At 40.4% G+C, this 57,671-nt stretch carries 47 protein-coding genes (2 of these 47 cut by a window edge); 14 read left to right on the top strand and 33 right to left on the bottom strand.

Going from position 1 to position 57,671, the window contains the following annotated elements; genetic code table 11:
* Window positions 1-276, top strand: the 3' portion of a protein-coding gene (locus L0Z67_RS20500) for a hypothetical protein (protein WP_062567774.1). It extends 435 nt beyond the left edge of the window; 276 of the gene's 711 nt are visible here — the last part of the coding sequence; its start codon lies beyond the left edge, outside the window; its stop codon occupies window positions 274-276.
* A 65-nt stretch (window positions 277-341) separates the two neighbouring features.
* Here the strand turns inward: L0Z67_RS20500 and L0Z67_RS20495 are convergent, their stop codons facing one another.
* Together L0Z67_RS20495 and L0Z67_RS20490 are read right to left on the bottom strand one after the other, a co-directional pair.
* Complete coding sequence (locus tag L0Z67_RS20495) at window positions 342-1,268, bottom strand: histone deacetylase (protein ID WP_237115490.1); 927 nt, start codon at window positions 1,266-1,268, stop codon at window positions 342-344.
* 167 nt (window positions 1,269-1,435) lie between these two features.
* The gene (locus L0Z67_RS20490) at window positions 1,436-2,308 is read right to left on the bottom strand and encodes a nuclease-related domain-containing protein (protein WP_392353472.1); all 873 of its coding nucleotides are present in this window, start codon (window positions 2,306-2,308) and stop codon (window positions 1,436-1,438) included.
* A 477-nt stretch (window positions 2,309-2,785) separates the two neighbouring features.
* Here L0Z67_RS20490 and L0Z67_RS20485 point away from each other — a divergent pair, with 477 nt between their 5' ends.
* Window positions 2,786-5,938, top strand: a complete 3,153-nt coding sequence (locus tag L0Z67_RS20485; RefSeq protein WP_392353470.1) for a DUF3427 domain-containing protein — start codon at window positions 2,786-2,788, stop codon at window positions 5,936-5,938.
* A 30-nt stretch (window positions 5,939-5,968) separates the two neighbouring features.
* Window positions 5,969-6,718, top strand: coding sequence for a hypothetical protein (locus L0Z67_RS20480; protein WP_392353468.1), 750 nt, complete (start codon window positions 5,969-5,971; stop codon window positions 6,716-6,718).
* A gap of 569 nt (window positions 6,719-7,287) precedes the next feature.
* Here the strand turns inward: L0Z67_RS20480 and L0Z67_RS20475 are convergent.
* Together L0Z67_RS20475 and L0Z67_RS20470 are read right to left on the bottom strand one after the other, a co-directional pair.
* Window positions 7,288-8,319, bottom strand: coding sequence for an HNH endonuclease (locus L0Z67_RS20475; RefSeq protein WP_237115492.1), 1,032 nt, complete (start codon window positions 8,317-8,319; stop codon window positions 7,288-7,290).
* Window positions 8,320-8,624: 305 nt separating this feature from the next.
* Window positions 8,625-9,218, bottom strand: a complete 594-nt coding sequence (locus L0Z67_RS20470) for a bifunctional 2-polyprenyl-6-hydroxyphenol methylase/3-demethylubiquinol 3-O-methyltransferase UbiG (protein WP_237115493.1) — start codon at window positions 9,216-9,218, stop codon at window positions 8,625-8,627.
* A 337-nt stretch (window positions 9,219-9,555) separates the two neighbouring features.
* Between L0Z67_RS20470 and L0Z67_RS20465 the strand changes: the two genes are divergently transcribed.
* Window positions 9,556-10,704, top strand: a complete 1,149-nt coding sequence (locus L0Z67_RS20465) for a porin (protein WP_130151967.1) — start codon at window positions 9,556-9,558, stop codon at window positions 10,702-10,704.
* A 12-nt stretch (window positions 10,705-10,716) separates the two neighbouring features.
* Complete coding sequence (locus L0Z67_RS20460) at window positions 10,717-11,124, top strand: phosphate ABC transporter substrate-binding protein (RefSeq protein ID WP_237115494.1); 408 nt, start codon at window positions 10,717-10,719, stop codon at window positions 11,122-11,124.
* Window positions 11,125-11,210: 86 nt separating this feature from the next.
* Here L0Z67_RS20460 and L0Z67_RS20455 read toward each other — a convergent pair whose 3' ends face one another.
* The 4 genes from L0Z67_RS20455 to L0Z67_RS20440 all read right to left on the bottom strand — a co-directional run bounded on the left by L0Z67_RS20455 (window position 11,211) and on the right by L0Z67_RS20440 (window position 14,880).
* On the bottom strand, window positions 11,211-12,836 hold the full coding sequence (locus L0Z67_RS20455) for a methyl-accepting chemotaxis protein (RefSeq protein ID WP_062567780.1): 1,626 nt from the start codon (window positions 12,834-12,836) through the stop codon (window positions 11,211-11,213).
* 291 nt (window positions 12,837-13,127) lie between these two features.
* Window positions 13,128-13,625, bottom strand: coding sequence for a DUF417 family protein (locus L0Z67_RS20450; protein ID WP_062567781.1), 498 nt, complete (start codon window positions 13,623-13,625; stop codon window positions 13,128-13,130).
* Window positions 13,626-13,694: 69 nt separating this feature from the next.
* A complete protein-coding gene (locus L0Z67_RS20445; RefSeq protein ID WP_237115495.1) occupies window positions 13,695-14,231 on the bottom strand; it encodes a carboxymuconolactone decarboxylase family protein in 537 nt (178 codons plus the stop codon).
* An 88-nt stretch (window positions 14,232-14,319) separates the two neighbouring features.
* Window positions 14,320-14,880, bottom strand: a complete 561-nt coding sequence (locus L0Z67_RS20440) for a TetR/AcrR family transcriptional regulator (RefSeq protein WP_237115496.1) — start codon at window positions 14,878-14,880, stop codon at window positions 14,320-14,322.
* Window positions 14,881-15,167: 287 nt separating this feature from the next.
* Between L0Z67_RS20440 and L0Z67_RS20435 the strand changes: the two genes are divergently transcribed.
* Window positions 15,168-15,935, top strand: coding sequence for an EAL domain-containing protein (locus L0Z67_RS20435; protein WP_392353461.1), 768 nt, complete (start codon window positions 15,168-15,170; stop codon window positions 15,933-15,935).
* A gap of 207 nt (window positions 15,936-16,142) precedes the next feature.
* Complete coding sequence (locus tag L0Z67_RS20430; RefSeq protein ID WP_083515247.1) at window positions 16,143-17,738, top strand: ABC-F family ATPase; 1,596 nt, start codon at window positions 16,143-16,145, stop codon at window positions 17,736-17,738.
* Between the two features lie 67 nt (window positions 17,739-17,805).
* On the opposite strand, the gene katG is transcribed toward L0Z67_RS20430, so the two are convergent.
* Window positions 17,806-19,983 carry a catalase/peroxidase HPI gene (katG, locus tag L0Z67_RS20425; protein ID WP_237127533.1) on the bottom strand — a complete coding sequence of 726 codons (2,178 nt, stop codon included), beginning with the start codon at window positions 19,981-19,983 and terminating at the stop codon, window positions 17,806-17,808.
* A gap of 582 nt (window positions 19,984-20,565) precedes the next feature.
* Window positions 20,566-21,939: a GAF domain-containing sensor histidine kinase gene (locus L0Z67_RS20420; RefSeq protein WP_237115498.1), complete on the bottom strand. Its 1,374-nt coding sequence runs from the start codon at window positions 21,937-21,939 to the stop codon at window positions 20,566-20,568.
* A gap of 271 nt (window positions 21,940-22,210) precedes the next feature.
* Here L0Z67_RS20420 and L0Z67_RS20415 point away from each other — a divergent pair, with 271 nt between their 5' ends.
* Complete coding sequence (locus tag L0Z67_RS20415) at window positions 22,211-23,101, top strand: TPR end-of-group domain-containing protein (protein WP_062567788.1); 891 nt, start codon at window positions 22,211-22,213, stop codon at window positions 23,099-23,101.
* Between the two features lie 214 nt (window positions 23,102-23,315).
* Here the strand turns inward: L0Z67_RS20415 and L0Z67_RS20410 are convergent, their stop codons facing one another.
* The 5 genes from L0Z67_RS20410 to L0Z67_RS20390 all read right to left on the bottom strand — a co-directional run bounded on the left by L0Z67_RS20410 (window position 23,316) and on the right by L0Z67_RS20390 (window position 29,558).
* Window positions 23,316-24,026, bottom strand: coding sequence for a nuclear transport factor 2 family protein (locus tag L0Z67_RS20410; protein ID WP_062567789.1), 711 nt, complete (start codon window positions 24,024-24,026; stop codon window positions 23,316-23,318).
* A 70-nt stretch (window positions 24,027-24,096) separates the two neighbouring features.
* A complete protein-coding gene (locus L0Z67_RS20405; protein WP_392353457.1) occupies window positions 24,097-24,837 on the bottom strand; it encodes a ferredoxin--NADP reductase in 741 nt (246 codons plus the stop codon).
* 166 nt (window positions 24,838-25,003) lie between these two features.
* The gene (locus L0Z67_RS20400; RefSeq protein WP_392353455.1) at window positions 25,004-27,358 is read right to left on the bottom strand and encodes an Ig-like domain-containing protein; all 2,355 of its coding nucleotides are present in this window, start codon (window positions 27,356-27,358) and stop codon (window positions 25,004-25,006) included.
* A gap of 269 nt (window positions 27,359-27,627) precedes the next feature.
* A complete protein-coding gene (deoD, locus tag L0Z67_RS20395; RefSeq protein WP_392353453.1) occupies window positions 27,628-28,329 on the bottom strand; it encodes a purine-nucleoside phosphorylase in 702 nt (233 codons plus the stop codon).
* Entirely contained in the window at window positions 28,329-29,558 is a 1,230-nt protein-coding gene (locus tag L0Z67_RS20390; RefSeq protein ID WP_392353451.1) for a phosphopentomutase, read from the bottom strand. The genes deoD and L0Z67_RS20390 overlap by 1 nt, the downstream gene beginning before the upstream one ends.
* Before the next feature lie 191 nt (window positions 29,559-29,749).
* On the opposite strand from L0Z67_RS20390, the gene udk reads away from it, so the two are divergent.
* From udk to L0Z67_RS20375, 3 genes are all read left to right on the top strand, one after another.
* Window positions 29,750-30,379, top strand: a complete 630-nt coding sequence (udk, locus tag L0Z67_RS20385; protein ID WP_062568159.1) for a uridine kinase — start codon at window positions 29,750-29,752, stop codon at window positions 30,377-30,379.
* Between the two features lie 18 nt (window positions 30,380-30,397).
* Window positions 30,398-31,621: a NupC/NupG family nucleoside CNT transporter gene (locus L0Z67_RS20380; RefSeq protein ID WP_062567792.1), complete on the top strand. Its 1,224-nt coding sequence runs from the start codon at window positions 30,398-30,400 to the stop codon at window positions 31,619-31,621.
* A gap of 157 nt (window positions 31,622-31,778) precedes the next feature.
* Window positions 31,779-32,510 (top strand): ABC transporter substrate-binding protein, encoded by a 732-nt coding sequence (locus L0Z67_RS20375; protein ID WP_237115502.1) that lies wholly within the window; start codon window positions 31,779-31,781, stop codon window positions 32,508-32,510.
* Here the strand turns inward: L0Z67_RS20375 and L0Z67_RS20370 are convergent.
* The 14 genes from L0Z67_RS20370 to L0Z67_RS20305 form a co-directional block, all read right to left on the bottom strand.
* Window positions 32,507-33,193, bottom strand: coding sequence for an ABC transporter substrate-binding protein (locus tag L0Z67_RS20370; RefSeq protein ID WP_167346331.1), 687 nt, complete (start codon window positions 33,191-33,193; stop codon window positions 32,507-32,509). The two genes, L0Z67_RS20375 and L0Z67_RS20370, sit on opposite strands and share 4 nt — an antisense overlap.
* Window positions 33,194-33,381: 188 nt before the next feature.
* Entirely contained in the window at window positions 33,382-33,591 is a 210-nt protein-coding gene (locus L0Z67_RS20365) for a cold-shock protein (protein ID WP_036972536.1), read from the bottom strand.
* A 203-nt stretch (window positions 33,592-33,794) separates the two neighbouring features.
* Window positions 33,795-34,499 carry a hypothetical protein gene (locus L0Z67_RS20360; RefSeq protein ID WP_062567794.1) on the bottom strand — a complete coding sequence of 235 codons (705 nt, stop codon included), beginning with the start codon at window positions 34,497-34,499 and terminating at the stop codon, window positions 33,795-33,797.
* Window positions 34,487-35,233, bottom strand: a complete 747-nt coding sequence (locus L0Z67_RS20355) for a hypothetical protein (RefSeq protein WP_062567795.1) — start codon at window positions 35,231-35,233, stop codon at window positions 34,487-34,489. Before L0Z67_RS20355 ends, L0Z67_RS20360 begins: the two co-directional genes overlap by 13 nt.
* Window positions 35,220-35,540: a cupredoxin domain-containing protein gene (locus L0Z67_RS20350; RefSeq protein WP_062568161.1), complete on the bottom strand. Its 321-nt coding sequence runs from the start codon at window positions 35,538-35,540 to the stop codon at window positions 35,220-35,222. Before L0Z67_RS20350 ends, L0Z67_RS20355 begins: the two co-directional genes overlap by 14 nt.
* A 19-nt stretch (window positions 35,541-35,559) precedes the next feature.
* Entirely contained in the window at window positions 35,560-36,870 is a 1,311-nt protein-coding gene (locus L0Z67_RS20345) for an ATP-binding protein (protein WP_237115504.1), read from the bottom strand.
* Window positions 36,870-37,529: a response regulator transcription factor gene (locus L0Z67_RS20340; protein ID WP_062567797.1), complete on the bottom strand. Its 660-nt coding sequence runs from the start codon at window positions 37,527-37,529 to the stop codon at window positions 36,870-36,872. The genes L0Z67_RS20345 and L0Z67_RS20340 overlap by 1 nt, the downstream gene beginning before the upstream one ends.
* A gap of 3 nt (window positions 37,530-37,532) precedes the next feature.
* Window positions 37,533-38,180 carry a tetratricopeptide repeat protein gene (locus L0Z67_RS20335; protein ID WP_392353444.1) on the bottom strand — a complete coding sequence of 216 codons (648 nt, stop codon included), beginning with the start codon at window positions 38,178-38,180 and terminating at the stop codon, window positions 37,533-37,535.
* Between the two features lie 20 nt (window positions 38,181-38,200).
* The gene (locus L0Z67_RS20330; protein WP_062567799.1) at window positions 38,201-38,977 is read right to left on the bottom strand and encodes an SDR family oxidoreductase; all 777 of its coding nucleotides are present in this window, start codon (window positions 38,975-38,977) and stop codon (window positions 38,201-38,203) included.
* The gene (locus tag L0Z67_RS20325) at window positions 38,974-41,133 is read right to left on the bottom strand and encodes an AMP-binding protein (RefSeq protein ID WP_237115505.1); all 2,160 of its coding nucleotides are present in this window, start codon (window positions 41,131-41,133) and stop codon (window positions 38,974-38,976) included. The genes L0Z67_RS20330 and L0Z67_RS20325 overlap by 4 nt, the downstream gene beginning before the upstream one ends.
* Window positions 41,130-41,771 carry a thermostable hemolysin gene (locus L0Z67_RS20320; RefSeq protein WP_392353441.1) on the bottom strand — a complete coding sequence of 214 codons (642 nt, stop codon included), beginning with the start codon at window positions 41,769-41,771 and terminating at the stop codon, window positions 41,130-41,132. The genes L0Z67_RS20325 and L0Z67_RS20320 overlap by 4 nt, the downstream gene beginning before the upstream one ends.
* 185 nt (window positions 41,772-41,956) lie before the next feature.
* The gene (locus L0Z67_RS20315) at window positions 41,957-44,116 is read right to left on the bottom strand and encodes a S46 family peptidase (RefSeq protein ID WP_392353439.1); all 2,160 of its coding nucleotides are present in this window, start codon (window positions 44,114-44,116) and stop codon (window positions 41,957-41,959) included.
* 114 nt (window positions 44,117-44,230) lie between these two features.
* Window positions 44,231-45,115 (bottom strand): GTP cyclohydrolase FolE2, encoded by an 885-nt coding sequence (gene folE2, locus L0Z67_RS20310; protein ID WP_392353437.1) that lies wholly within the window; start codon window positions 45,113-45,115, stop codon window positions 44,231-44,233.
* Window positions 45,116-45,127: 12 nt separating this feature from the next.
* Window positions 45,128-46,459 carry a dihydroorotase gene (locus tag L0Z67_RS20305; protein WP_392353435.1) on the bottom strand — a complete coding sequence of 444 codons (1,332 nt, stop codon included), beginning with the start codon at window positions 46,457-46,459 and terminating at the stop codon, window positions 45,128-45,130.
* Between the two features lie 130 nt (window positions 46,460-46,589).
* Between L0Z67_RS20305 and L0Z67_RS20300 the strand changes: the two genes are divergently transcribed.
* Complete coding sequence (locus L0Z67_RS20300) at window positions 46,590-47,525, top strand: endonuclease/exonuclease/phosphatase family protein (protein WP_392353433.1); 936 nt, start codon at window positions 46,590-46,592, stop codon at window positions 47,523-47,525.
* Between the two features lie 15 nt (window positions 47,526-47,540).
* A complete protein-coding gene (locus tag L0Z67_RS20295; protein WP_237115511.1) occupies window positions 47,541-49,706 on the top strand; it encodes a M3 family metallopeptidase in 2,166 nt (721 codons plus the stop codon).
* Window positions 49,707-49,821: 115 nt separating this feature from the next.
* Here the strand turns inward: L0Z67_RS20295 and L0Z67_RS20290 are convergent, their stop codons facing one another.
* A complete protein-coding gene (locus tag L0Z67_RS20290) occupies window positions 49,822-53,835 on the bottom strand; it encodes a rhombosortase-dependent M36 family metallopeptidase (protein WP_392353430.1) in 4,014 nt (1,337 codons plus the stop codon).
* 124 nt (window positions 53,836-53,959) lie between these two features.
* On the opposite strand from L0Z67_RS20290, the gene L0Z67_RS20285 reads away from it, so the two are divergent.
* Window positions 53,960-54,454 (top strand): hypothetical protein, encoded by a 495-nt coding sequence (locus L0Z67_RS20285; protein WP_237115513.1) that lies wholly within the window; start codon window positions 53,960-53,962, stop codon window positions 54,452-54,454.
* Here the strand turns inward: L0Z67_RS20285 and L0Z67_RS20280 are convergent, their stop codons facing one another.
* The 3 genes from L0Z67_RS20280 to L0Z67_RS20270 form a co-directional block, all read right to left on the bottom strand.
* Window positions 54,455-55,156 (bottom strand): M15 family metallopeptidase, encoded by a 702-nt coding sequence (locus tag L0Z67_RS20280; protein ID WP_237127526.1) that lies wholly within the window; start codon window positions 55,154-55,156, stop codon window positions 54,455-54,457.
* 50 nt (window positions 55,157-55,206) lie between these two features.
* Complete coding sequence (locus L0Z67_RS20275) at window positions 55,207-56,820, bottom strand: sensor domain-containing diguanylate cyclase (protein WP_237115515.1); 1,614 nt, start codon at window positions 56,818-56,820, stop codon at window positions 55,207-55,209.
* A gap of 132 nt (window positions 56,821-56,952) precedes the next feature.
* Window positions 56,953-57,671 carry the end of an FAD-binding and (Fe-S)-binding domain-containing protein gene (locus tag L0Z67_RS20270; RefSeq protein ID WP_237115516.1) on the bottom strand. 2,143 nt of this gene lie beyond the right edge of the window, so 719 of the gene's 2,862 nt are visible here — the last part of the coding sequence; its start codon lies off the right edge, out of view — the gene reads right to left on this strand; the stop codon is at window positions 56,953-56,955.

The raw sequence follows: 57,671 nt of genomic DNA, 5'->3' as shown, positions 1-57,671 counted from the left end.
GCAACAATACTTGGCCTTGTCACAACAACAGCGGGTTTTGTTATTCCTGGCGGCGGCGTTGCTTCTTCAATCGTAAGTTGGGTAGGAAGTGGCGCAACTTATTCAAGCTACTCAATGTCAAGAATTCGTCCCGATGCACCAGACCGCGCTTTTCACCAACTAACAAACTACATTACCTGCTTAGCAGCATGGAATAAAAAAGCGTGTGAGTTAATTGATATTGCCGACTCAAACGGCCAATGGACTTTCCGCGATATTGAAACGGGCTTTGCATAAAACAAAGCTCGTTTTAATGCACAGACACCACAGCATTGTGCTTGGTGTTTGTGATTTTAAAAAAATTAACGCTTCCATAAGGCCGTACACGCTCTAATTGCAGCAGCAATAGCTGACGCACTTTGTTTTGAGTAACCCCCACCACCAGTAACGACGGTTGGTATATTTAGGCTTTTTAAACGAGATAAAATACTCTTTTCACGCTCAACAACATCTTCTATTGTCAGTTTAAAGCCACCCAGTTTATCAACGGCCAGTACATCTGTTCCTGCAATTACAAAAGCCAAAGCATATTCATCAATCACTAATTCGAGCGCTTGATTAAGTTTCGTCAAATACTCTTCGCCTTCGACACCGCTTTTTAATGGCACAGGAAAATTCACTCTATTGCGGGTGAAGCTCGATGTTGGGTAAATATCTTCATTGTAAACATCTAACAAATGTACGTTTTCATTATCTTTAAATGAATACGCATTACCGTTGCCATGATGAGCATCAACGTCAATAATCAACACTTTATCTGTTTCGCTTAAATGGCCATTTTTTCGTAATTGCTGGTAAGTAATGCCAATATCATTATAAATACAAAACCCTTCCATATTTAAATTACTAGCATGATGAAAGCCACCAGATAAATTCCACATAGTCTCGCCAGACTCTAGCGCTTTTTCGGCACCTAATAGAGTACCCGAAACAGCTAAACGCATAGGCGTTAAGATTTTTTTATCTAGAAAATCAAAGCTAACAAAAGGGATTTTAGGAACTTCAAGGGCACGGAAAATAAGCATTCGACTCAAGACCAATTTTCTCATTAGCTCATTGAGGTACTCGTTAATTATATCGGTAGAAATTGGTTCATTCGGTTGGATTACTTCAACATCCACACTATCAAGTTCAGATGCTACTTTGGCAAACTTTTCACCATCAAATGGATGCAAATACTTCAGTAATCCTAGCTGATAATTAAAGCGTGGTTCATAAATAACTTGCATATTTATGCATTTTCCGTTTCTGCAAGCTCTTTAGCGTAACGCAATACCTCATGAGGTGTCTAAACATATACTTTCAACATACAAAAAGCTTTACCCCTATAAGGACCAACCTATACATTTAAAAGATAATAATCAATTACGTGGTTCAAAATAACCATGCAAGTAATTTAGGCTTTGGAACTATTTAGGCACCTTTGAACAACTTGATAGCAAATAGCCTTTTGCATTGCTTCATCTAGCTGGTTTTGGCGCATCGATAAGATGGCTTTGCTCAATTGTTTGTGAGAAACGATAGGGAATGGTGGTCGTTGTTTTAGTTCTACAAACCAACCAGGAAAGCACAGAATAGGTGTTATTTGCGTACTATAACCTGTGGCCTTACTCAACCATTTATAGACCCATTGAGCTTGCCGCTCTGTTTGATCAATAGGTTTACTCTCATTCCACGAAGGAAAGGCAAGAAAGTTATTTTCAAACCTTACTTTATAATTAATGTCATCTTTTATGCGCTTATGCCGACCTTTTGTCTCAATTGCAAAAACACCATTTGAACCAATAACCAGATGATCAATATTAAAGCCATCTGCCTGAATATCATGAAATACTTGGTAACCATGTGATTGCAGCTCAATCAACTCTGATGCAACGGCTAACTCAGCATCCCGCCCAAGTTTTAATTTTATAAGTTTGTCTGACTCAAGCCATAACTTTCTGGCAGTATAAATTAACCCTAAAAATATAATACTAATAAAAAAGTAGTTTAATTCACCACTTGCAAACATCTCAGCAATACCCTTTAGCGCAAAAGGCAAGGTGATAATTAATACTGCTAAAAATATGTAACCTACAACGTCAAATATTTTGTCATTAACTTGGTCATTCAATGTCTGTGCAGCTAAACGCAAAAGCTTTTTGCGCTCAACAGGTAATTTAGCATTTTTTTGATGTACCCATAACTTAAAGAATAAAACACCAAGTATTGAGTAGGCCCCAAGGACAATAAATAAAAGACTTAACCCTTGATTTAATAAGTTTTCCATTAGCATTCCCTGTTTTAACAACAGCTTATTTATACATTAATTTTTAAATTCTGTCGCGTTGACACTAACAACCAAAAAGAAGTAACCACCGACTTTTCTTTGGAATCGCTCGGCGCCCCGAGGTTCACACTGTTTCCTCAATTTGAATTAATTAAATGAACGTAACCAGCGTAGATGGGCACAGCTTTCACATCCCTGTACGCACTCCAGTTCAAATATCCATATCCTCTCGTTCAAAACTACGTTTTTCATCCATGGCCAAACTACGCTTTTTACAGCATTGCCTAAAAGGATTTAGGTACTTGGAATTTGTCGGGAACAAAATTCCGCTACGTTGTTAATTACTCATAATTAATTCAATTTCGGGTATGAACATGGGGTGTAACCGTAACTAAAGCCTGCAAATTACCAATCAAGTTATTGTTTGTTTTCATTATTTATTTTAGTAAACTGACTGTTCGAAAACAGGGAGTCGTTATGGAACAGGTTGGTATTTACGAGCAGCTGATTACGCAAGTAATCGAGCAACACCTAGATCGTGAACAGTTTTATGTCGGAGAACGCCAACTTGAATCAGCAGAAGCTGCCACTTGGCTGTCTCGATTTTTAGGTAAGTTAATTGCTCACGCGATTGATGCTATACCTAGTTCAAATAATCGCTTACAAGAGCAAATCAATCTAGCAAATAACTTAGTTTTTTGGCTTAAAGATCATATTCGAGATGATGAACTAATAAGTGAAAACCTAATAGATAGCCAAGGCAAAATCCTCACTGCACTATTCAATACTGAAAACCCAATTGCAGCAAACCTCAAAGACTACGCCAAAGATATATTTCCATTAACAGGGCTTACCCAAAGCGAATTATTTAGTGGCGCGAATGCAGGTATATCGCTCGAGACAGAATTAAAGCGTGAGATAAAATCGGCCGACACTATTTACTGGTTAGTTTCATTTATAAAGTGGACAGGGCTAAGAATATTTAAAAATGAACTTGAAGCCTTTACCAAAAGTGGTAAAAAACTAAAAGTTATCACCACCTCTTACATGGGGGCAACAGATGCTAAAGCGGTTGAGTTTTTGGCAAGCCTACCAAACACTGAAGTAAAACTAAGCTATAACAATCAGCAAGAACGTTTACACGCAAAATCTTACTTATTTATGCGTAACACTGGTTTTCATACTGGCTACATTGGTTCGTCTAACTTATCGCATTCAGCACTCACCAGCGGCCTTGAATGGAATTTAAAAATTACAGCGCAAGAAATTCCGCATATTATTGCTAAAACCAAAAGCACCTTTGAAACCTACTGGCAATCACCAGACTTTGAACTGTTTAGTGGTAAAGTGGAATGTAAAGAAAAGCTAATAAACTCACTGAATGAACAGCGTGGTAAAGGACAAGCAAGTAACCAGTTCTATTTTGATATAACCCCTAAAACTCATCAATTAGCTATTTTAGAAAAACTAAGTGTTGAACGAAGCGTTCACAATCGCTTTAAAAACTTAGTAGTGGCAGCAACTGGCACAGGTAAAACAATCATATCTGCATTTGATTTTAAAACCGTGTACGACAAAAAACCAGATGCCAACTTTTTATTTGTTGCTCACCGAGAAGAAATCCTCACTCAAGCACAAAGCGCATATCGTGGAGTGCTAAAAAATAATGATTTTGGCGAGCTTTGGGTTGGCAACTATAAACCTCAAAGATACAACCAATTATTTGCCTCAATTCAAACCCTTAACAACCAAATCGACAACATAAAATTGAGTGCTGATTTTTATGATTATATTGTTATTGATGAAGTGCATCACGTAAGTGCTAACAGTTATCGTGGCATTATTAATTACTTCAAGCCAAACATTTTATTAGGGTTAACGGCCACACCTGAAAGGCAAGATGGGGCGAATATATTAGAGGATTTCTGTGGTGTTATTGCCGCAGAGATCCGCTTACCAGAAGCCATAAATCAGCGCCATTTATGCCCGTTCCAATACTTTGGCCTTGATGACGATACCGATTTAAGCACGGTAACGTGGCGAGGCGGTCGTTACGACATTAGCGAATTAAATAACCTCTACACTGGCGAGAATAACCGCGCGAATAAAATCATATCGAGTCTTAACGACATTGTTACAAATGTTAACGCTATTAAGGCATTAGCATTCTGTGTAAGCCAAGATCATGCTGAGTTTATGGCCAGTAAGTTTAACCTTGCAGGTATAAGTGCAGACGTACTTACCAGTAAAAATACTAGTGAACGAAAACACAAACAGCAGGCGCTTAGACGAGGTGAAATACACATACTCTGCGTCGTTGATATTTTTAACGAAGGGGTCGATATTCCAGAAGTAGATACCCTGCTCTTTTTGCGTCCAACCGAGAGCCTAACGCTATTTTTACAGCAATTAGGTCGTGGACTACGTTTACCCGACAACAGTCAAAAGCAATGTTGTACCGTACTCGACTTTGTTGGTAACGCTCGCCCCGAATACGACTTTGCCAATAAGTTTCGCGCACTCATTGGAAAAAGTAACCAACCAATAAAAAGCGAAATAGAAAATAATTTTCCGCACTTGCCGCTGGGCTGTCGTATAGAGCTACAAGAACGCACGCAAAAAACTATTCTACGTAATATACAACAAGCTACAAACAGCAAACGCCGTTTGCAGCAGCTTATAAACAGTTATTCTCATCATACAAGTGACGAGCTAACACTAAGTAACTTTTTACGTATAAACCCACAAGTCACATTAGAAGATATTTATAAACCAAAAGATACAAAGCATGGCGGTTGGCATTGGTTAAAAGACGATGATATTCCAGCAGATCAAGTAGATATATATAGTGCCTATTACAGAGCTATAAATACGCAACTACTTAGCTGTGATTCGCTCAGTTATTTGTGCTTCTTAAGGGATTTGTGCAATAACGACTTTAGCTTTGTACCTACACAACAAAATCAACAATACGCACTAATGGCTCATTACAATTTTTGGGATTCAACAGGTGAGAGTTTAGGGTTTAAATCCCTTAAGCAAAGCTTAAAAGCACTAATAAACCCGTTATTACAACAAGAGTTATCAGAAGTGATTGCGCTTTTAATAAATCGTATTGACCAACAAGAAAGTGATTTAGTGTGCTTACCAAACCATGCAATAAAATTGCACAGCCGTTACACTCGCCAACAAATATTAGCGGCATTCGGCGCGCATACGTTTGATAAAAAATCGACCGCTCGCGAAGGGGTATTAGAGTTCAAAGAACAAAATTTAGAGCTACTATTCGTCACGCTCAATAAGTGCGAAAAAACCTACTCACCAACAACGCTGTATCACGACTATGCAATCAGCCCAACTTTGTTTCATTGGCAAACGCAAAACAGCGCCCGACCAGAACACGGCCGCGGCCTAAGCTACATTCAGCACCAACAAACAGGCAAAATCATCTTGCTGTTTGTGCGTGAACAAAGCAAAGATGAAAACGGCCGAACCATGGGATTTGTGAACTATGGCGAGGTTACATATCAAAGCCACTGCGGCAGCCAGCCAATGAACATAACATGGGAATTAGTAAGCCCCATGCCAAACGAAATGTGGCATGAGGCTGGGAAATTGGCGGTTGGGTGATTAGTTATAAGTTTTATATAGGAATAATAAATGGAAGCTTTTTTACAAGACACAAAAATCATCTCAGCTCTAATTACAGCTACTGTAGCTCTCATAATAGCATTAACAGGCGCTGTTGCTTTCTTTTATAGATCTCGCAGAGATAGTAAAAGAAATGCAAAAAAAGTCTTATTCCACTTGCTTGAGGTTCGCCACGCAATTAAGCTAAAAACTTTACCCATCGATGAAGTCGCTAAAGAGTATTATGAATATGCAACCAAAAAGCTTAATTCATTTACCCCTACAGAAGAAAATATCCCATCAGAGAACCCTGTACTTAAACTCATTGAGTGCAAATTCAAAGAGCAACTAGCCTCTATAGAGGAAAACCTTTCTGAGAGCGTAATACCAGCTCTTAATGAAAAATTAGCTGACTTGGCAGAAGACAACCCTATTTTAGCTTTTAAAATTAGAGGTCGAGACAATTTTCTCAAACTATTTGAAACTTCAAAAGCTCAAATAGCCACCCTCCACATACCCAATATAGGCCCACAACCTGATATTAAAAAAGATTTACTAAAGCGTGTAAAAAGAATAATGCTAATACGCGCAGCAAAAGAAAGTAACGAGCATATTGACGATGCAATCGAAAAAATAGCTAAGTATTGTGGACGAAGTCAGTTAAGAAAATGGCGCAGATTAAAACAGGAAACGGCTTTCACTCACGGATTTGATTTTACCCAATTAGATGATTTATTTGAAAGCTGTCTTGCTGCTATTGATTTAGAAGAAGTGTATTAGATGTATGATCTTCCCTTCAATACAGATATACAATTTATGAGACAGCTCTCATCTTCATCCATAAACACCAACCTACCAGCACACTCCTATTCTCCGTGATCACACCTAGAACTAAGTTAATGATGAGTAATTTACATCATGACGGAGTTTTGTTCCCGACAAATTCCAAGTACCTAAATCCCTTTAGGCAATGCTGTAAAAAGCGTAGTTTGGCCATGGGTGAAAAACGTAGTTTTGAACGAGAGGATATGGATATTTGAACTGGAGTGCGTACAGGGATGTGAAAGCTGTGCCCATCTACGCTGATTACGTTCACATCATTAACGTAAGTTGAAGATCTAGTGCGACCTTCGGGTGCGCCGAGAGAATCCAGAGAGGTCGGCGGCAGCCTCTCTTTAGTTGCCAACGCCAGTGCGATAAAAGTTTTTAATCTCTTTGCAACTCCTAAAAACACACAAAAATACGTGCCTTAAAACCTGTTATCAAAAAACAAAGCACGATATAAAATCGAGCCTACGCGATATACCTTGGTTTATCTTCTACCACTTAACCAAGCTCATTTTTTGCTATTAATAAACAGCACTTTCTGCAAACTCAAATCTATCTTTTGCAAGCCAGAGTTTTGCGCCATTACTGCTAGCCACTTGATACGCCCAGTCGCTCACTGAGCGTGACTTTTCAGCATCACAATTAAAATAATCGCTCAACTCACGAGTTATATGCTGGTTATTTATAACGAGGTTTTGTTCTTGCCAGCGCTCGCGATGCTCTTGCGCAGCTAAAAAGTCGCGTTTGCTGTTATTGCATTTACTATGAGCTGCCACAAAGTTATGGCCTAAATCGTTGGCGTAACGCGTAAACGGAATAAAGTGGTCAATCTCAGTTTTGCTGTTTAATGTCTTTTGACAATAAAAGCACTGCCCTTTTTGTAGTTCTATTAATACAGGTTTTTCTTTATTGAGTGCATTGCGATCAAAGCCAAATAAAAAGTCATGAAGTTGGCTTTGCGGGCCAATTAGCGCTTGGTTGTATTTAATACTTTGAATTTTTTGTAGCCATGCATTTTTGGCTAAGTAAACAACTAAGTCGTAAAATCGTCTAAAGCAACTGGCAATACCTGCATTTAAGGTAATGTATTGCTGGCCTTTAACATGAGGGTATAAAAAACACTCTTCCTTACCATTTAGCTTTTGTAATAACCATAACGGTCCTTCTTTAATGGTTTTTAACGTTGTTTTACGTATGTTTTCCCAATCACTGCACTTTTTTAATTGGCTAACTGAGTTAATGTTTCTTAATTTTGCATCGTGCAGTGTGGTGATGATTTTGGCTTGTTTTTTGGAATTGGTGTTTTGTAAAAGCAACAGGTCTCTATTATTACCAATAGCAGCAAAAGGAGATGCTTGGTGCCAATACAAGGTAATAAACTTTTCGACTAATTCGTCAAAGGTTATTTGTAATTGGGCATTCGGATCTATTTGCTGTTTTTCAATGCTGATATCAGCAAGCGCATGTAACAAAGCAAACTTATAAGTGGCACTAAAATCCCCTTCCACCAGCATGCGCTGGATATAAGCGATAAAGTCGAGCTGTTGCTGCATAGCCATATCCAAACTATGCCTTTAAAAAATTAATGAGGGCTGCTTTTAAGCGCATAACTAAATCCTGTTACTGCGGCTTAAAACTAAAAAACCGCTCCATGGTTTGAATTAATACTTATTAACTAGATATTAAGCTAGCGTTAAGTTTTAAATAATCTAGCATAAGTAGTGATGAAAAATATAGACTTTTTCAGTAGTCGGGGTAATAGATCTAATTTTTAAGGAGGAATTTGATAGCTAAAATGCGGTACTTTAGGGGTGTACCACATTATTTTTAATAATTGACTATAAGACTAAAAGATTACTTAAATAGTCCTTCTGTGCAAAATAGCATTCAGCCAGATCTCTGACGCTCGCTCGGGCCGTTGGTCGGCGCTTTGCCACGATTTTAAACTAAACAGGTTGGTGTTTTTAATAATGCTCTCAAGCATTTTCTCGTTTAGGTCGGTAAATTCGCGGCCGTTGTGCTCGCGCTCACCGTCGCCGTATTTAAACGATACGTACACAATTCCTTGTGGTTTAAGTGCACGGGCAAGGTTGTTAAATGCCTCGGTTAAGTCTTTTTTTGCGACATGAATTAAGCTTGCGCAGCACCAAATACCATCGTATTTATCAACATCATCAAGCGCTTGAAAACTGCTTACAGCCACTTTTTGATTTAGGTATTCTGAGGCGAGTTTGGCAATTTCAGGGCTTATATCAAACGCATCAACATTAAAACCACGCTCTTTAAAAATGAAGGCGTCGCGTCCTGAGCCACACCCGGCATCTAACAACGTGCCATTTTTGGGGATTAACGGTAAAAATTCATCGTAAAGCTCTGTTAAGTCTACATCGAGCGTGGCATCTACAAATGCTTGTGCATTCTGGTTGTAATAATCGATTGTTTTGGTTGCCATTTTATATCCTTTATTGCGGCAGCGGTGTTTGCGTTAAAAATATCATTAAAAGGTGAGGATCATAAATAAATTTAGCAAATGTAGTAAGTATATAAATAAGTATTTATATGTAGAACGCCATTTAAGTACTATAAAATTATAAATATAACCTCTACTGACTTTTTAACTGCTACCTCAATTTATAATATTAAAACACCTTTAAACATTATTAATTAAAACAACAATTTTTTATTGCTCTGGTAACAATTTTCTCATACCTTATGTCGCCCATTTCGCAACTTACTACTATAATATTAAGCGAAATCAACATTTTCATACTAAATATTAGGGATACACAATGAAAAAACTTCCTATTGCATTAGCTCTATGTGCTGCTTTTGTGTCTGCAAACACGCTAGCAGAGGTTCGCATAAACGGCTTTGCTTCAATAGTTGGTGGTAAAACTCTTGATGACGACAACGCGACACTGTACGGCTACGATGATGACATTTCGTTTAAAAACGAGAGTATGTTTGCATTACAGCTGTCTGCTGATTTACAAGAAAAACTAAGTGCCACAGCGCAAATTGTTGCTCGTGGCAGTGATGATTTTGATGCTGAATTTGAATGGGCTTATCTAACTTATGAGTTTACAGATGAGCTACAAGTTAGTGCAGGTAAAATGCGCGTGCCTTTTTATCGCTACTCTGACTTTTTAGATGTGGGCTACACGTATCGCTGGGTTCGTCCACCACAATCGGTATATAACTTACCATTTTCGACTTATGAGGGTTTAAGTCTTCTTCATAATACACAGCTAGGCGACTGGGATTCTACGGTACAGGTTATCTATGGAAGCTTTGACGACAAAATTGCGGTGGTTTCTGTAAACGGTGATACCGAACTAAATGATATTGCAGGTATTAACTGGACGCTATCTTACGACTGGTTTAGTGCCCGCGCTGCTTATTTTGTAGCAGAAACCTCAATTGCGATTGAAAACGATACCGATGCTGGCATTGCACTAAATGGCTTAGAGCAGACATTGCGTAATGCAGGTTTTGTTGATCAAGCTGATGATATTGCTGTTAACGAAGATGATGGCTCTTTCTTAGCGCTTGGTTTTTCAATTGATTACAACGACATTTTATTTGATGCCGAATACACTGAGTTTGAAGTTGATAACAGCGCGCTTGCTAAGCAAACACAGTATTACACGTCGGTAGGCTACCGTATGGATGAGTGGACTGTTCACTTAACTTACGAAAATAACGATGATAAGCACGATAGTAGTCGTTACAACGCTCTTCCTGCTGTACCTGCTTTAAACGCCGGTATTAACCAAGTATTGGAAAGCGGTAAAGCTAAAAGTAATGTTTACACTATTGGTACTCGTTATGACTTCCACCCTTCAGCCGCTTTGAAAGTGGACTTTAGCCGCTTTAAAGATGACATCACTGATACAGACACTGATGTTGTTGCTGTTGCTGTAGACTTAGTTTTTTAATTGGAGCGCATAATGAAAAAATTACTTTTAGCTACAGCGGTAGCGCTTTTATCAAGCACCGCTTTTGCTGATGTTGCTGTGATTGTTAACCCTGCGAATGGCAATGCAATTGATGAAGGCACAATTAAAAAAATCTACTTAGGTAAAGCAAAGTCATTTGATGATGGCACTAAAGTAAACCCAGTAAACCAAGACGGCAACAGTGTTAGCGATGAATTTAACGATAAAGTAGTCGGTAAATCGAGCAGCCAGCTTAATGCTTATTGGTCAAAATTAGTATTTACAGGCAAAGGCACGCCGCCAGAAAAACTTGCTAATGACCAAGCTGTTATCGATTTCATATCAGCAAATGGTGATGCTATTGGTTATATTGATGCATCAAAAGTAACTGATAAAGTGAAGGTTGTTGCAACGTTCTAATTGCGTTTCAATAACAAGAGCCACCTTCTAAAAGGTGGCTCTTTATGAGTCTACTAAAGCTGGGGTTGCCAGCTTTTTATGTGATTTTATTCGACCTTAAATTTAGCCGTAGCATCTAGTAGTGAGTCCGAGAGGTAATGCAGGTTCTTCGCAACATCTCTTACCTCAGACAACGAATTCATTGTCTCTTCAAATGACATATGCATATTAGAAACATTATCAACCACCATACTCGCGACCGATGTTTGCTCTTCAGTAGCCGCTGCAATTTGTGAGTTCATACCATTTATTTCTAGAATCTGCTCCGCAATTTTTTCAATTGAAAGGCCTGTACTCTCAGCTGCTTGTGCATTATTTGTAGCCATATCTCTGGCTGATGTCATGGCATTAACTGACTCATTTGCTGCCGTTGTTAATGTTGTCAGCAGCTCTCTAATTTCGTTGGTAGAGTGCGATGTTCTTGATGCAAGTTCTCTCACTTCATCTGCAACAACGGCAAAACCTCGTCCTTGCTCACCAGCCCTTGCAGCTTCAATCGCTGCGTTAAGTGCCAATAGGTTAGTTTGCTCAGCTATAGAGGTAATAACGTTTAAAATCTGTGTCACATTTTTTGTGTCATCAGCGAGTCGGTTAATGGTCGTTGCAGCTTGATTAATTTCATTGCTCAAAGTGCGTGACTCTTGCACTGAACGCTGTATTTGGGTGCGGCTTTGCTCTACTTCTTGCTCAGCAGTTTGTGCTGCATGTGACGCACTGGCTGCCGATTGTGAAATGTCAGCAACGCTTTGACGCATTTCTTCCATTGAGTGTTTTACCACTTCTGCATCTGTTGTTTGCTTGGTTGTTGCTTTTTCTGCACGCTCCATACCTTGCACTAAGCGTGTTGAGTTTTCCATTAACGGCTCACACACAGACATCACATCCAGCACCGCGGCCTTTAATAGCTTAATAAAGGCATTAAAGTTAATAGACACTTGGCCAATTTCATCCTTTGCATGAACTGCAAGTTGTGTGCTTAACGAGCCTTTACCATCTGCAAGCAAGCCTAAATTATTTGCCGCTGCACTGGCTGACGAGCCAATTCCACGAGCAATCCAAATAGAGGTGATTACCAATAAAAAGAGTGAAATAACTGACACCACAAGCATTAACTGCAACGCATTGTCTGAGCGTGCTTTAGTCGCCTGAACAAGTTCAAAGAAACGGTCATCCGCGCGTGTTTGAGCACGCTTAAAACCTTCAAGTACAGCCTCATAGAGTTGTGTTTTTTGCTGAGCTTGCTGCTGAATTTTACTAAAATCAGCGGTACCTGAGATCATTGAGCTGGCGATCGTAGACGAAATATTAGCATACTGTTTTAGCTTTTCTTTCGTATCATCATGAACATAGGTATCGTTAATGGCTATAATATTTTTTAAATTTTCATTAATTGTCTTATAAGTTTGTGCCGCACTTTCAACTAAGTCTGGCTCGCCAAATGTCACTGCTTGTGTGTAAAGCTCGTCTAATTTTTCGAGTAAGCCAACATTTGATGACGTTAACTTTACTACTTCGTATGAAGACTTTTCTAACTCATCAAGTGACGCTCTGTTGTCATTCATTGCGATGTAGTTTACTAACACAATAATGACAAATGCTGCCACTGCTATACATGTAATCGCGTGTATTTTTTTAGTAATACTTAAGTTTTTAAAAGAAATACCTGCCGCCATTGAATTCACCTTTGCTGTCTTGTTATACGTATTATCGCCCGATTTATAAAAACTGTTAACTATATTTATATATTTTCAGGTTTTTTTGTTAGCAACTGGCAAACAGTTTTAATCAAAGATACGTTTAACTTGAATGTAAACTCAGTATAGCAGTAACTTTTAGCTCGCAGCTTCTTGATTACAAAATCAATCCTTTTTTATCAAATTGACTTTATGTTTTAAAATAAGGGAGGGGTGCTTTATTAGTGAGCAAAATGAAAAAGGCCCTTTCGGGCCCCAACGTGGAGAGGGTTATTCACCGCCTTGGTTTGTAGCGATAATTTTCAGGCTATTTCCAGCAATAAATAAAGATGCTGCAAACAAACCGATATCTTTCAGTAGAAACTCACCAACAAAACTTAGCACAGGGAAACCTGCTTCCGTTGTAATGCCGGATAGAAATACCATCATGCTAATTGTTACAACAAATAACGCCATTGATAAAAGGCCACCAACCACTGATAACGCAGGATTGACGAAACGTCCAAAAAATAGCAAACCAATGATGATTTCAAGCGTTCCTAAAAAATTCACCAAACCTTGTTTCGAGAAAATGACATACATCCAAGAAACGAGAGGGTTATTGGCAATCATGCCGTACATGCCTTCAGCCTGTCCTTGCGTAAATTTAATCCCACCAAACCAAATATAAATAATACCTAGGGTAATATATAAAAGTGGTAAACCAGCATTCTCTAGTTTGCTTGCAATACGTTGTGCTGTTTGTTGCTGTGTTGTAGTTAAGTTCATGAGTTTCTCCTGTGGCTATAGCCGTTTTTGTTTAAAGGCTTTTAGCCTCACTTAGGGTAATTAGGTTAATTAGGTTAATTCAACTTGTGGAAAGTCAATTTCAATATCGAATGCTTCGTTAAAGTAATTAGTAAAGCTATTTAGGGCGATATGGCCAATCACTTCAACAAGCTGCTCATCGCTAAAACCGGCATTTTTTACGCGCTGTAATTGCTCTTGCGATACACTACCGCGTGATTCAATCACTTGCTTTGCAAAGCTCAGTAACACATTTGTTTGGTCGTCTGCTGAAGTCGCTTTTAAATTCGCTTTAATTTCATCAGCAGACAGGCCTAGTTTGTCGCTAATATATGAATGAGCAGAAGCACAGTAACGACAACCATTAGTACCTGCGATTGCTAACGCTAATTGCTCTGAGTGCAATTGTGTTAAAGAGCCTTTATCTAAAGCCGCTTTAAAATTTAAAAAACCTTGTAACGCTGCGGGTGAATTAGCGAGCGCACCAAATAAATTAAGCTCTGCGCCCATTGCCTGCTTAAGGTCACTTAACTGGGTTTGCGCTTGGCCGCTCGTGGTGTTTACTGTCAATGTTGTAATGCGTTGCATAATAATGCTCCTTGTACAATTTAATTACCTACTAGTAGGTAGGTTTATTGGGTAAATTTTTTAGAAACAGAATTTATGATCTAAACGATCATAAACTCAGTGTTTCTAAACATGCATCACAAGTTTGTATGAATAAACCTTGATGATGCTCACTTCTGTTTAACATTAATGCGCCTTTAATCGCGCAACATATTATTACTGCTTGCTGATAAGCTGAGGTTTTAAAACTAAACTCATTTCTCTCAAGGCCAGCTTGTAAAATAGAGCTAAGTATCTGTAATTCAAGATCAGCCATTTTCGTCACTTGCTTTTGCAGCGGCTCTGCCATTAAACGTAAATCTGTTTGCATGGCATATATTCCGCACATTTGCTTTTCGCTGGCACAGCTTTGAAAAACATCAAAATAGCCCTTTAAGCGCTCTTTAGCTGAAGGCAATGTTTTTAAGTGTGACTCAAGTTGCTGAAGCTGCTCACATTTAAGTTGGCAGAATGCAATACCTAAATCTGCTTTTGTTGCAAAATGATGGTGGATACTCGCTTTACGAATATCGAGCTCTTTTGCAAGGTCAGCATAACTAAAACCATGAAAGCCATTACTCTGAATGAGCTTATCTGCAAGTTGCAGAATATTTGTATATGTCGTGTTCATGGCAGCCATCTTACCTACCAGTTGGTAGGTAAGCAAGTTATTTTTTAAACTTTTGATCAAAAAGATCCTCAAATTAAATATAATCTATTAAAAATCAGATAATTAATTATTACAAAAAATAATCAGTAGAGTCTAAATCTTGAGTAAATCTTTTACTAGATCTAATCCTGCTTCTAAAAACAGCTGTAAGTTATCATTTATAAGTGTAAATTTTTGGTAACAACATTTGCACATTAGCCCATTTACTAGCACTATGGTTTAAAATCGAAATAATTTATAGGTAATAAATGCCTTCTAATAACGCTTCTTGCCAGCAAACTTGCAGACACTGTGAAGTTCTAGCTGCACTAGATTTTGAATTTACCATGGCTTTTCAACCCATAATTGACTGTACGGCAAAACGTATTTTTGGTTATGAGGCGTTAGTTAGGGGAGCAAATAATGAGTCTGCTTACTCTGTAATCTCTCAAGTTAACAACGAGAACCGATATACATTTGATCAGCTTTGTCGAATAAAAGCCATTTCACTCGCAGCACAACTAAAACTCGATTCAATTTTAAGTATCAACTTTTTACCAAACGCAATTTATAAACCTGAGCGTTGTATAAAAACGACGCTAGAAGCTGCAAATAAGGTTAACTTCCCTGTTGAACAAATTATGTTTGAGTTTACTGAGGTAGAACAAGTAGAAGACAGCGCACATATCAAACGTGTCATTGAGTACTATCAATCACTTGGTTTTATCACTGCCACGGATGATTTTGGCTCTGGCTACTCAGGGTTAAACTTATTAGCTGATTTTCAGAGTAATATAATTAAGCTAGATATGAATCTAATTAGAGACATTCATCTTAATAAAGCAAGACAAACGATTGTCAGTCATTGTATTGCTATGTTTGAAGAATTAAATATCACTACACTTGCTGAAGGGATAGAAACAATTGAAGAATATCAATGGTTACGCCAAGCTGGTGTGAGTTTGATGCAAGGCTATTTATTTGCGCGCCCGGGGTTCGAGTCTTTACCTAGCGTTGACTTTAGCGTGCTTGATTAAATGAAGCGGCTTTATGCCGCGACATCACAAATTGCAACGCGATGTAAAATACGCCTAAGATTGAACTGTATCCAACTTTATCTTGTTTTTAATAGCGTTCTGAAAGGCTGATCTGTATAATCCGCGGCCTATTATTTACCCTATTGCTTGTTTATTTTCGCAGTTGCTGCGCCCATAACCTGTCAGTCTTTTTCTAGGAATAATTCGTTGATTTCAACCGCTAATATCACCATGCAGTTTGGCGCAGAGCCTTTATTTGAAAATATATCAGCCAAGTTTGGTAACGGTAATCGCTATGGTTTAATTGGCGCCAATGGCTGCGGCAAATCAACCTTTATGAAAATCTTAAGCGGCGCACTTGTGCCTACCGCTGGTAATGTGTCGATTGCGCCTGGTTTAAAGCTAGGTACCCTTAGCCAAGATCAATTTGCTTTTGAGCAATACTCTGTAGTTGATGCGGTGATCATGGGTGATGCTGAGCTTTGGAAAGTTAAACAAGAACGTGACCGTATTTACTCATTACCTGAAATGAGTGAAGAAGACGGGATGAAAGTCGCTGAACTTGAAAGCATTTTTGCTGAAATGGATGGCTACACAGCCGAAAGCCGCGCTGAAGAAATTTTGCTTCAAGCAGGTATTGAACAAACGTTTCATTACGGCTTAATGGCGAACGTTGCACCTGGTTGGAAACTGCGTGTGTTATTAGCACAAGCACTCTTCGCGAATCCTGATATTTTACTTTTAGATGAGCCAACCAATAACCTTGATATTCACACTATTACGTGGCTTGCGAATGAGCTAAATCAACGTAAATGTACAATGATTATTATCTCGCACGACCGCCACTTCTTAAATTCGGTATGTACTCACATGGCCGATATTGATTACGGCGAGCTAAGAATCTACCCAGGTAACTACGAAAAGTGGATCGAAGCTTCAAGCTTACAACGTGAGCAACTGCTTGCTGAAAACGCAAAAAAGAGCGCAGAAATAGATGAGTTACAGGAGTTTGTAAATCGTTTTGGTGCGAATGCTTCAAAAGCAAAACTGGCCAGTTCTCGCGCTAAACGTATGGATAAAATTAAGCTTGATGAAGTAAAAGCATCCAGCCGTATTAGCCCATCACTTCGTTTTGACGAAGGGAAAAAGATGTATCGCCAAGCATTAGAGCTCACTAAGTTAGGTCATGGCTTTGATGGTGAAACCCTGTTCAGCGGCGGTGACTTATTACTGGAAGCCGGTGCTAAGCTTGCCGTTATTGGTGAAAATGGCGTAGGTAAAACCACTTTTTTACGCTGCCTTGTTAATGAATTACAAAGCAACGAAGGCGTGGTGAAGTGGTCCGAAAACGCTAGCATCGGTTATTGCCCTCAAGATAGTAGTAAAGAATTTGATAACGATCTCACGCTGTTTGATTGGATGTCACAATGGCGCACCGCTAAGCACAATGATTTAATGGTTCGCGCTATGTTAGGTCGATTATTATTTACCGCCGACGATGCCAATAAAAAAGCACGTAATTGCTCAGGTGGAGAAAAGAACCGCCTATTGTTTGGTAAGTTAATGATGCAAGACATCAATGTATTGATTATGGACGAACCGACCAATCACATGGATATGGAAGCCATTGAAGCACTTAATAATGCATTAAAAGATTATCAAGGTACCTTGATTTTTGTCAGTCATGACCGTGAATTTGTCTCATCATTGGCAACTCGCATCATCGATATTAAGGATAAACAGGTCATCGATTTTCAAGGTACATTTGACGAGTATATGGATCATCTGGCTCAGCAAGCATAGTGCACTCAAGCACCATAAAAAAAGGCTACAGAGTTCTGTAGCCTTTTGGGTGTAGCATCATATCAAATTAAATATCAAAGCGGTCAGCATTCATCACTTTAACCCACGCATCAACAAAGTCTTGTACAAAACGCTCTTTGTTGTCGTCTTGTGCGTAAAACTCTGCGTATGAACGCAAGATTGAGTTTGAACCAAACACTAAGTCAACACGTGTTGCTGTCCACTTAGTAACCCCAGTGCTGCGCTCAACAATATCGTAGAAACCTTTGCTTATTGGCTTCCACGTGTAAGCCATATCGGTTAGATTTACGAAAAAGTCGGTGCTTAATGTACCCACGTTATCAGTAAACACACCGTGTAAAGTACCATCATAGTTAGTACCCAATACACGCATACCACCGACTAGTGCCGTCATCTCTGGCGCTGTTAAACCCATTAATTGTGTACGCTCTAGCATTAGCTCTTCAGCAGAAACTGCGTAGTCTTGTTTCAGCCAGTTACGAAAACCGTCATGAATTGGCTCAAGCACATCGAACGAATCAGCATCGGTCATTTCATCCGTTGCATCACCACGACCTGGGGCAAATGGCACGGTTATATCAACGCCTGCGGCTTTTGCTGCTTGCTCAACCGCCGCTGTTCCACCTAGTACAATTAAATCAGCTAAGCTTACTGGTTTACTTAAACTCGCTTGCACCGATTCGAGCGCACTGAGAACTTTTGCTAAACGTTTTGGTTCGTTACCTTGCCAATCTTTTTGTGGCGCAAGGCGAATGCGTGCACCGTTTGCACCACCACGGTGATCTGAGCCACGGTATGTACGTGCGCTATCCCATGCGGTTGCAATTAAGTCTGCTTGGCTTACACCACAGTTCAGCAGCTTGGTTTTAAGGTCACTAATTTCGCTATCTGATAATGTGTAATCAACCGCAGGGATCGGATCTTGCCAAATTAGATCTTCGCTTGGTACATCTGCACCTAAGTAACGCGATTTTGGACCTAGGTCACGGTGCGTTAATTTGAACCATGCACGTGCAAACACATCACTAAAGTATTCAAAATCATCGTTAAAACGCTCGATAATCTTACGGTAGGTTGGATCCATTTTCATCGCCATATCGGCGTCGGTCATAATTGGGTTTAGACGAATTGATGGATCTTCCACATCAACTGGCTTGTCTTCTTCTTTGATATCGATTGGTTCCCATTGCCACGCACCTGCTGGGCTCTTCTTAAGTTCCCACTCGTAGTTAAGCAGCAAATAGCAATATCCGTTATCCCACTTAGTTGGGTAAGTCGTCCACGCACCTTCGATACCCGAGGTCATCGTATCGCGACCAATACCGCGTGAGTTGTGGTTGTTCCAACCTAGGCCTTGCTCAAACACATCGGCCGCTTCAGGTTCAGGACCAACGTTTGCTTCGCTGCCGTTACCATGCGTTTTACCTACGGTATGACCACCGACTGTTAACGCCGCAGTTTCTTCGTCATCCATTGCCATACGGGCAAATGTTTCGCGAACTTGCTCCGCCGTTTTAAGCGGATCAGGGTTACCATTAACCCCCTCAGGGTTTACGTAAATTAAGCCCATTTGCACCGCAGCAAGCGGATTTTCCATCGTGTCGGGTTTTTCTACATTGGTGTAGCGTTCATCACTTGGTGCTAGCCATTCTTTTTCAGCCCCCCAGTAAACATCTTTTTCTGGATGCCAAATATCTTCACGGCCGCCAGCAAAACCAAAGGTTTTTAAGCCCATTGATTCATAAGCCATATTACCAGCTAAAATCATTAAATCGGCCCAAGATAGCTTGTTACCGTATTTCTTTTTAACAGGCCAAAGTAAACGACGTGCTTTGTCTAGGTTAGCGTTATCTGGCCATGAATTTAAAGGCGCAAAACGTTGGTTACCTGTACCACCGCCGCCACGGCCATCTTCTAAACGGTATGAACCCGCTGAATGCCATGCCATACGGATCATTAAACCACCGTAATGACCCCAGTCAGCAGGCCACCACTGCTGGCTTTCAGTCATCAAATTTTTTAAGTCAGTTTTTACAGCTTCAAGATCGAGCGATTTAAATGCTTCAGCGTAGTTAAAGTCTTTACCGTAAGGGTTAGTTTTACTGTCGTGTTGATGAAGGATGTCGAAGTTTAGAGAATTTGGCCACCAATCTGTATTTGATTGTGCGGTAACAGTGTTACTACCATGCATAATCGGGCAGCCGCCCGTTTTTCCATTACTCATTGTATGCTCCTGATAAGCTAGAAATATGACAAATATTTATGTATGAATACTGATAAGGCTTTGTCATAAAAAAGGATTTCCTGTTAATAATGAATCACTAATCACTTAGAATTTCCCGTTGTTTTAAACTATAGGGGCAGTGCAAAAATAAAGCTAGGCCTGTCTTTACTTTTAAATCGATTGTATTAATTGAAAAATCTGATTTGAGTTATTGGCAAAAGTCATACATTTTATAAGGGTATTCATTGACGGTGAGAAAATCATGAAAGCCATAAACCCACAGGTTGCAAAACAACTAAGTATTAACTTTTTTATCGCAAATTTACCTTTATTAATGTTAACAGGGATGGTTGTTGCCTCAATTGTCGGGTTGGTGTTTCGAAGCCCAATTTTATTTTGGCTTACGCTGCTAATGACACCTCTGGCTATAAATCACGTATATTCAAAAAGAAAAATCAAGCAATTTTGCGAGACAAACTCATGCGATAATTTATCTTGTCTTGGCAAAGCTGTTGATTAAAAATTAATTTTATTACCCAGTCACCAGATTATTTAGCCTACATTTAGCTTAAATTTTGTTTATTAAGCTATATTAATAGGCAGTTTTAAGGTGACTGAGACACCTTGATCAGGCTGACTAGCGACATTAATTTCGCCTTGCAGAGCTTGGGTTGCAAGGTTATACACTATCGACATTCCCAAACCGCTTCCACCTGTGCCACGCTTAGTGGTAAAAAATGGTTCAAATACTTTATGCATCACCTCATCAGTCATTCCACAACCATTATCTTTATAGCAAAGTGTGTATATCCCCTTTTCATCATCTAGGTGAACGCTAATATCAATCACGTTATGATCTTTTCCGACAAAACCGTGTACACAACTATTATTCACTAAGTTTAAAATGATTTGGCTAAGCGCTCCTGGAACGGTTATTAGCGTAAGGTCATCTGCACAGTCAATATTAACAATAACATTATGGCTGCGTGTTAAAGGCATTAAACTATGGACAATATTCTCAAGGTAGGCTTTTATTTGAGTTTCTAATAAATTTAACGAAGATTGATCAACCGCAGTTTGCTTGAAATCACTGATCAGTTTTGCAGCACGCTCTAAGTTAGTAAATGAAATTTTTATACATTCATTTAAATGCTTCATTCCTTCTAGCAACGCGTGCTTGGTTAACGTATTGGCACTTATGAGTTTATCAAGTTCAGTAAGTTTATCTTTTGCTGAACTATTTGCTGTAACAGCAATACCAATCGGTGTGTTTACCTCATGAGCAATACCTGCAACTAAGTTACCCAAAGAAGCCATTTTCTCAGACTCAATGAGCTTTTCTTGCATTTCTGTCAGTTCATTTAAGGTTTTTTCGAGAGTACGAGTTCGCTCGGCAACCCGATGTTCTAAATGTTGGTTAGCTTTTTCTAACTCGGCATTAACGCGCTCATTCTCCTGCGCCGATAATGCACGTCCGTACAGGTCAGCTAATGCGCCAATAAATGAACATTCATCTTCAGTCCACTCTCGTTCTCCCCCTATATGCTCACAGCAAAATATACCTATCATTTTTCCTTTATAGCGTATTGGTGCATCAAGCATGGCACCAATATTTAAAGGGCTGAGGTAACTTTCACTAAATTCGTAAGTCGCAGGGTCGGTGTGAGCATTAACAGCGGTAATGGTTCGTTGCGTATCAAGAGCTCTAAAATAAGCAGGGTATGCGTCTCTTGGAAGCACCAACATTTGAAGCTCTTTGCCATTTTCTCTATCAAGTAAAAGGCGGCATTCAATGGCGGTATTTTCTTCATTCAGTAACCAGATACCCGCTCTACCTATTTCTAGGCCGTCTAACACCGCATTTAGAATTAAACGTTCAGCTAATTCAACGTTACCACTATCAAGATCTGATGATATTGACACTCCATAGAGTAGTTGGACTAGTTGTTGGCGCATCACTCTCACCTTTTAGTTGTAAGACCATTTAAGTCTAGACGAACATAACTGATCTAGCATATTGAAAATAAATTTTTAGAAACTCTTTTAGGATTAAGTAGTTGTTCAGATACCAATGGTTATATTACACCTAACTCCTGTTGATACCCCTGACAACTTATGTTGTTTATGCAGTTTGACCAGCTCACCCTACGAGCTGGTTTTTTTTGCCTAGTCCACAGTGCTCACGCATGTTACAGTTAGCCTAGAATTCACTATAAATGAATAAGCTATGCGTTATATCTTACTATTAATTACCCTATTAATGAGCCTTACCATCTCTGCAAGTGCTCAAAACGAAACAGAAAACCGCCCTGCGCTGACTGAGGTTGAGCAACAGCAAGCTCTCGATAAGCTACAAGAGCCTATGTATAAGCCGCTCTTAGAGCGCTACATTCTTGATGAACTTAAAGCTGTGCGCCAAGATCAACAAAAGTTACGCGAAGATGTAACAAAACAAGTCGCTCACACTCAATTAGATACTGCTGACCGTGCTTTAACTTATACAACGGACACGATAAATAATGTCTTCTTTATTATTACGATTACTGCATCTATCTTGGTTTTAGTTGGCTGGAATTCATTACGTGATGTGAAAAATAAAGTAGAAGACATTGTAAATACCCGCGTTAGTGCGATCACTAAAGAGTATGAAGAACGTCTTAAAGTATTAGAAGAGAAGCTACGTGAACGTTCTGAAGAGATTTTACTTAACCAACAAAAAATCTCGATTACAAACGAAGTACACTCTTTATGGATGCGAGCTAATTTAGAAAGTGATGTTGCGAATAAAATTGAAATATTCGACGAAATTTTAAAACGTAAACCAGAAGATGTTGAAGCCATTGCCTACAAAGCAGATGCGCTACTTGAGATAAACGAAACAGGCGAAGCAATCGAGTTATGTAATCAAGCACTTGAAATAGATAGTGACTATGGTTATGCATACTGGCAACGCGCTTGTGCTTATGCTCTATTGCATAAACATGCTGATGCAATGGCTGATATTCGCATGGCGCTTGAGTATTCACCTAATCTTCGCAATGAATTATTACATGAAAGTGCTTTTGCAAGCTTGCATGACAACGAAAGCTTCAACTCATTGTTAAATGAAACGGCTTAGCCGAGACGCGCGAAGGGTACGTTGGGTCGAGCCCAGCGACACCCAACGTAAAGGAGCTTTAAGCCGTAAGCTCTCAGCCGACATGTAGCAACGGGTTTATCCCGCGTCATTAGGTGCTTGGTTCTAGGTACAGGGACGCGATGTGAAATCGCTGCTACCTCAAATCTAGTAACTTTCATCTACCCAAAAAAAGAGCAGCTAAGCTGCTCTTTTTTTATCTGAAAAATAATACTTTGGTTATTTTACCGTTTTCGATTTGGTAACTTGTAACAAACTCAGCCCGTTTATCAACCACATTCGGGTCTTCTGAGCAGGTTTCTGATAACTCATGATCAATCACTATATTGCCATGCACAATACGTTTAATCGGTGATGATTTGATACACTTTAACTTTTTAAACATGATGCCGTAGCGAGCTATAAGCTTCTCTTTCCCCGTGAACATAAGCTCATTAGGAAATGTATAAAACTCAACATTTTCATCATACATTTTTATAAAAGCGTCAATATTGCGGGCATTATAAGCCGCAATAACTTGTTCGATAACCGCTGTCGCCTCACGTGACTGACGCGCTTTCTCTTGCTGTTTCTCTGTGAGTGCCTTTTTAGCTTTAGCAACAGCTTGTTCAGCCTCATTCACAGCTTCCTGTTTTTCCTCTGCGGTCTTTGGCTGTTCTGCCGGTGCAGGGTTTTGTGAACCTAATACCTTACTGTCATCAACCTTAGCCAACGGTTTTTTAGCTTGGGTTGAACTCGGTACTTGCTGAGTTGCTGGCTTCTGTTCAATAAATTCAAGGCTATCAACCTCTTTCTTTTCAGGCTCATTTACTGAAGCTGGCTGAGCTTGCTTTTGTTCAGTGCTTGATTCAGTAGCAGCCAATTGCCATGAAATAAATAGACTTATTGCAAAAAGTAACGGTTTCATAGTTTTCCTAAACACACCATGCTCATTTGAGGCGCTAAAGTAGCAAATTCTAGCTATTAGGCATAGCTTTTTACCAATATTGCTCAACAGTTATGTGACCAGGATCACGACGTCTGTTGCGGCTAAAGCCAAGCTCTAACAAAATAGCTGTTGTATCTTTCACCATTTCTGGATTACCACAAATCATAAATTGTGTGGTATCAGGCACAGCAGGATGACCTATAACATCAAACAAACGGTGGTCTTTAATTACATCTGTGATCCGACCATTAAACCCCATTGTGGCTGACTCTCGGCTGACTACAGGAGAATAATGCAAATTTGAGTACTGTTGCTGTAGCGCTTTAATGCGAGCTTGGTAGCTCAAATCTTCGTTGAGGCGCACGCCATGTACAAGGTGAACATGCTCGAACTTTTGCCACACCTCCCCCTGCTCTAAAATTGAAATAAAAGGCCCAAGTGCCGTACCTGTACTCAGCATGTAAAGCTGCTCACTGCTTGGCACTTCATCAAGGGTAAAAAAGCCTGTGGCGCGGCGCTCAATAGTGACGCTATCGCCTGGCTTTAATTGTGCCAGCTGCTGAGAAAGTTGACCGTCTTTAACATTGATCAAATAAAACTCAAGGTCGGGATTATTCGGCGCATTCACATAAGAATAGGCACGTGCAACACGTTTATCATCCACTTGCATAGCGAGTTTAGTAAACTGCCCTGCGGTGAATGGTTCTACGTCCGCATTTACAATTAAGCTAAATAATGAGTCTGTCCACCATTTAACGTCTTTGACCTTAGCTTCAACCCAATTAGACATACACATCCTCAATTGTTGTTCCTCTATTAAAAGTGGCAACAATTGCTTGAATTTTCAAGTTTTAAGGTGCGAGGTAAAGGCAACGAGCTGAATTTTACGCGAGATAAACTCGCAACTATAAAAAAAGCCGCATAAATGCGGCTTTGAAAGGGTTTCATTAATTAGGTTATAAGCCTTTATTAACCGTGTTTTGCCATGCAGCTTCCCAAAGGCTAAGATCTTCTAGCTTGATAAAGTTAATGCGAGGATAAATCAAGTTTTCAATTTCATCCTCAGAAATTTCACCATTATTATCCTCATCATAACCATAATAACCATATTCATGTACTAATGCAGAATTTGATTCAGGAACGTATGCAAGTAAATCCCAAAATATATAGCGCAAATCAAAGTCACTTTCATAGCCCATTTTAAGCTGGTTTTCGGTTCTGCTCCATGTCCATTCGTTACCAATGTGAAAATAGTTATCAGGTCCATCTATTAAATGAGCTGAACGAATAGCCCGTTTTACTGTATTATTTGCATCAAACTGATAAGCATTTAGATAATCAATATTCATTAAGTCATCTTCATATACACTCTCACTACCATGATTCATTACTGTAATCATAGGTTGATACACCTTTGGTAGCTCAGTAATCATGTTTTCAAAAAACAATTCAGCATCGTCTTTTACTTTTACAACGGAGCCTGTACCTTGAAAAATTAGTTCGTCATTTTCCCATTGCTGTACAAAGGTTAAGTAACGATTACCATCAGACATAATCGGCGTATAAGTCACTTTTTCTGTAGAGCTAGAAAGAACCAAGCTATTTTCTAAGCGTTCTACTACATAAGATTTACCTGTGTGTTTCGCAGTTGCTGTCACGCCTGAAATTGTTAAGTACTCATGTTTAAGAATGCTTCCTGAAATTTCCTCTGAAGCATACAGTGATGGAACTGACCACTCCCCAACTAACTGTTCTGAACTAAGCAATGAAAATTCATCGTTGGTGCCGTTAACAATTTTTAATACATCATCAATTGGTTTTTCGTAAATTAAAGTATCTGTTTCCCATTCAACGGCATCCGGGATCTCTAACTCTTCAACATCTACCCCAGAAATGTATGCTAAAACACCTGACTTATCATTGGCTAATTTAGAAACAGTTCTTTTTAGTGGGTACTTTTTAACAATAATAAATGAATTTATTTTGCCTTTATAGTAAGCATCTCGTATTGCTATAGCGATATCTTCGCCCCATTTATTAGCAATTTCTACCATACCACTATCAATGTTGAAGCTTAAGTCAATTGCATATCGTAAAACAGAGTCTTCTGCAAAATCGAATACAAGCTTACCTTGTTCGATTTTCCACTCAACACTCGCCTCTCGAGTATCGTTATTGTTAGCGACTATACTTTTACCTTGATAATCACTATTCAAAATAAGTGTTTTATCTGCATATAGCGGCATTAACTTTTTACGGTACGCTGAAAATGTAAATAGTGGTTGCTCAGTGAGCTCTTGTTCAGTAAAGGCCAAATCAGTACTGCTGATAGAATCATTTTTCGCTTGTGTGAAATCAGCTTCATACTGCTCGGTTAGATTACCTTGCGTATCCATTGCAGCAATACTCACTAAGTAAGCATTTATAGCCTCTTTAACTTCACCAGAGTTTAGTAAAGTCAACGATGTACCTTCAGCAACTGTATAGTTGTCATTATCGACCAACAGTTTTATAAAACTTGCAGTATCTAATAATTCCTTTGGTGATATTTGTGCAGATAAACTATCGTAAGCTTCTTGGGTAGTTATTGTGTCTTCAGCATTTTGTTCTTCAGCCAATAAATAGTGAGCAGTCGATAAGTGAGTGATGTTGGCATTATCCCCTTGCTCATATGAATAAATGCGGTCCTCACCCGAAGCTAGCATTACACTTTCAAAACTCCCAAATAAATTAACTAACTCGACGTGTTGTTGATCATTAGCCGTACCAATCGCCTTTAATAAAAGCATATCGGTTATATCTGACGTTTTAACATCTAACTGATAAAAGCCATTACTATCAGCGTGAGTTTCAAGTGTTTCGCCATTAATTGTTAAAGAGACATCAGCATTTGCAATTGGTTTATCAACCACTTGCCCATGTAAAGTCAACTGCTGATATAAAGTTAGCTCAACGCTTGCTTGTGACGTTTTTTCTCCATCTGTTATTTGATAGCTAAAGCTATCTTTTCCTGCAAAGTTTGCATCAACCGGAGTATAAAGCACTTGATTATTTGAAATCATTGCTGTTCCGTGAGTTGGCTGCGTTAATATTTGCGCAACAGTTAACGCATCACCATCACTATCTGTGTCATTTTCCAAAACACTAATTACAACACTTTCACCATTAAGGGTTGAACTAGTATCAATAACTGCAACGGGTGCCGAATTTGTTAATTCTTGTTTAGATTCCTCATTACTATCACTATTGCCACCGCAACCAGTAAGTAAAGATGAAAAGACAAGGCTTAGAGGTAGGTATTTATATTTCATACTAATCCTTAGTATTTTTGTCCAAGAGAGTTATTAATTATTATTTACTTTTTAGGTACAAACCAAAAGACTAACAGTAAAGTATTGTTGCTTATGATTACAACTCTTTTTTATTAATCAAGGCTTAAAATTGCGAGATGCGAGTAGGATTTTACGCGAGATAAACTCGCAACTATAAAAAAAGCCGCATAAATGCGGCTTTGAGGTTAGTCTCACTTCACTTTGGGCGTGTTTCCAAATTTCAGTGAATACGTTACCAAGGAACTTATTTAAATTGATTCTAAAGCAATTTTAACCATTTCGTTAAAAGTGCTTTGACGCTCTTCACTTGGTGTCGCTTCACCAGTGATTACGTGGTCACTAACAGTAAATAATGCCATCGCTTTTGCGCCGTATTCAGCGGCTACGCCGTACATGCCAGCTGTTTCCATATCAACAGCAAGTACGCCTAGCTTGTCTAATTCTTGATAGAATGTGTTATCTGCTTGGTAGAATGTATCTGTTGTAAATACATTACCTACCTTCGCTTCAATGCCTAATTCTTTTGCTGCGTTTACGCCGCTAAGTAGTAAACCAAAATCAGCAATTGCGGCAAAGTCATAACCACGAACGCGCGCACGGTTTACGTTTGAATCTGTGCTTGCACCTTGTGCAAAGATAACGTCACGGATTTTGATATCGCTACCAATACCGCCACAGGTACCAATACGAATTAGATTTTTAACGCCGTAACTAACGATCAATTCACGGGCATAAATTGACATTGATGGAATACCCATCCCAGAGCCCATAATACTCACTGGTTTACCTTTGTAGGTACCGGTAAAACCATACATATTACGAACGCCTGTTACTTGTTTTGCGTCATCTAAAAAGTTTTCAGCAATGTATTGAGCGCGAAGCGGATCACCTGGCATTAATACCGTTTCTGCAAATTCGCCTACATTGGCACTGATATGAGGAGTACTCATTATTGGTTTCCTTTTTTGTTCGCTAATAGCTGGTCTTTAAAGCTATCACCGTATTCAAGTGCAGGAAGATTAAACCACTGGGCAAGGGTTTGACCTATGTCTGCAAAACTAGCTCGTTCTCCAAGCGGGGTGTTTGTCATCCCAGGTTGGTAAGCAAGTACTGGCACGTATTCACGTGTATGGTCAGTGCCTGCTGCTGTTGGATCACATCCGTGATCGGCCGTGATAATTAACACATCATCACTATTTAGTTGATTTAAGATGGTCGGTAGATAATCATCAAACTCTTTTAATGCTTTAGCATAGCCAACGGCATTACGGCGATGACCGTACTTTTCATCAAAATCAACTAAGTTTGTAAAAATCAAACTATGCTCTGGTGCGCTTGCGATAACTTCTGAGGTTTTCTCAAGTAAGTTTATCAGCCCTGGCGCTTTGTGTTTTTGGGTGATGCCTTGGTGCGCATAGATATCAGCAATTTTACCAATACTAATCACTTCACCGCCGTCTTGCGATAATTTATCAAGCAAGGTTGGCGACGGTGGCAGCACCGAATAGTCACGACGATTACCGGTACGGGCAAAATCGTCACGGCTCGAACCCAAAAATGGCCGCGCAATCACTCTTCCTATGTTCATTTCATCAAGCAGCGCCCGTGCGATTTCGCAAACCTGATAAAGTTTCTCCAGTCCGAATGATTCTTCGTGCGCGGCTATTTGAAACACGCTATCAACTGAGGTGTAGCAAATCGGCATACCGGTTAGCATGTGTTCTTCACCTAGTTGTTCTAAAATGGTTGTTCCTGAGGCATAGCAGTTACCCAAAATGCCAGGAATACCTGCACGAGCTATTAGCTCGTCCACAAATTCTTGTGGAAAACACGGCTGTGTATTTGGGAAGTAACCCCAATCAAATAACACAGGGACACCGGCCATTTCCCAGTGCCCTGAAGGCGTGTCTTTACCACTTGATAACTCTTTAGCGTAACCCCATGCGCCAACAGGTGCTTGGCGATCACTGACTAAACACGGTTCTTTACCAGCGGCTTCGCATGCATCGGCCAAACCTAAACGGGTAAGATTAGGTAGCGATAAGTGCTCACCGGTTTCTTCAGCATAAGCTTTGAGTAAATGAGCGAAAGTATTTGCGCCCACATCACCAAACTTGTCTGCGTCAGGTGCTGCGCCAATTCCTAGGCTATCTGCCATTAAGATAAGTGCTCTTGCCATGGGTACCTCGTTATCAATATGTGAATACTTTATATGCTCTTCGAATTTTTGGTACAGGACATAAGTCCTGTTTCATAAAACAGAAACATTATAAATTTGCACCTCTGAGCGAAGCAAAAGAGATTAATCGTGTCTTTTTTGCTATTGTGATCTACCTAACAATGTTTCCTTCTGTGTGGGCGAGAACTTTAGTGACACGAACAATTATAGCTATTGCTGGCGCATCTGCGTCGGGCAAGTCTCTTTTTAGCAAGACAATTTATAACGAATTAGTCAATGAGCTTGAACCGGGCGCGATCGCAGTGATCGAAGAAGATGCTTATTACAAAGACCAGTCGCATTTGCCGTTTGACCATCGAACGCAAACTAATTACGACCATCCTGATGCTTTCGAGCATGAGCTTATGCATGAGCATCTACTTCAATTACGCGCTGGAAAATCAGTAGACGTACCAACTTATGACTATGCAATGCATACTCGCAGCGAAGAAACGCGCCGAGTTGCACCGGCAAAAGTACTTATCGTTGAAGGTATTTTGCTACTGAGTGATCCGGCACTCCGTAAAGAATTTGATATTAAGGTGTTTATTGATACACCATTAGATATCTGCCTTATGCGCCGTATGCAACGAGATATGGAGCAGCGTGGCAGAACATTACAGTCCGTTGTTGATCAATATCAAGCGACAGTGCGACCTATGTTTTATCAGTTTATTGAGCCATCAAAGCACAAAGCTGATCTCGTAGTCACACGCGGCGGTATGAATCGCGTTGCCATTGATATAATTAAAAGTAAAATAAAATATTTACTGCAACAATAACAACGGGAAATAGTCAGTATGACAACATTTATGAGCTTAGTAGGCATTGTTATGCTACTAGCCATTGCTTTTGCGGCCTCAACAAACCGTAAAGCAATTAATTTAAGAACTGTGGGCATCGCCTTTTTACTTCAAGTGTTAATTGGTGGCTTTGTCTTGTTCTTCGAGGTGGGCAAAAACGTACTGGCAAGTATGTCACGAGGCGTGTCATCGGTCATTGGTTATGCTAATGACGGTATAGGCTTTTTATTTGGCTCACTGGCATCGCAAGATACCTTAGGGTTTATTTTTGCGATACAAGTATTGCCCGTTATTGTGTTCTTTTCAGCACTCGTTGCTGTGTTGTATCACATTGGGGTGATGGATTGGATAATCAAGATTCTAGGCGGTGGCTTACAAAAGCTATTGAAGACCTCGCGCCCTGAGTCGCTTTCTGCAACCGCCAATATTTTTGTTGGCCAAACAGAAGCACCATTAATTGTTAAACCATTTATTGCCAGCATGACTAAGTCTGAGCTGTTTGCGGTAATGGTCGGTGGCTTGGCTACCGTAGCAGGCTCCGTTATGGCAGGTTATGTAACGATTGGTGTAGAGCTTAAATACTTAATTGCAGCCAGCTTTATGGCGGCACCGGGTGGCTTCTTAATGGCAAAAATGATTGTGCCAGAGACCGAAACACCCAAAGAAGATTTAGCTGATTTAGACGTACAAGAAGAAAAACCGGTTAACGTAATTGATGCTGCTGCATCAGGTGCCGCAAACGGTATGCATCTGGCACTTAATGTAGGTGCGATGTTACTTGCTTTCGTAGCACTTATTGCACTTCTAAATGGGTTATTAGGCGGTCTTGGTGGTTGGTTTGATCATCCAACATTAACGCTTCAGGAAATTTTAGGTTACGTATTCGCACCGGTTGCATGGTTATTAGGTGTACCTTGGGACGAAGCAGTAATCGCAGGCAGTTTTATAGGTCAAAAGGTTGTAGTTAACGAATTCGTTGCTTACCTCGACTTTATTAATTATCGCGATACGTTAAGTGCGCACACACAAGCGATTGTCACATTCGCGTTATGTGGGTTTGCTAACTTATCATCGATAGCAATTTTACTAGGTGGATTAGGCGGTATGGCGCCTAGTCGGCGAAAGGATATCGCACGCTTAGGGCTCAGAGCAGTGTTAGCAGGATCTATGGCTAACCTCATGAGTGCAGCAATTGCAGGTTTTTTCCTCTCGCTAGCTTAGAAACTTAATGAGATGAGCCGTAGTTGCAAAACAATAGGATAGAACTTTAAGGGGTTAAAGGTCTATCTGACTTGAACGATACTTCACCAAGGGCCGCAAGGCCCTTTTATCGTTTTATGTGCTAAGATTTAAATACTAAGTCTTTTTAAGTACATAAATGAAATACTCTCTATTTTTATTCACCTTATTATGTATAAGTTGGTCTGCGCATAGTGAACCGGCCTTAACGGTCGTGACCGAACTCTCCCCTCCCAATCAAACTTTAATAAATAACCAAGTTTCAGGCGACAGTACACAGCTTGTAAAGGCGATATTTGCCAAAGCCGAATTAACAGCCAATATTGAGGTTTATCCATGGGCACGTGCTTATAAGATGGCGTTAAAAAAGCCACATACGTTTATTTTTAGCATGGCTAAAACACCTGAGCGAGAAAATAAATTCGAGTGGATTGGGGCAGTGGCAACCTATCAAATGGGGTTTGTAAAGCTCACCCAACGCGCTGATATTAATATAACAACAAGCGAACAGGCAAAGCAGTATAAAGTCGCTGTTCAACGAGATGACCTGTCAGCCAAACAACTTTCGGAGCGAGGCTATACAATCATATACACTTCAGATATAACCCGTTCTTACCAATTACTCATATCTGGCAAAGTCGACCTAATCGTTGATGATAAAAACTATATCGCAGCAATGGCAGAGCAATTAGCACAAGACGAACAAAATTTTACCTTTGCTCATTCTATCGACTTCTTAGCCATGAAAGGCTACCTTGCAGCCAATAAGAATACAGATCCACGTTACATTAAAGCACTGAAAGATGCTTTTGAAGATGTAGCAAAGAGCGAAACTTATCGTAAAGTGATGATGCTAACTGAATACAATTAGTGCTGACCGACTAAGTACTCGTTTGTTAGCTTGTCTAATTTGCCTTGTTTCATCAGCTTTTGGTAACTGATTTGAAATTGCTCAACAATTTCTTTAGGCATATTTTTATTTAACGCTAAAAAATTACCCGTTGTATTATTAAGTGGTAATTCTATTAGCTTTACAACTTCTTGACCTGCATAGCCGTATTGCATAAGTTGATAATGGAAGGATAATTCTGAGCCGATAATAAGGTCGAGCTTTCCCTTAAAAAATAAGTTAATGCATTCATAATAATGGCTAAATTTAAGCAGATTCTGCTCGCTTTCAAAACCAATATTTTCTACAAACTGCTCATAAATACTGTCTCTCACCACCCCAAGAGTATAATCTTTCACTTCCGATAAATCTCGAGGGTTAACTTGCGAGTTCGACTTTAAACGATAAAAATAGTTACGAGATGAAGCCATAGGCCCAATCCAATTGAAGAAGGGCTCTCTATCAGGGATACGGGCTGTAGACACAAGCCCTGCCATAGGCTCTTCTTGCGCTAAGTGATAGGCTCTTGACCAAGGCAATAGCACAAATCTACACTCGATATTGGCATCCACGCACATTGCGCTTACAAAGCGAAGATTAATGCCTTCCAAGTGCCCTTTGTTAGAGAAGTTATAAGGGGGAAACTGCTCAGTATAGATGGTCACACTATGCTTGGCGTACACTATCGGAGCAATGCCCAAACACGCTAATAGAAGATATCTAAAAATGATTAAAACACCCAAATACGACGACTGAATTAACTATAGGAATGTTAATGCTCTCAGTCAATTTTTAGACATAAAAAAAGCAAGCCGTAGCTTGCTTCTTCTTAATCATTACTTTTCAGTAAGAATTATAACGGAGTGATGTTATCCGCTTGAGGACCTTTTTGACCTTGTGAAAGAGTGAACTCTACACGTTGGCCTTCAGCTAAAGTTTTGAAACCGTCGCTTTTGATTGCGCTGAAGTGTGCGAATACGTCTGGGCCATTTTCTTGCTCGATGAAACCAAAACCTTTAGATTCGTTAAACCACTTAACTGTACCTGATACGATGTTAGACATAGTATTATTCCTGATATAAAAAAATTAAACATGCCCTAGATGGGCGGGTGTAGCAAAAAATGAGATGGTACTTAAAAACTTCAGGACGGTACTACAAGTATTACTTATACAACAACGAAATAAAGATTTATTAATTACACGCTTTCTTTCTAGCTGGGGCCCACTATATAGAGTTAAGAAGATAAGTCAAATACTATCGACAATTAAAATTCAAACTCTAGTGCTAAACGAAAACTATGATCTTTGCCTGATTGAGTTAATTCACTTATGAACCCCGCTTCCCATTTTAGTTGATGCTTAGGACTAAAGCGATGCAAACCAATAAAACCGGGGCCTATGCCGAAAAAGTCTTCCCCCGCATAAATTTCAATAGAGGGTTGAAACTCAGAGCGGTAGCGATAGCGATACTGGGCACGAAACTCGCTTTCCCATTCATTTTCAATATCAGCTCCCCACTCATAAACTAAAAAAGCATTCAACGTTAAGCTGGTGCGGCCAAACTCTTTCTCCCACAGAAAACCACTTGTCGCTTCATATGCATCTAAAGTGTGCTGTTTTTCAAGCTCAAATAATGCGCCCCAATCTGCCCATAAGCGACCTTGCTCTACTAGCTGCCAACGCAGTTCAAGCTCATAAGAAGCGAGACCAAAATCACCATTGTCATCACGCTCTCCTACTACATATCCCTCTAAACTCATAGTATCGTTAATTGCACCACCAAAACCGGCACGCTGAGCCAGCACATTACCTGAATCAGTTTGCCTTGATACAAGTCGCCATTCAACTTCTCGCTCAAAGGGAAGCACATAGGGGTGATATACTTTATCAACCACCATACCATCGGCATACGCGACTTGGCTAATACCTGCTAATAGCAAGCAACTTAAGCTAATAATTAAGAACCGCATACTGGCTCCTCTATCTTTTTAATTTTTAAAACACGCACCAAGGCGATAAATGTAACTGCTGCAATCACATATACCCAAAGCGCAGTTTTACTGGGTGTTGCTTCGTAGCCTGCTAAAGCTTTTAATACACGGCCAAGCTCTGAGTTTTCGACTAAAAACCCACGCCAATCTAAATAATTTGCGGTCACGTCAATTAAGTCGACCTGACTTGCTAAATCAAGAAGTACCAATAACTTTGCCGTTGCATTTAAAGCTAACAACACAATCAAAGACTGCACGCCAGCACGTCTAACAATACTTTCAAGCAAAAAGAACAGTAACACCCCAAAACTAATACAAATACCAACACCTAAAAAGGTACCGAGTATTAAAGGCTCTGCGGTGTCTTTGCTATGCCAAAAACTCACTAAATAAATCATGTAATGGCTTAAATACAAGGTCATGGTAGCAATCAATGCGACCGCTGCTGCATGACTACGCTGCTGACAGCTAATTAACGCGGCAACATAAACCATGACACATAGCAGCATTTGCAGAAACTCTAAGCCACGATGGTCAAATAACTGGCTCACCCACGCAGCGCCTTGCACGAACACTAGGCTCACGAGGATACCAAAGACAGCATAAATACTGAGCTGGCGTTGATTTAAAGGCACAATCAAACTCAATAACACAGCTAAAATCACCACGGGCAGAAGTTGATTAATACTCATCAGTAAACTAGTTATCAGCATTATCTACCTCCGTAGCAACAACAGTTCCTCGGGCAGTATTAGGCGAGAACTCCCCAAAAAAATCATATCGGCCAGGGCTTAACGGGCCGATATAAATGACACTCGTGCGGCTAGGGTAAAGTACTTTTTCACGGTTTAAGTCGAAACTATCGAACTCTTCCGGAGTATCATCTTGATTTTCGATTAAGAGTCGTAGCTTTTTATTGGCAGGTACTTTAATTTCAGCGGGGTAAAATAGATGATCTTTTAAGATCAACTTGTACTCTTTGGCATAGGCGAGCCAAGACGACATACATAGTAGCAACATAGAAAGTGCCAGAATCCATTTATTCACTAACCTCTCCTTGCATAAAGGAGACGATCACTCGTAAACCACCGAGATGGCTATCAGCAAGTGCAATATCAGCGTTGTAAATCGATACTATATGTTCGACAATAGCCATACCAAGCCCAGCTCCTTGCTCACCGGATGGGTGTTTATCGCCACCCACGCGGTAAAAACGGTTAAAAATGCGCTGCTTTTGAGCTTCATCAATACCTGGACCCGAGTCATCAATTTGCCAGATAAAACGATTATTTTCGGTTTTCAGAGTAATACCTATTTCTCCCACAGCTGGGGTATATTTTATGGCGTTACTCAGTAAATTACCAAACAAAGTGACTAAGGTGAATTCATCTCCAGCAATAACAAAGTCATCACCATCAATGCTAATGCTATGCTCTTTTTCGTCTATACGATCATAAAGTTGTGCGACAACGTGCTGGCTAATTTCTAACACCGATACAGGACTAAATTGTGCCTGCCATTGCTCTGGATAAGTACGCCCTAAAATCAACATCTGTTCAACAATATTACTTAGTTTATCAACCCCTTTTTCCATCGCATTAAGTTCTACACTATCAACCCCCTGAGCGAGTAAATTATGTACATTGATTTTTAAACTACTGAGCGGCGTGCGTAGTTCATGGGCCGCATCTGAAGCGAAAAAGCGTTCTCGTAAATAGGCACTTTCAACACGTTTAAATAAATCGTTTAAGCGGCTAATTACAGGTTTAATTTCTTGTTCTGGGGTTTGCCAAGGAATCGCCGTAAAGTCATTTGCTTGACGATGTTTTAATTGATTAGATAATCGAGTCAGTGGCGCAAGCCCTTGTTTTACAAAAACACTAATAAGCACTGCTAGAATTGGCACGCTCCATAACAGCGGCGTCATGGCCGACAAAATCACGGTTTCGGTTAGTGCCACACGCTTACTTAGAGGCTCAGCAATAAGCACCCGCTTATTGCCTTCACTTAAACGATACACTTTGACTCGTTGCCCTGCCAGATTCTCAACACTAAACCCAGTTTGCCACTGACTTTTATTGATTGGATTATGCTGCAATGACTTTGAGCTTGAAGCCAAGCTACCATCAACCCAAACCTGAAATAATAACTGCGGTAAATCACTTGTATAGGCAGGAGTTTCTTTACTTAGAGGTTGTTCAATCAAGACATGCGCCAGCGTAACTAGCTCGTTATCAAGCAGTGCTTCAGCCTGATTCATGCTTTCACGGTAACCTTTAGTAAAAGCCAAAAAGCAGGTTAAGATCACCATCGACAAGATAAGTAAGGTCAGTCTTTTACGGATTGACACTAGCGTTTACCCACCACATAACCAATACCGCGCAGGGTTTTAATAAATTCTTTCGGGAATTTTTTACGCAAGTGATGAATATGTACTTCGATGGTATTTGACCCCACCTCTTCGCCCCACTCATAGAGCTTATTCTCTAACTGCTGCTTTGATTGCACGCGGCCTTGATTTTCGAGCAACGCTTTAAGTAACATGAACTCTTTACGCGGCAAGTTCACCGGCTCTTTTTGAAAACTCACGGTAAAAGCTGCGGTGTCCATTTCAACATCACCGACTTTTAAAGTGCTAGTTTGTGCTTGGGTAAGACGCCTGCTGGCAACCCGAAGGCGTGCAAATAACTCAGCGGGATCAAACGGTTTTGCAAGATAATCATCAGCACCTAAATCGAGTCCCATCACTTTATCGTCGATACTCCCCCTAGCAGTTAAAATCACCACAGGCAGGTTTTTACGGTGCTTTTTGATGTGCTTTAGAATGTCGATGCCATCACCATCTGGTAGTCCTAAGTCTAGGACTACCAGCTCAATTTCATCGTTTTGCAGCCATTGCATCGCTGACTTAACGGTCGAACTATGTTCAACACTATAACCTTGTTGACGCAAAGAACGGCATAGGCCTTCTGCCACTAAGTGATCGTCTTCAACGAGCAATAAATGCATAACTTATCTCTTTATTTTTTTCTCTACCTTAGCCAATAGTTCAGTAATTTCTTGTTGGCGGTAAAGGTCTGCTTTTGGTCTATCAGGACGCGCAGGCGCTTGCTGAGCAACCAATAAAAATTCTTTAGCTGATTTATATTTGCGCTCATCATATAGAAATGACGCATATAAATAGTTGCTATCGATACCACGCGGGTTCAGCTCAAGCGCTTGTTTAAACAGTTTCTTCGCTTCATCGTCATCACCAAAACCAATTGGCCAACCCGGCACTTTACCGTATAAGGTGGCAAGACTGGTATACGCTGAACCTTCAAGTGCTTTTGGATCTAGACTTAGTGCTTTTTCGAATTGCGCTTTCGCATCTTTTGCAAGGCCAAGCGCACCTAAGCCGCCTTTCGCACCTGCATAGCTCGATAGCACAATACCATACCAAATATGGCTTGCAGCTTGCTGGTCGTTCGCTTTTGTAAACTCTGCGGTTTCGCTCGCTAATTTTTCAAATGCATCCAACTGCGCAACGTCAACTAATTCGTAATTAACCACTGCCCACTGCTTCTGCACCGAACTTAAATCGCTATTAAAGTCGGCTTTTGCAGGCGTAGCCATGATAACACCTAACATCATTAGGGCTTTAAAATTTAGTTTAGTCATAATCATTCACCTTAATCAATTTAGTTCGCAAAAAAACTTTTAATTTTAGGAAGTTGTTTTGCTATTGCGTTATCAACAAGAGATGGAAATGCGCCGTTAATACGAGCAAATAATGTTTCTGGAAAGCCGATAAAACGGCGACGCTTTTTTGAGTTAATTAAATCTAATAAAGCATCCGCCACTTTTTCTGGTGGATCCATGGTGTTACCCAACGCTTTATTCATCGCCCGTACTTGTGGCGAATTAATCGCGGTATCGGTTGCACGAGGCGCTAAATATAATACTTTCACATCGCTGTGGCTAAGCTCTCTGGCAAGGGCTTCGGTCATCCCTCTTAAGCCAAACTTGCTAGCACAGTACAAGGTTTGATACGGATAGCCGATACTACCAAACGATGAACCTATGTTCACAATCGTGCCTTTGTTGAAAGTGACTTGGGGTAAGAACAATTGACACAATTTAATTGGCACATGCAGGTTGATATTTAATAAGTGCTCAATTTGCTGCTCACTGATTTCACTAAAGCCCTGCATCACGTTAACGCCCGCGTTATTGATAAGTAGCGTTGCACCACCTAGTTGCTGAGCAAACTTGGCAAGTTCATCGCGAGATTCACTGTTACTTAGATCAGCCTGAAAGTACTCCGCTTCATTACCACACTCCAATTTAAGTGCGGCAAGTTGCTTAATATTTCGACCTACCAGCAATAAACGCCACCCCTCTTTTGCAAGGCGAAGGGCAATAGCCCGGCCAATGCCACCTGTAGCACCGGTTAGCACACATACTGGGCTATTCATGCGCTCTGCTCCAAATCAGCCTCACTAAAGAAAGGCTCAGTATCAAGGTCACGGAAAATATTGCCGTACAGTTTGTAAAAACATTTTGCGGCGTGAATGATGGCTTGCTGGTCGTCCTCGTTATCAATTTTGTTCATGAGATTTTCGAAGAACTTCACGTGTTCAATATCAAGTGCACCGTGCGAAGTAAGGTAGGTAAATGCCTTTTTAGGTAAACCTACAACCTCACGGATTTGCCCTGCTGCATTATCGGCTAATGCAATCGAGGTACCCTCAAGAACATGAACCATGCCAAAAAATGCCAAAGGATTGCCACGATTAATTACATCATAAGCATACGACACCATTAACTCGGTCGAAAACTGTGGGCGAGAATGACGCACCAGCTCTTTATCGAACCCACATGCTGCAATATCATTTAACACCCACTCTTGATGGCCTAGCTCTTCTTCGATGTATTCTGCAACAGCTTCGCGCAGCCACTCTTGTTTATCGGTAAGCTTTGCACCTAGGGCCATTAATAGTGGGACTGTGTGCTTAACATGATGATAAGCTTGCGTTAAGAACGATGCATATTCACTCAGGCTCACTTCACCTTTAAAAACACGGCTAATAATCGGTGCAGCTAAAAGGTAGTCGCGCTCTTTTTGTGTTTCAGTTTGTAATGTATTGAAAAATTGACTCATGCTCGTTGCCTCTTGATAAAGTGCTGAAATCTCTGTAGCAAAAAATTGGTTAATAACATCGCGTTTAGGGCGATTATTGCTGGTTAATAAGCCTTGCGTGTGGCTCATAGGCTCTGCCATTCGATGCCATTTTCTGATCTGTGCGTATTCGGGTAGTTGCGCGTTTTGTGCCGTAATATGAGCAGCAAGTTCAGCGTCACTCATCGCTTGATTTGCATAGATAAGCGCGGCTAAAAATGCTTGGCCTTCGCCAATCACCACCGTTTGCTGAACCTGGCTGTGGCTAAGCAATAACGACTCTGGCCACTCAGCGCTGATATTGCGCCCAAAGCTGGTGATCAGCTGGTTTTTCAAACGCCCTTGAATAACCAAGCGGCCTGCTTGCTCAGTGACCAGATCACCGGTTGCATACCAATCGTCAGCATTTTGTGCAGCTTGACCTAAATAACCCAAAAACAATGAACCTTTGATATAAAGCTGGCCATTTTCAATTTTATATTGAATGTGCTTAAGTACTCGCCCTGCGGTGTCGATGTCATCATCATCGCGCGTGTTTAAACTCACCACTGATGAAGATTCAGATAAACCATAGCCTTGATAAACGGGTAAACCGAGCTCACGGGCTTGCTTAATAAGTGCTTGGCTTACAACCGCGCCACCAACGGCAATAAACTTTAAGCTTTTAGGTGCTTGCCAGCCTTGCTTTGCAAAAGCCACTAAACACGTTAGTAGTTCTGGCACTAAAATAAGGGTATTTGGCTCAGTACGTTCAATTGCGGCTATTAATTTATGTGGTTCAAGTAGCTGCGCACCAGAAAAACCAAGTTCAGCTAAAGGCACTAAATTAACCGTGCCACCCGCTAATAGCGGCGCATACACACCAGCTAAATTCTCAAGCAAAACCGGTAGCGGCAGTAAACACAAATGGTTTGGTTTTTCTAAACCTATGCTTTGATACAGTGATGTTGCCACTTGCAATTGACTCTCAAGGGATAAACACACCCCTTTAGGTGTGCCCGTTGAGCCTGAGGTAAAGGTAATCTTTTGCGTGTTTGCAAAATATGGCACAGGCTGTGTGTTACTCAATTGGTAAACATATAAAGGGTAATGCTTACACACATCCACTAACGCCACTAATTTAGCATGCCCACCTTCGTAAGCACGGTCGCATACAAATAGCCCTGCCCCACTGTTTTGCAAACCAAACGCAATTTGCTGAGCAGTAAAAAACGTTGGTAGTGGAATCGCCACTCTATTAAGCTCGCTAAGCGCAGCTTCTAATACACACCAAGCGGGTGTGTTATCTAATTGATAAGCAACACCTTGAGCATCAAACTCTGCCAAAGTAGGCAGCAAACGAGTCACTTGTTCAGTAAATTCTTGTTTGGTTAGTGAGCGCACACCATCACTTTGATGGCAAACCATCAAGGTATCGCTATCCTTATGCGGTAATTGTGTTAACCAGCTCATAACGCCTCCAAATAGACAGCCAATTCAAGGGATGACTGCAAACATTGCTGTTTGATATTGAATAAAACGGGGGTATTTAATACCCGTTGATGTGCTTCGTTTAGGTCAACCACACAAATGGTTGGTTGATTGTCGTAATAGCTACCCCAGCTTGCTGGATCTTGTAGTGCTTGTGCATTGGCAACACCGATTTCTTTGCAATTCACACCCAGCATTTTTAATAGCGCTCTCACTTTACGGGTTGCACAAAATACTAAATATTTTGCCCCTGCTTGATAGAGTGCTTCGTTCATTAAAACAAAATGTGCCAAGGTGGCTTTTCGATGCGTTGAGCATAAATTACCTAGCTCAAAAATGTGCTCACGCTTGGCACTGACAAAGTGCTCAATAGACGCAGGGAGATATTGCTCAATAAATAAAGCTTGTGATGCAGAGCGAAGACCTAACGTACATACTTCATCGTCAACATTAAGCTCACACAGTAGCGGCATGAATTGCGAAATTTTCGCGTTATAGGCCGCAGCAAAACCTTGCTTGATATTACGCTCAAGACGGTCACGGAATTGACCTCCTTCACGCGTGCAAATAAAGGCCGGCTCTTGAACTTGAGTTTGATGTGATTGCTTGACTGAAAGCATAATTGTTCGCTCCACTTAGGTTATGTGTAAAATTTATCGAGCGAAACTTAAATAAAACTTAAGAAAAATTAATTTTTATAAATATTTTTCAACCTTATGAAATTTAATGTTTTTATTTTTATAAAAACAAAAATGCCAGTCTGTTAGACTGGCATTTTAATGCTTAAATTAATGTTAAACTTAGATTACTTAACGATAGTCATCTCTTTAAGTAGGTTTTGAGCATTATCAACTTTATCCATCACCCACAACATGTATCGTGAATCAACGTGAATTGAGCGATTTAAGTTTTCATCGTAATCCCAATCACCAATAATGCTTTCGTAAACACCATCAAATAACAAACCAACGAGCTCAGCATTACCGTTTAACGTTGGAGAGCCTGAGTTACCACCTGTGGTATCTACATTTGATAAAAAGTTAACCGGAACAGTGTTCATACCGCCGGTGTAATCGCCATAAAGCTTTTGCTTAATCAACTCATTTTGTTTCTCTGGTGAGTTGAATGGTTCAACACCCGTGTTTTTAGCAAGCAGTCCTTCTAAAGATGTAAAGGGGGTTGCCACTAAGCCATCTTGCGGTGAGTAGCCTCCTACCGTACCGTAAGTTACACGTAAGGTGCTGTTAGCGTCCGCGTAAACCGGCTTATTAAGTGCTTTGTTGTAAGCAATGATTGCTTCCATTAATGCAGGGCGAGCGGCTTGCTGTTTACCAGCCAGTTCTTTTTTCGCATCTTCAATATCTTTCGTAACGGCAAAAACAGCCTGAGCATATTGAATAAATGGATCGCTACTTTGCTTTAATTGTGCAAGGTCAAGGCCTGCCATCCATAAACGTTTGCTTTCATCTGCAAGAACCGATTTAGCATACATATCATCAAGCAAGGCTTGTTGCTCTTGCTTATCAAAGCCGTTTGTTAAACCAAGCGCCTTATCAACCTCAGCAACTCGCTCATTGTTTGGTAATGCGGCATATTGCTCAATAAAGTACAGTAAAATAGCTTTATCTACAGTTTCGTCGTAACGACGGCTCATGCTTTCTAAACGTGACTTAATGCGTGGCATATCACGCTCTTGATAACCACTTTCACGCTCAGCATCTGGCTTTTGTTTTTCATAGGCTAAACGATACAGCATACGTGCCGATGACATCATTTGTGAACGGTGTACGTAGCCTAACATGCGGTCGCGCTGGTTATGCTCTTGAGACTCAGCAACTAGTGTCGTTAAATCAGCGAGTACATGTCCGTATTTAGCTTTGCGCTCGCTATCTTCATTGATCCACGCAGTGAGATCTTTTTCGAATTGTTGCTTGCGGCTATACATTGAACCCTTGTTAAAGCTCTCAATCATTGAGCCATAGTTTTTAATGTAATTGTTGTAACCAGCAATCGTGCTTTCATAAGCGATTCGTGCCTCTGAACCCTCTGGCGCATTTTCTTCAATCAACGAGACATATTTAGAGTTATATTTACGCGCTAATGGGTAAGCTGTGTTAAATACATAGTCAACTTCAGGCGAAATACGGTAACGGTTTGTGCTGCCTGGGTATCCGGTCACCATCACAAAATCGCCTTCTTGTACGCCTTTAGCACTTACTTTTAAAAACGCATCACTTTGGTATGGCACGTTATCTTCTGAATATTCAGCAGGCTTACCATCTTTACCTACATACGCGCGATAGAACGAGAAATCACCGGTATGACGCGGCCACATCCAGTTGTCGATATCACCGCCGTATTTACCGACCCCCATAGCGGGTGCATACGCTAAACGTACATCTTTAATTTCTAGCGATTTGATCAGGTAATACTCAAGACCACCGTGGAAAGTATACACATTACAGCGGTAGCTCTCGTCTTTCTCACACTCACTAACAAGTGCTTTTTCATTTGCTTGAATAGCATCAAAGCGTGCTTTACCTGTTAGCTGTTCAGTACCTTGGTTTACTTTCTCTGTAACGTCGGTCACTTGCTCGGTTACATAGACACGAGAGCCTGGGGCTGCAGGCACTTCATCATTGTGCTTTTTTGCTAAAAAGCCATTTTCTAAAATGTTGTTCTCGGTGGTCGAGTTATATTGAATCGAACCGTAGGCACAGTGGTGGTTTGTTACAACTAAACCTTTTGGTGATACAAACGAAGCCGTACAACCACCAAGGCTAATTACCGCATTCATCGGGAACTCAGTCAGTTTTGAAATTGACTCTACATCAATACTCAAGCCTTTCGCTTTTAAGACTGATTCAAGTTCTGGCAGTTGATGAGGTTGCCACATGCCTTCGTCGGCAACGGCAACATTTGCGACAGCAATACCCACTGCAGCAGCAATAAATTTAAAACGCATAGTCATCCTTTTTTATAATATTTTTGGTAGGCATATCATTCACCTTGTTTTTATTAATAGCAATGATTTGCGACTATCTTTGTCAAAATTTGTAAACACTTAAGGTTATGAGATCTAATTCTTAGACTCATGAACCACTGCATTGTGGCCATGTAAACTTTCTTGATGCTCGACCTTAAATTGGTAGTCAGCAATACTCGGCATAGTTTCGAGGTGTTGTTTTAATCGCCTTGCTGCATCTTCACAAAATAGTAAATTTTTCGCGTTTAGGGCTGCAAATGCTTGTTCATCTTCACGTTTTACGGCGGTTTGCACAGGAGTGCCAATAGCTTGCTCACAGGTACTAATAAAAGCACTCAGATCAGGCAGTTTTTCATTACTAAAAGTGACATCTATATAAGCATAAGAGCGCTGACTATGCGGCGTTGCTATTGAGCCCTGAGCACTTGCAAGCCAATTAAGTAAAGATGCTTTATCAATAGCGGCATCGCTAAATTGTTTATCGACCGCCTCACTCAAAAGCTGCCTTGATAATGCTGCAGAGCATGGGCAAGTACTACTGTAGGCAATATCGACCTTTAAGTTAATGGTGAGCGATTGCTGCTTAGTAATTGTTAAAACAACAGGGTAAGCATTGTAACCTGCATTATCGCTAAGGAGTGCTGGTTTAAGCAGTGGTAAGTCAAAATGCAGCACCAGTTTTGCGCCTTTACTTAAGCCTTTTTGTGATGTTAAAACAGCATTCATAAACTCGTTAACACCCTGACTCGTTAAGTTCTGTTTTGCCAATAGCTGATTAAGTAACAAATAAAGACGCGACATATGAATGCCTTTTGCATTGCTATCAAGGCTAACGAACACATCCGCTTTGGCATTAAGATGTACATCAACATGAGGTTGTGCAAGCTTTAAAGGCAGTGCAATTTTTTCCATGCCAACCCATTTCAAAGGCGACTGAAAATCTACATTAGAGTGCGAGGTAATATCCGGTAATTGCATATCGACTTCTTTTTAACGATTGAATATTAAGGCCATAGCGGCCTGCTTATGCGGGTAAACATGTGTGCCATCAAACACACACTCTCCATTTACAAAGGTATGTGTAATTCGGTGTGAAAAAGTGGTGCCATTAAAAGGAGTCCATTGGCATAAATAACGTGTATTTGTGTGCTCGACGTGCTTTTCAGCGTTTGGGTCAACCAGGACTAAATCAGCAAAATAACCTTCACGAATGAAGCCCCGCTCTTCGATAGCAAATCGCTTTGCTACATTATGCGCCGTTTTTTCAACGACTTGCTCAAGACTTAACGCACCGCGTTTTACCTGCTCAAGTAACGATAATAACGCATGCTCGACTAATGGGAGACCTGCTGGTGCAACACTGTATTGTTGCTGCTTTTCTTGCCAAGTATGAGGTGCATGATCGGTGGCAATAATATCAATGCGCCCATCGCGCACGGCGCCAAGTAAAACTTGGCGGTCTTGCTCTGATTTTATTGCCGGATTACATTTAATTAGATTACCATAGTTTGCGTAATCGTCTTGGTTAAACCACAAATGATGCACGCAGGCTTCGGCAGTTATGTGCTTTTGCTCTATGGGTGCGTTACTAAATAGCGCCAACTCTTTTGCCGTTGTAAGGTGTAAAACATGCAGCTGCGAGCCATAGCGTTTTGCCAACGACACGGCATACGATGAAGATGCATAACACGCTAATTCATCACGAATTAACGGGTGATGTTCTATTTGTAACTCGCCATAACGTTTTTCTAAACGGCGCTGATTTTGTTGAATCACTTCACCTTGCTCACAATGGGTTGCAATAAGTACAGGGCTTTCGCGAAAAATGGCCTCAAGAGCATGAGGATGCTCAACCAGTAAATCACCTGTTGATGCCCCCATAAACACTTTAACGCCGCATACCTTTTTGGCATCAAGGGCTTTAATTTCATCGAGGTTATTAGGGGTTGCGCCAAAGTAAAATGCATAATTCGCAGAGCTGGTTTGCGCCGCTATTGCGTATTTATCTGCCAAGGCTTTTGCTGTGGTGGTCGAGGGTGAAACATTAGGCATTTCCATAAAGCTGGTAATGCCACCGGCCACAGCAGCGGCCGATTCACTGGCAATTGTACCTTTATGGGTTAGGCCTGGCTCTCTAAAATGAACTTGGTCATCGATCATGCCGGGTAACAGCAATAAACCGTTAGCATCAATCACCTGATCATTCACTTTGGCTGTGATATCTGTAGCGATTTGTACTATTCGTTTACCAACAATTTTTATATCTTGTGATCCGCGCTGTCCTTCATTAACAACGCAGGCATGTTTAATTATGATAGCCATACGACTCCTTGCTTATCCAGCAACATTTGCAACTTATCGTAAAAAAAATGCACTCCATGGCAAGATTGATTGCAGATTTAATTGTTACAATATAACATACCATAACATTATTCTTAGGTAATAGTCGTAGATGAAAATAATTAAACATTCGCATTTGACTAGTTTGGCATTACTACTGCTATCTGCTGTAAATAGTAATTTTGCAAATGCCAAAAGCTTACGCGTGGTCACTTGGAACACCGAACACTTAGCAGCCCACAATGGTACAGGCTGTAAAGCCAGAGACACTGAAAGTTACACTCAGATGCGCCAATACGCGCAATCACTTGATGCAGATGTAATTGCACTTCAAGAAGTTGGCTCTTTGGCAGCTGTTAAACGAATATTTCCTGCCTCACAATGGCAAATAATCATGTCATCTCGAACGGATTCACCCAGTTACACTTGCAGAGAAAACAAGCAAGCATCAACACAACAAAAAGTCGCCTTCGTGGTGAGAAAGCCCATTTTAATAAAACAGGTTAACCATCTAAGTGAGTTAGCTAACGCAAAGGTGGGTGCAAGAGAAGCGATTCATTTACAAATTGAACAAGCGGGTAAACCATTAAACTTACTTAATGTTCATATGAAAAGTGGCTGCTTTGTTGAAAATTATGCAGTATCAAATAAATCAAATTGTGCAGTATATGCTAAACAAGCTGAGTATTTAAAAGGCTACCTAGCCAAGCATAACTTAGCTCGCGAAAACTGGCTTATACTGGGTGATTTTAACCATCATTTGACAGCCATAAATAACCATTTTAGAGTTGAGCTTTTAGCAGCTTCTGACCATAAAAATAAAAAAGATTATAATGATGGTTCGCCACTTATCGCAGCTAATAACCTTTTTATCGCAACAGATGGTGTAGTAGGTTGTCATCCAAAGTACCCTTTGCCCATTGATCACATTGTGATATCAGCTTCCATGAGGCGCGCTTTGGTGCCATCTTCTGTGAAATTTCACAATTACAACACAGATCATATGTTAAGCGATCACTGTGCTTTATCAGCGCAATTTAATTTTTAAAACAAAGAGAAAACAATGAAACACGTACTCGCAACCGCGATTAGCTCAGCGTTATTATTAACGGCCTGTTCTGAGCCACAAACAACTGAAAATAAAACAACAACTGAACAAGTTGCAACAACCGCTGACGTTGAGCAAGCAAACCCATTATTTACAAAAAGCGTATTACAATACGAAACACCTGACTTTAGTGTCATCAAAGATGAGCACTTTATGCCTGCTTTCAATAAAGGCATGACTGAGCAAATGGCTGAAGTACAAGCTATCATTAGTAATCAAGCTAAGCCTGACTTTCAAAACACCATTGTTGCCCTTGAGCTAAGTGGCGAATTACTGACTCGCACCCGCAGCATTTTTTATAATCTAGCAGGGAGTGATTCAAACCCTAAGCGTCGTGAAATACAAAAAGAGCTCGCACCAAAGCTTGCTGCACATAACGACAATATCTTTTTAAATAAAGACTTATTTGAGAAAGTCTCTGCTGTATATGCTGAGTCAGATAAATTAGCATTAACCGCTGAAGAAAAACGTCTTTTAGATGTTTACTACAAGCGTTTTGTACGTGCCGGTGCGAAACTAACCGCGGAAGAAAAACAACAGATCCGTGATATTAATACAAAACATTCAAGCTTAACGACTCAGTTTTCGCAGAACTTATTAGCACTGACTAAAACGAACGTTGTGCTTGTTGATGACAAAGCTGAACTTGAAGGTTTACCTGCAGGTCAAATTGAACAGCTTGCTAATGCAGCAACAGAAGCGGGCCACTCTGGCAAATACCTAATTAAGATCACCAACACGACACGCCAACCTATTTTAGCGACACTTAAAAATCGTGATTTACGTGAAAAAATTTGGCGTGCCTCAGCTGAGCGCGCACTTTCTGGTGAAAACAGTAACCGTGAAATCGTTGCAGAACTTGCTCAGTTACGTGCTCAAAAGGCTAAGCTACTTGGTTATGATAGTTGGGCGGCATTCGGACTAGAGTCACAAATGGCGAAAACGCCGCAGGCAGTATTTGATATGTTTGCAGGTATGATCCCTGCGTTAATGCAAAACGTTAATGCAGAGGCTGAAGCGATCCAAGCTAAGATCGATGAGTCAGGTGAACAGTTCAAACTACAACCTTGGGATTGGTTATTCTACGCAGAACAAGTTCGTAAAGATAAGTACAATCTAGACGAAAATGCAGTGAAAGAATACTTTGAATTTAATCGTGTGCTAGAAGACGGTGTATTCTTCACCATGAACCGTTTATACGGTATTACTTTCAAACCACGTAACGATATTCCAGTTTACCATCCTGATGTTAAAGCCTATGAGTTATTTGATGAAAACGGTAACAGCTTAGCCATTTTCTTTGCTGACTACTTTGCTCGCGAAGGTAAGCGTGGCGGTGCATGGATGAGCTCATTTGTAAAACAATCAGGCCTTAAAGAACAAAAGCCTGTTGTTGTTAATGTAATGAACATTCAAAAAGGCGCAAATGGTGAACCTACGCTTATCAGCTATGATGAAGCGACAACTATTTTCCACGAATTAGGCCACGGCTTACATGGCATGTTCTCTAAAGTAAAATACCCTATGCTTTCAGGTACGTCGGTATCACGCGACTTCGTTGAGTTCCCGTCAACGTTCGAAGAAGACTGGGCAATGTACCCTGAAGTTATCGCAAACTATGCGAAACACCATAAAACAGGTGAACCAATTCCTGATGAGTTACTGAAAAAAGTAATCCAATCACGTAGCTTCAACCAAGGTTTTGATACGTTAGAATATGTTGCTGCTGCACTTCTTGATATGGAATGGCACTCACTGCCTGCAGATGCACCATTGCAAGACATTGAAGAGTTTGAGCAACAAGCACTTACAAAACATGGTGTAAATGTACCATTTGTACCACCACGTTATAAATCAGCATTCTTCTCACACTCTATGGGTGGCGGCTACTCAGCTGGTTACTACGCATATATGTGGAGTGAAATTTTAGCAGCTGATGCGTTTGCTTATGTACAAGAGCAAGGCGGTTTAACTCGCAAAATGGGTGACAAATACCGTAAAGAAATTTTAGAAATGGGCAACTCGCGCGACTTAATGGAATCGTATAAAGCATTCCGTGGTCAAGAGCCTGACACTTCAGCATTATTAAAACGCCGCGGTTTAAAAGCGACAGTTCAATAGTTTTGTAATGCCACTTTTTACTTGCCATGACATGAGCAGGTAAGTCCACAGAAACTAAAAAAGCCCTTACAGAGAACTGTAAGGGCTTTGTTTTTATCACTGTCTGATAATTAACTTAACGTTTGCGACGACGGCCTACTAACGCTAATGGAGCAAGTAGTAAGGTCAAGAAACCAAAACTACCACTGCTTGATTTTCTAGGCTCTGGGGTTTCAACCACAGGCTCTGCTTCATTTGTAACAGCAACCGTTACTTGCTCTGACACGGATGCAACACCATCGCTAACAACAACCTCAAAGACGACCTCTTCATCTGCTGAGATTGAGCCTGGAGTGAAACTTAATGTTGCAGTATCTTCGCCTGATAATGTTGCTGCTGAACCACTCACTTGCGTCCAAGCATACGTTAATTCATCATCACTATTGCGATCAGTTGCAGTTACGCTTAACGTACCTGTTGCAGACTCAGAAATACTTTCATCGCCAGACACGCTAATCACTGGCATTGCATTATCACATGCAAAAGTATCACCCGCGATAACGTTTGATAGTATCGGTGTTGTTACATTGGTAAATGACACATTATCAATCCACCAACCAAACTCTCTCACTGCGTTATCCGATGATAAACGGAAACGAAGCTTCGCACGGTTACCATTTAACTCAGTACCAAATCGAATTGTTTCGTAATTACCATACGCACCATTCTCATCAATATTATTGCCTGTAAACGTATCACGGTCTTGAATTGCCTGTGCATCATTTTCAGTCAGCGGACCATCATAACCAACATCAAATGTGCCCCCCATTTCAGTGACATCAACCCAATTACCACCATTTACGCTGATCTCAACGACACCACCATCCCAATTTTCTTCAATTAGATAGAAATGCCAGAATGACACTGCAAACTCGCCAGCAAAACCAATCTCAAACTCTTTAGTTTCAACAGCAACGTCAGATTCAAAATCATTGTTATTTAGGTACATGGTTTGCTCACCAAGCCCAAAACCAAAAGTATTGAAAAAGGCTACGTTGCCATCATTAGCCATGCTTTGAGTGCCCTCAGCTAGGTCGCCACCCGTCATTACATTTTCTTTAAAGTCATGAAGTGACGTAGCAGCGACTTCCATGTTATCCGAAGTTTGAGAACCAACAGGTGCTTTTGCTTCAAAGTCCATGTTAACCGTATATGAGAGTGTCTCACTTGCTGCTTCAACAATTTCATCATCAGCAGAAAGCTCTGGGAATGACACTTGAATCTCAAGGGTATCTGCCGTACCAGCGTCATTAAGTGTAAACTTAATCGGCGCACTTGTAGCCGATGTGAATGGGGTCATCTCATCAAACGTGATTAAGCCATCATTTTCAAAAGTAACATCATGGTTACTAACAACACTCAACTGTGCTTGTGTACCTGTCAGTGTTTCACTACCTGTATTGGTAATGCTCACGGTTAGTGTGCCGGTTTCACCTTTATCTAGAATGTTATCATTCGAGCAATAACCTAACTCTGCACCGTTAAAGTTATTGTTTACGCTCACATCTTTAAGAGTAAAGCTAGCAAGCTCCATATCATCAGATTCAACCACACCGGTTAAGTCAGTGCTGAAACGCTCTGGAGCAACAGCGCCTAAACCCATACCACGCTTAGCAAACGCACCTAGAATTAGCTCGTAGTCGTTTGTATCAACAGCATAAGCAGCAGCTAAGATAGCATCACGTGCTTCTGTGTATAGCGGCGCAATTGGTGTTAGTTTATAACCCGCAACAAGGTAGTTTGCCATGCGATTTTGTGCTTCTTCAAAACCATGCTCGTTGATTAGTGCAACATAGCTTTCCCACAACATTGTTGCCCAAATTTCACCGGCAGCATGAGGCGAAGCCACATTTGTTGGCGCGATACCAACGTCCGTTCCTGCATTTTCAGTAATGTGACGGAAAGACAGTGGGTTTACTTCCATGTTTGTAGAATATGGAACACGGCGAATACCAAAATAGAAGTCTTCTACAAATGTACCGCTACCGTAAGCTTTCTGGAACTTGTCGTTGCCAGCAATGTTGATATCGCCTGCTTTGGCAATAAACATAAGTGAGTGGAAATCACCCCAGCCTTCACCCATGGCACGGCCTTGGAAGTTGATAAGACCAGACGAGTTACCGACTAAACGGTTACTAATATAGTGACCCCATTCGTGTGCAATAATACCGTTATCTAACGTGCCATCTTTTAACGTTGCTTTGTTAAACATGTTTACAGTTACAACATTACCTGCATCTATCGCGTCATACATTTTATGACCATCGGCAAAGTTAAGTCCCATGTTTGGAATAAGCACGGCATCATCTTCACCGCCCATAGGTGCAGGATCATCGGTATTAGGATCATTATTTACAACGATTGCACCAATAGCGCCCGCTTCTTGAGCGTGGAATACTTTTGCAGTGAAGTTACACGAACCACGGTCAACTAACGCAATTTTACCAGCTAAATCAGCTGCATTCGTTGCAGGCTCACAACCATCCGTTACACTCCCTGAATCAACATCATTACCATCGATTAGACGTACAACTTCAGCGGCTACGTCTGCAAACTGACCTTGACCAAAACCAGAAACTTGCGTTGACTCAAGAAGACCAATCGTTTCATCAGATGTAACTACAACACCAAAATCGACACCTACTTTCGCATCTTTTGAGTTGTATAAATACATTTGCATACGAGGGCTTGCACCATCTGCTGGTGTAGACATATTTGCGTTGTTTAGACCGCTGTTATCTTGTGCTTGCGCTTCAATAGGATCGCCTTCTACACCACCACGGCCATAGTTAGATACTTGTGCAACATTTGATGTTTCGTCAAAACCATGATCATAAAAGAAATCGTGTAAGAAGTTGTTCATGTAGAACAAGTTAACGATTGCTGCCTTACGGTTGTCATAACTATTAGCAACCTGATCAACTTGATATGGGTAGTCAAAAGTAAAATCAGACGTTGTTTCAGCGGTAAAGTCACCCTCAGTAAAACCTTGCGGTGCAATAACATCAGCATACGCAAATACGTTATTACCTGATGTAGTCGTTGCATCATCCTCAAGCCACGGGTCCATTGTGCTCAGCTTACTGTAGTAAGATAAGCTAACTAAAGGTGCATCTAGGATTTCAGTTTCATCAACTTGATCAGGGCCATCTGCTGGGATTACGTCACCGTGTGGACCTTCCCATGGGTAACCATCTGCATCAGCCCATACACGATAGTTAAAGTCTGCCGCGTGTGCTTTTAAGTCTTTTTTGAAGTAAACCTTATTGTTGTCAGCACCAATAACATAGCTGAAGTAGTCGCTATCTAGACTATTTTTATCGGCAACTTCAACTTCAACATAATAAGCTGACTCAAGTTGTCCATTAACTTCAAAAAATACTTTCTTCGCACGTGGTTGACCAACGACAACTTTTTCACCATTTTGGTTAGTTACATTGTACTTAACATAGTCGCCTTGCTCTGTAGACTTAACCAGCGAAACATTGATATCTGCTAGCTCTTTAATAGCACGCTTAATACTTTGCTCAGCACCCACAAATTTAGCAAGTGGTGCAAATGATTTAGTCGCATTTGAACTAACGTTGGCAAAGTAACCAGAGCCAGCTACTAAGTTTTGCTCTTTATCCATGATTAAATTGTATTCACGGTTGAATACTTCAATATCATGTACTTTTTGCTTGTATTTAGCCGTGATTGAGCCCAGTTTTTGCTCAGATAAATCCGTTAATACGGCGCTTGATATACCTTTCTTAGCTGTACTTACACCCGTTAGCGCATTCAAATAAAAATCTGCAGCGTAAGCATTGCGTTGCTCTGGTAAAACAACTGACATATCTGGTTTTGCTTGACCAACAGCCTGCCATAAGAATGTTGCTTTACCTAATTGAGCATCAAAAATAGATTTATGACCCGATACAGTGCGGCGCTCAGCTAATGCACGTTGCTGAGTTATTTGTGGATTGAATTGCGCGTGTGAGCTTGTACTAGCGGCACTGTAGAAGCGAGTTTGTTCACTTGCTTGTACTTGTGATGATGCCAAAATAGCCGTTACTAATGTTGCTACAGCGCTTACTTTAAATTTAGCCATGCATAAGTTCCCTGTTGTTATATTTTTAATTTTGGTTAACAATTTAACCAACTATAATGTACCTAAAGCTGTTAATAAAAAACAGTAAAAACTGTAAACAAAAGTAACAATAGTAGGAGATTAGATGCACCAAATTAATAAAATACAACTAATTATAGTGTTATCCTTGTTAACATTAGGTTGTCAAAAAGATGAAAATATAAATAAAAAGGAAGACACACCTAAAAATACAGCGCTTCAAAAAGAGCAAAATACACCACAAACCACAACAAAAAAAACTGAAGAGTTAACGAAAACGAGTAATAATTCTGTTAATAACAATGGTGAAAAACTAACTTACAACTCTGAGCAGCTTTTAAAAGGAACCATCGTCTTTAACCACGCAAATTCAGAACAAGGGACGGTGACTGGTACTGTGTTTATTACACTAAAAACCGAAGAAGCATCTTTAGCACTGCTAGACACCTATCAGTTAAAAAGGGTAGCTGAGCATACGTACAGCTTTTTTGTCGATAAAGATACTGATTTAAAAGTAGTTAAAACTGAATTAGAAAAATACCCAGAAGTGGGTATTGTTGAAATTGCGGTGGATTACACACCCATTAGCGAAGTACGTTAATTATTTTATTACAAAGTTAAAATAAGTCGCAGGGTAAGCCTGCGGCTGATAAGTGAAATGCCACCACTCCATTGAATACGGAGCAAAACCCGCATCACTCATAAGTGTTTTAAGCTTATAACGATTAGCTTTTTGAGTGGCACTAATACGTGGATCATCCGTATTTGAAAGCGTATCAAACATGTCAAACGGTGATGCCATATCAAGCTCAACACCATATGCATCAACTAACGTTAAATCAATGGTTGAGCCACGGCTGTGGCCTGATTTAGCAGCAATATAATCACCTAACAGCTGATCTTTATTAAGGTTAGGATAAAACTCAGCTTTGGTGCGCGTATCACTTAAATCATTAACCCAACGTACAAAATGATCAACAGCGCGCTGTGGACGATAACAATCGAATATTTTTAAATTCAACCCCTCTTTCTGAGCTGCCTTTTGTACATTTTTAAGCGCATTCGCTGCGGTTTTGTGCAATAAACATTTAGGCGCAGTGTAACCATCAATAGGAGCGCCCACAAAGTTATGACGCCCAAAGTAGCGAATATCTAAAACCGCATTAGGAAGGAGTTCACCAACATCAATAAACTCACTACGCTTATTCTCATTCGTCTTAGCTTGCACTGGCGATGTATGGAGTAAAATGACACTCAACACACAAGCCATTTTCATTAAACGAGACGAACTAATGGATACCATGTGATTTTCCAAAATAACCTAATGGTGTTTACTATTGCATATAAAATAACTTATTCCAACACTGGCACTTCAGACACAAGTGGAAGATCTTGGCAAAATGTAGCATCAAGTACACAACGATTTCGACCTGTTTTTTTAGCTTTGTAGAGTGCTTGGTCAGCTAATTTCATCACGTCCTCAATACTAAGCTGCTCCAGAGGCCAGCCTGAAATACCAATCGACACATTAATACAACCCACAGGTTCTATATAATATTCAGACACTTGCATTCTTAAGCGTTCAGCAAGCTGATAGGCACGTTTTGCCGTAACCTTTGGCATAATAACGATAAACTCTTCCCCACCTGTGCGAGCGACAACATCCCCTTCTCGCGTTGCATCAACCAATAACTTAGCCAGTGATTGCAGCACTAAATCTCCAATATCATGACCAAACTCATCATTGACGCGCTTGAAATGATCTATATCGATTGCTAATACTGCAAATGGGCATCGCTGTGCCATCAAATGGCTTAATCTGATATCCAAACTTCTTCGATTGTGTAGGCAAGTCAAAGGATCCGTCTGTGCTTCATGCCTCAGTAGGCCTATTTTACTTTGCAAAAGCCCCACTCCCTTGAGCATCGCATTTCTTAACTCGTTACTTTCATAGTACCAAGAGCGAAGTTGCTTAAGTTCTTGCGATGTTGTTGGTCTATCTAATGTGCTCGCTGTTTCTGCCAGCTGTTTAAGTGGCTGCGAAATAAGTCTTGCTAATACCCAGATGAGTAGAAAAGTAAACAAACCGATTGGAGCAGTACGTAAAAAGACCTGCCACATAAGCGTATCAAGCGGCGCAAGTGTACTTTGGAGGGGTCTTTGCGTGACGACTCCCCAGGGAGCCACCGACAAAGGTGCGTACCCAGCAAGCATTTCAATACCCTGACTATTTTTAACGACCTGTGTGCCAGCGTGACCACTTAAAACCGATTCAATAACTTCATTATCAAATACTTGCTCGCCTATACGATGTTTATTCGGGTGGTAAAGTAAACGATTATTCTCATCCACGACATACAAGTACGAGCCATCTTGATAGTAGTGAACTTGCAATAATTCATTCAAAATACTGGCACGTTTTAAATATAAAGTACCGCCAACATAGCCGATAAACTCCCCTGTTTTATCAAACAATGGCTGTGACATAAAAATAAGCAGATTACCAGCCATGGAAATGTATGGCTCACTTATCATTGGCCTACGGTATGATAACGCGGCTTTAGTACCAAAACTGTCGACCTTGAGGTTTTGTAAGTTTAATGAGGCTGGAGAAACGCCTAAAATATTGCCTTTTTTATTTACAATAATCGTAGAATTAAAACTATTGGTTTGTAACCTTAAGCGTTCGGTTTCAGCATTAATTAACCCTTGATTATTAAAATCTGCCTCTAATATTTTACCAACATAAGCAAGTTGTTGTTGAGCAGCTAGTAAAAAGTTATCTGTAGCTGACACCAGTTTAGCTGCATAAGCTTTATGGTTATTTAGAGTTTCATTGATAAGTTGCTGTTTTTGAACTTGGTAACTTGAATAATAACTGTTAAGGAAAGTAATCAGCGTTGCCGAAAACGCTAGCAACAAAATTAAACGATGCAGGTTTAAACCTGTTCTAAGACTATTAAGCACGGTATTTTTCTCACATTAAACCCAATATCCGTATCGGGTACATCTAATACCTTTATATTAGCAACTACTACTTTGTACCTCTATAGGACTTTTGTCATAATTTGATTTAGCGCAAGAAAAAGAGCAAATACTCTACTCGTTACTTTGCTGATCTAACAAATACAAAATTGACTGATAACTAACGCCACTGTGCTCAGTTAAACCAATTTCACAGCTACGACTATTTGACACGCCGCGACGACAGTTCTTTGGTACTTGTTGTTTAAGGGTTTTTAAGGCGTTGCTATTTAGTTCAGGCAAGTTAAAGCCCTTATCACCAGCAAATCCACAACACTCTATATCTGCTGGAATAATCACCTCATTACTACATGCCTTGGCAAGTGATACTAGGCTTTGTTCTTTACCTAATCGCTTTGAACTACAGGTAACATGAAGCATCACAGGCTCATTTACGGGCGTAACCTGTAAATTAGGCAATAAATGTAGAGCCGCAAAATCGGCACTTTCGTAAATTGTGAGTGCCGTATTTTGTGCGGCATTAAGAGTGGTGAGCGCACAAGGGCTGGCATCAAAAACGATTGGATATTGGCCCTTATTTGAAAGTGCCTCAAGCTCAGTAAGTAACTGCTCACTCTTATTTTTAGACTCTTTGTTAAAGCCTTTACTAGCAAATGGCATACCGCAGCAAAGTGAATCAGCGTGCTTCGGTAGCACCACATCATAGCCTGCTTTTGCAGCGAGTGAACAGATTACATCAAGCAGTGAACGCTTATCATCGGCAAGTTTATCAGCCGCAAAAACCCGACTTGCGCAGCTTGGCATATACACCAACTTTTTTGCTTGTTGGGATT

It is taken from the genome of Pseudoalteromonas sp. PB2-1 (assembly GCF_045040605.1).
GTDB lineage: Bacteria > Pseudomonadota > Gammaproteobacteria > Enterobacterales > Alteromonadaceae > Pseudoalteromonas > Pseudoalteromonas arabiensis.
Note: the sequence above shows the minus strand (reverse complement) of the source record. Positions and strands in the feature narration are given on the sequence as shown.

What these genes read in the sequence shown, in the direction of transcription:
- L0Z67_RS20290 (WP_392353430.1), bottom strand. Translation starts at nt 53,835, where the DNA reads ATGGCTAAATTTAAAGTAAGCGCTGTAGCAACATTAGTAACGGCTATT.
- L0Z67_RS20390 (WP_392353451.1), bottom strand. Translation starts at nt 29,558, where the DNA reads ATGGCAAGAGCACTTATCTTAATGGCAGATAGCCTAGGAATTGGCGCA.
- L0Z67_RS20410 (WP_062567789.1), bottom strand. Translation starts at nt 24,026, where the DNA reads ATGAAACCGTTACTTTTTGCAATAAGTCTATTTATTTCATGGCAATTG.
- L0Z67_RS20490 (WP_392353472.1), bottom strand. Translation starts at nt 2,308, where the DNA reads ATGGAAAACTTATTAAATCAAGGGTTAAGTCTTTTATTTATTGTCCTT.
- L0Z67_RS20445 (WP_237115495.1), bottom strand. Translation starts at nt 14,231, where the DNA reads ATGCAACGCATTACAACATTGACAGTAAACACCACGAGCGGCCAAGCG.
- L0Z67_RS20475 (WP_237115492.1), bottom strand. Translation starts at nt 8,319, where the DNA reads ATGCAGCAACAGCTCGACTTTATCGCTTATATCCAGCGCATGCTGGTG.
- L0Z67_RS20280 (WP_237127526.1), bottom strand. Translation starts at nt 55,156, where the DNA reads ATGGTATCCATTAGTTCGTCTCGTTTAATGAAAATGGCTTGTGTGTTG.
- L0Z67_RS20455 (WP_062567780.1), bottom strand. Translation starts at nt 12,836, where the DNA reads ATGGCGGCAGGTATTTCTTTTAAAAACTTAAGTATTACTAAAAAAATA.
- L0Z67_RS20315 (WP_392353439.1), bottom strand. Translation starts at nt 44,116, where the DNA reads ATGCGTTTTAAATTTATTGCTGCTGCAGTGGGTATTGCTGTCGCAAAT.
- L0Z67_RS20295 (WP_237115511.1), top strand. Translation starts at nt 47,541, where the DNA reads ATGAAACACGTACTCGCAACCGCGATTAGCTCAGCGTTATTATTAACG.
- L0Z67_RS20400 (WP_392353455.1), bottom strand. Translation starts at nt 27,358, where the DNA reads ATGAAATATAAATACCTACCTCTAAGCCTTGTCTTTTCATCTTTACTT.
- L0Z67_RS20405 (WP_392353457.1), bottom strand. Translation starts at nt 24,837, where the DNA reads ATGTCTAATTGGGTTGAAGCTAAGGTCAAAGACGTTAAATGGTGGACA.
- L0Z67_RS20355 (WP_062567795.1), bottom strand. Translation starts at nt 35,233, where the DNA reads ATGCTGATAACTAGTTTACTGATGAGTATTAATCAACTTCTGCCCGTG.
- L0Z67_RS20440 (WP_237115496.1), bottom strand. Translation starts at nt 14,880, where the DNA reads ATGAACACGACATATACAAATATTCTGCAACTTGCAGATAAGCTCATT.
- folE2 (WP_392353437.1), bottom strand. Translation starts at nt 45,115, where the DNA reads ATGCAATTACCGGATATTACCTCGCACTCTAATGTAGATTTTCAGTCG.
- L0Z67_RS20420 (WP_237115498.1), bottom strand. Translation starts at nt 21,939, where the DNA reads ATGCGCCAACAACTAGTCCAACTACTCTATGGAGTGTCAATATCATCA.
- L0Z67_RS20380 (WP_062567792.1), top strand. Translation starts at nt 30,398, where the DNA reads ATGACAACATTTATGAGCTTAGTAGGCATTGTTATGCTACTAGCCATT.
- L0Z67_RS20340 (WP_062567797.1), bottom strand. Translation starts at nt 37,529, where the DNA reads ATGCATTTATTGCTCGTTGAAGACGATCACTTAGTGGCAGAAGGCCTA.
- katG (WP_237127533.1), bottom strand. Translation starts at nt 19,983, where the DNA reads ATGAGTAATGGAAAAACGGGCGGCTGCCCGATTATGCATGGTAGTAAC.
- L0Z67_RS20320 (WP_392353441.1), bottom strand. Translation starts at nt 41,771, where the DNA reads ATGCTTTCAGTCAAGCAATCACATCAAACTCAAGTTCAAGAGCCGGCC.
- L0Z67_RS20330 (WP_062567799.1), bottom strand. Translation starts at nt 38,977, where the DNA reads ATGAATAGCCCAGTATGTGTGCTAACCGGTGCTACAGGTGGCATTGGC.
- L0Z67_RS20450 (WP_062567781.1), bottom strand. Translation starts at nt 13,625, where the DNA reads ATGAACTTAACTACAACACAGCAACAAACAGCACAACGTATTGCAAGC.
- L0Z67_RS20485 (WP_392353470.1), top strand. Translation starts at nt 2,786, where the DNA reads ATGGAACAGGTTGGTATTTACGAGCAGCTGATTACGCAAGTAATCGAG.
- L0Z67_RS20435 (WP_392353461.1), top strand. Translation starts at nt 15,168, where the DNA reads ATGCCTTCTAATAACGCTTCTTGCCAGCAAACTTGCAGACACTGTGAA.
- L0Z67_RS20465 (WP_130151967.1), top strand. Translation starts at nt 9,556, where the DNA reads ATGAAAAAACTTCCTATTGCATTAGCTCTATGTGCTGCTTTTGTGTCT.
- L0Z67_RS20350 (WP_062568161.1), bottom strand. Translation starts at nt 35,540, where the DNA reads ATGTTGCTACTATGTATGTCGTCTTGGCTCGCCTATGCCAAAGAGTAC.
- L0Z67_RS20480 (WP_392353468.1), top strand. Translation starts at nt 5,969, where the DNA reads ATGGAAGCTTTTTTACAAGACACAAAAATCATCTCAGCTCTAATTACA.
- deoD (WP_392353453.1), bottom strand. Translation starts at nt 28,329, where the DNA reads ATGAGTACTCCTCATATCAGTGCCAATGTAGGCGAATTTGCAGAAACG.
- L0Z67_RS20415 (WP_062567788.1), top strand. Translation starts at nt 22,211, where the DNA reads ATGCGTTATATCTTACTATTAATTACCCTATTAATGAGCCTTACCATC.
- L0Z67_RS20300 (WP_392353433.1), top strand. Translation starts at nt 46,590, where the DNA reads ATGAAAATAATTAAACATTCGCATTTGACTAGTTTGGCATTACTACTG.
- L0Z67_RS20375 (WP_237115502.1), top strand. Translation starts at nt 31,779, where the DNA reads ATGAAATACTCTCTATTTTTATTCACCTTATTATGTATAAGTTGGTCT.
- L0Z67_RS20495 (WP_237115490.1), bottom strand. Translation starts at nt 1,268, where the DNA reads ATGCAAGTTATTTATGAACCACGCTTTAATTATCAGCTAGGATTACTG.
- L0Z67_RS20460 (WP_237115494.1), top strand. Translation starts at nt 10,717, where the DNA reads ATGAAAAAATTACTTTTAGCTACAGCGGTAGCGCTTTTATCAAGCACC.
- L0Z67_RS20305 (WP_392353435.1), bottom strand. Translation starts at nt 46,459, where the DNA reads ATGGCTATCATAATTAAACATGCCTGCGTTGTTAATGAAGGACAGCGC.
- L0Z67_RS20365 (WP_036972536.1), bottom strand. Translation starts at nt 33,591, where the DNA reads ATGTCTAACATCGTATCAGGTACAGTTAAGTGGTTTAACGAATCTAAA.
- L0Z67_RS20470 (WP_237115493.1), bottom strand. Translation starts at nt 9,218, where the DNA reads ATGGCAACCAAAACAATCGATTATTACAACCAGAATGCACAAGCATTT.
- L0Z67_RS20360 (WP_062567794.1), bottom strand. Translation starts at nt 34,499, where the DNA reads ATGCGGTTCTTAATTATTAGCTTAAGTTGCTTGCTATTAGCAGGTATT.
- L0Z67_RS20335 (WP_392353444.1), bottom strand. Translation starts at nt 38,180, where the DNA reads ATGACTAAACTAAATTTTAAAGCCCTAATGATGTTAGGTGTTATCATG.
- L0Z67_RS20325 (WP_237115505.1), bottom strand. Translation starts at nt 41,133, where the DNA reads ATGAGCTGGTTAACACAATTACCGCATAAGGATAGCGATACCTTGATG.
- L0Z67_RS20285 (WP_237115513.1), top strand. Translation starts at nt 53,960, where the DNA reads ATGCACCAAATTAATAAAATACAACTAATTATAGTGTTATCCTTGTTA.